Origin of the sequence: Sporolactobacillus sp. KGMB 08714 (assembly GCF_036598985.1) — a bacterium.
In the GTDB taxonomy this organism is placed as follows: Bacteria; Bacillota; Bacilli; order Bacillales; family Sporolactobacillaceae; genus Sporolactobacillus.
In genome coordinates this window covers 57,672-115,342 of sequence record NZ_JAUUBW010000002.1, presented here as the reverse complement: position 1 = coordinate 115,342, position 57,671 = coordinate 57,672, and the positions used below count along the sequence as shown (strand labels likewise).

At 41.9% G+C, this 57,671-nt stretch carries 47 protein-coding genes, 3 tRNA genes and 1 pseudogene; 18 read left to right on the top strand and 33 right to left on the bottom strand.

Translation table 11 applies throughout. From position 1 onward, the window contains the following. Positions 1–640: 640 nt before the first annotated feature. The 7 genes and pseudogenes from Q6A92_RS02060 (at position 641) to Q6A92_RS02030 (ending at position 8,283) form a co-directional block, all read left to right on the top strand. The gene (locus tag Q6A92_RS02060; protein ID WP_332236866.1) at positions 641–1,663 is read left to right on the top strand and encodes a LacI family DNA-binding transcriptional regulator; all 1,023 of its coding nucleotides are present in this window, start codon (positions 641–643) and stop codon (positions 1,661–1,663) included. Between the two features lie 19 nt (positions 1,664–1,682). Then, positions 1,683–2,510: an ATP-dependent sacrificial sulfur transferase LarE gene (larE, locus tag Q6A92_RS02055; RefSeq protein ID WP_332236865.1), complete on the top strand. Its 828-nt coding sequence runs from the start codon at positions 1,683–1,685 to the stop codon at positions 2,508–2,510. A 16-nt stretch (positions 2,511–2,526) separates the two neighbouring features. Next, the gene (locus Q6A92_RS02050) at positions 2,527–3,648 is read left to right on the top strand and encodes a class II fructose-bisphosphate aldolase (RefSeq protein ID WP_332236864.1); all 1,122 of its coding nucleotides are present in this window, start codon (positions 2,527–2,529) and stop codon (positions 3,646–3,648) included. Further along, positions 3,645–4,526 carry a triose-phosphate isomerase family protein gene (locus Q6A92_RS02045; RefSeq protein WP_332236863.1) on the top strand — a complete coding sequence of 294 codons (882 nt, stop codon included), beginning with the start codon at positions 3,645–3,647 and terminating at the stop codon, positions 4,524–4,526. The genes Q6A92_RS02050 and Q6A92_RS02045 overlap by 4 nt, the downstream gene beginning before the upstream one ends. After that, positions 4,513–5,976, top strand: coding sequence for a lactate racemase domain-containing protein (locus Q6A92_RS02040; RefSeq protein WP_332236862.1), 1,464 nt, complete (start codon positions 4,513–4,515; stop codon positions 5,974–5,976). The genes Q6A92_RS02045 and Q6A92_RS02040 overlap by 14 nt, the downstream gene beginning before the upstream one ends. A gap of 326 nt (positions 5,977–6,302) precedes the next feature. Then, a complete protein-coding gene (locus Q6A92_RS02035) occupies positions 6,303–6,455 on the top strand; it encodes an energy-coupling factor ABC transporter permease (protein WP_332236875.1) in 153 nt (50 codons plus the stop codon). Positions 6,456–6,797: 342 nt separating this feature from the next. Then, positions 6,798–8,283: pseudogene (locus Q6A92_RS02030) on the top strand (IS5 family transposase). A gap of 164 nt (positions 8,284–8,447) precedes the next feature. Here Q6A92_RS02030 and Q6A92_RS02025 read toward each other — a convergent pair. Next, complete coding sequence (locus Q6A92_RS02025) at positions 8,448–8,648, bottom strand: JAB domain-containing protein (protein WP_332236874.1); 201 nt, start codon at positions 8,646–8,648, stop codon at positions 8,448–8,450. Positions 8,649–9,299: 651 nt separating this feature from the next. Continuing rightward, positions 9,300–10,529, bottom strand: coding sequence for an IS91 family transposase (locus tag Q6A92_RS02020; protein ID WP_332236861.1), 1,230 nt, complete (start codon positions 10,527–10,529; stop codon positions 9,300–9,302). 278 nt (positions 10,530–10,807) lie between these two features. Here Q6A92_RS02020 and hsdR point away from each other — a divergent pair, with 278 nt between their 5' ends. From hsdR to Q6A92_RS01995, 5 genes are all read left to right on the top strand, one after another. Beyond that, entirely contained in the window at positions 10,808–13,153 is a 2,346-nt protein-coding gene (hsdR, locus tag Q6A92_RS02015; RefSeq protein WP_332236860.1) for an EcoAI/FtnUII family type I restriction enzme subunit R, read from the top strand. A 25-nt stretch (positions 13,154–13,178) separates the two neighbouring features. Then, complete coding sequence (locus tag Q6A92_RS02010; protein ID WP_332236859.1) at positions 13,179–13,574, top strand: type I restriction-modification system subunit M N-terminal domain-containing protein; 396 nt, start codon at positions 13,179–13,181, stop codon at positions 13,572–13,574. Then, positions 13,531–14,661 (top strand): HsdM family class I SAM-dependent methyltransferase, encoded by a 1,131-nt coding sequence (locus tag Q6A92_RS02005; protein WP_332236858.1) that lies wholly within the window; start codon positions 13,531–13,533, stop codon positions 14,659–14,661. The genes Q6A92_RS02010 and Q6A92_RS02005 overlap by 44 nt, the downstream gene beginning before the upstream one ends. Positions 14,662–14,663: 2 nt before the next feature. Next, entirely contained in the window at positions 14,664–16,199 is a 1,536-nt protein-coding gene (locus tag Q6A92_RS02000; protein ID WP_332236857.1) for a restriction endonuclease subunit S, read from the top strand. A 254-nt stretch (positions 16,200–16,453) separates the two neighbouring features. After that, positions 16,454–17,953, top strand: a complete 1,500-nt coding sequence (locus tag Q6A92_RS01995; protein WP_332236856.1) for an SIR2 family protein — start codon at positions 16,454–16,456, stop codon at positions 17,951–17,953. A gap of 483 nt (positions 17,954–18,436) precedes the next feature. Here the strand turns inward: Q6A92_RS01995 and Q6A92_RS01990 are convergent, their stop codons facing one another. From Q6A92_RS01990 to Q6A92_RS01945, 10 genes are all read right to left on the bottom strand, one after another. Continuing rightward, entirely contained in the window at positions 18,437–20,896 is a 2,460-nt protein-coding gene (locus Q6A92_RS01990) for a DEAD/DEAH box helicase (RefSeq protein ID WP_332236855.1), read from the bottom strand. Then, positions 20,893–21,693, bottom strand: coding sequence for a hypothetical protein (locus Q6A92_RS01985; protein WP_332236854.1), 801 nt, complete (start codon positions 21,691–21,693; stop codon positions 20,893–20,895). The genes Q6A92_RS01990 and Q6A92_RS01985 overlap by 4 nt, the downstream gene beginning before the upstream one ends. A 220-nt stretch (positions 21,694–21,913) precedes the next feature. Next, on the bottom strand, positions 21,914–22,999 hold the full coding sequence (locus tag Q6A92_RS01980; protein WP_332236853.1) for a hypothetical protein: 1,086 nt from the start codon (positions 22,997–22,999) through the stop codon (positions 21,914–21,916). 239 nt (positions 23,000–23,238) lie between these two features. Beyond that, entirely contained in the window at positions 23,239–24,420 is a 1,182-nt protein-coding gene (locus Q6A92_RS01975; protein ID WP_332236852.1) for a glycosyltransferase, read from the bottom strand. 68 nt (positions 24,421–24,488) lie between these two features. After that, positions 24,489–24,689 carry a hypothetical protein gene (locus tag Q6A92_RS01970; protein WP_332236851.1) on the bottom strand — a complete coding sequence of 67 codons (201 nt, stop codon included), beginning with the start codon at positions 24,687–24,689 and terminating at the stop codon, positions 24,489–24,491. 26 nt (positions 24,690–24,715) lie between these two features. Continuing rightward, positions 24,716–25,369: an EcsC family protein gene (locus Q6A92_RS01965; protein WP_332236850.1), complete on the bottom strand. Its 654-nt coding sequence runs from the start codon at positions 25,367–25,369 to the stop codon at positions 24,716–24,718. Between the two features lie 19 nt (positions 25,370–25,388). Beyond that, positions 25,389–26,126 carry a helix-turn-helix transcriptional regulator gene (locus Q6A92_RS01960; RefSeq protein ID WP_332236849.1) on the bottom strand — a complete coding sequence of 246 codons (738 nt, stop codon included), beginning with the start codon at positions 26,124–26,126 and terminating at the stop codon, positions 25,389–25,391. A gap of 143 nt (positions 26,127–26,269) precedes the next feature. Continuing rightward, positions 26,270–26,527 carry a hypothetical protein gene (locus Q6A92_RS01955; protein WP_332236848.1) on the bottom strand — a complete coding sequence of 86 codons (258 nt, stop codon included), beginning with the start codon at positions 26,525–26,527 and terminating at the stop codon, positions 26,270–26,272. Between the two features lie 16 nt (positions 26,528–26,543). Then, positions 26,544–28,184, bottom strand: a complete 1,641-nt coding sequence (locus Q6A92_RS01950) for a recombinase family protein (protein ID WP_332236847.1) — start codon at positions 28,182–28,184, stop codon at positions 26,544–26,546. A gap of 208 nt (positions 28,185–28,392) precedes the next feature. Beyond that, entirely contained in the window at positions 28,393–29,022 is a 630-nt protein-coding gene (locus Q6A92_RS01945) for a hypothetical protein (protein WP_332236846.1), read from the bottom strand. Between the two features lie 144 nt (positions 29,023–29,166). Here Q6A92_RS01945 and istA point away from each other — a divergent pair, with 144 nt between their 5' ends. The 3 genes from istA to Q6A92_RS01930 all read left to right on the top strand — a co-directional run bounded on the left by istA (position 29,167) and on the right by Q6A92_RS01930 (position 31,881). Continuing rightward, on the top strand, positions 29,167–30,759 hold the full coding sequence (gene istA / locus Q6A92_RS01940) for an IS21 family transposase (protein WP_332236845.1): 1,593 nt from the start codon (positions 29,167–29,169) through the stop codon (positions 30,757–30,759). Continuing rightward, a complete protein-coding gene (gene istB, locus Q6A92_RS01935; RefSeq protein ID WP_332236844.1) occupies positions 30,756–31,529 on the top strand; it encodes an IS21-like element helper ATPase IstB in 774 nt (257 codons plus the stop codon). Before istA ends, istB begins: the two co-directional genes overlap by 4 nt. Positions 31,530–31,626: 97 nt before the next feature. After that, positions 31,627–31,881 carry a hypothetical protein gene (locus Q6A92_RS01930; RefSeq protein ID WP_332236842.1) on the top strand — a complete coding sequence of 85 codons (255 nt, stop codon included), beginning with the start codon at positions 31,627–31,629 and terminating at the stop codon, positions 31,879–31,881. Between the two features lie 56 nt (positions 31,882–31,937). Here Q6A92_RS01930 and Q6A92_RS01925 read toward each other — a convergent pair whose 3' ends face one another. The 5 genes from Q6A92_RS01925 to Q6A92_RS01905 all read right to left on the bottom strand — a co-directional run bounded on the left by Q6A92_RS01925 (position 31,938) and on the right by Q6A92_RS01905 (position 35,816). Further along, positions 31,938–33,848 (bottom strand): hypothetical protein, encoded by a 1,911-nt coding sequence (locus Q6A92_RS01925; RefSeq protein ID WP_332236841.1) that lies wholly within the window; start codon positions 33,846–33,848, stop codon positions 31,938–31,940. Between the two features lie 121 nt (positions 33,849–33,969). Next, on the bottom strand, positions 33,970–34,578 hold the full coding sequence (locus Q6A92_RS01920; RefSeq protein ID WP_332236840.1) for a hypothetical protein: 609 nt from the start codon (positions 34,576–34,578) through the stop codon (positions 33,970–33,972). Positions 34,579–34,628: 50 nt separating this feature from the next. Continuing rightward, a complete protein-coding gene (locus Q6A92_RS01915) occupies positions 34,629–34,841 on the bottom strand; it encodes a hypothetical protein (protein WP_332236839.1) in 213 nt (70 codons plus the stop codon). A 164-nt stretch (positions 34,842–35,005) separates the two neighbouring features. Then, positions 35,006–35,305 (bottom strand): hypothetical protein, encoded by a 300-nt coding sequence (locus Q6A92_RS01910; RefSeq protein ID WP_332236838.1) that lies wholly within the window; start codon positions 35,303–35,305, stop codon positions 35,006–35,008. Between the two features lie 19 nt (positions 35,306–35,324). Continuing rightward, positions 35,325–35,816: a JAB domain-containing protein gene (locus tag Q6A92_RS01905; protein WP_332236837.1), complete on the bottom strand. Its 492-nt coding sequence runs from the start codon at positions 35,814–35,816 to the stop codon at positions 35,325–35,327. A 271-nt stretch (positions 35,817–36,087) separates the two neighbouring features. Here Q6A92_RS01905 and Q6A92_RS01900 point away from each other — a divergent pair, with 271 nt between their 5' ends. The 3 genes from Q6A92_RS01900 to Q6A92_RS01890 all read left to right on the top strand — a co-directional run bounded on the left by Q6A92_RS01900 (position 36,088) and on the right by Q6A92_RS01890 (position 38,565). Then, positions 36,088–36,744 carry a hypothetical protein gene (locus Q6A92_RS01900; protein ID WP_332236836.1) on the top strand — a complete coding sequence of 219 codons (657 nt, stop codon included), beginning with the start codon at positions 36,088–36,090 and terminating at the stop codon, positions 36,742–36,744. Next, positions 36,731–37,279 carry a hypothetical protein gene (locus Q6A92_RS01895; RefSeq protein WP_332236834.1) on the top strand — a complete coding sequence of 183 codons (549 nt, stop codon included), beginning with the start codon at positions 36,731–36,733 and terminating at the stop codon, positions 37,277–37,279. Before Q6A92_RS01900 ends, Q6A92_RS01895 begins: the two co-directional genes overlap by 14 nt. A 200-nt stretch (positions 37,280–37,479) precedes the next feature. Beyond that, positions 37,480–38,565, top strand: coding sequence for a hypothetical protein (locus Q6A92_RS01890; protein ID WP_332236833.1), 1,086 nt, complete (start codon positions 37,480–37,482; stop codon positions 38,563–38,565). Between the two features lie 99 nt (positions 38,566–38,664). Here Q6A92_RS01890 and Q6A92_RS01885 read toward each other — a convergent pair whose 3' ends face one another. The 16 genes from Q6A92_RS01885 to Q6A92_RS01810 form a co-directional block, all read right to left on the bottom strand. Next, positions 38,665–39,843 carry a restriction endonuclease subunit S gene (locus Q6A92_RS01885; protein ID WP_332236832.1) on the bottom strand — a complete coding sequence of 393 codons (1,179 nt, stop codon included), beginning with the start codon at positions 39,841–39,843 and terminating at the stop codon, positions 38,665–38,667. A 1-nt stretch (position 39,844) separates the two neighbouring features. Then, positions 39,845–41,389 carry a type I restriction-modification system subunit M gene (locus tag Q6A92_RS01880; RefSeq protein WP_332236831.1) on the bottom strand — a complete coding sequence of 515 codons (1,545 nt, stop codon included), beginning with the start codon at positions 41,387–41,389 and terminating at the stop codon, positions 39,845–39,847. Positions 41,390–41,594: 205 nt separating this feature from the next. Beyond that, positions 41,595–42,074, bottom strand: a complete 480-nt coding sequence (rlmH, locus tag Q6A92_RS01875; protein ID WP_332236830.1) for a 23S rRNA (pseudouridine(1915)-N(3))-methyltransferase RlmH — start codon at positions 42,072–42,074, stop codon at positions 41,595–41,597. 863 nt (positions 42,075–42,937) lie between these two features. Further along, entirely contained in the window at positions 42,938–44,188 is a 1,251-nt protein-coding gene (locus Q6A92_RS01870) for a S1C family serine protease (RefSeq protein WP_332236829.1), read from the bottom strand. A gap of 289 nt (positions 44,189–44,477) precedes the next feature. After that, a complete protein-coding gene (locus Q6A92_RS01865) occupies positions 44,478–45,272 on the bottom strand; it encodes an MBL fold metallo-hydrolase (protein WP_274399131.1) in 795 nt (264 codons plus the stop codon). A 263-nt stretch (positions 45,273–45,535) separates the two neighbouring features. Beyond that, positions 45,536–46,354 (bottom strand): two-component system regulatory protein YycI, encoded by an 819-nt coding sequence (locus Q6A92_RS01860; RefSeq protein ID WP_274399132.1) that lies wholly within the window; start codon positions 46,352–46,354, stop codon positions 45,536–45,538. Further along, positions 46,351–47,679: a YycH family regulatory protein gene (locus Q6A92_RS01855; protein ID WP_274399133.1), complete on the bottom strand. Its 1,329-nt coding sequence runs from the start codon at positions 47,677–47,679 to the stop codon at positions 46,351–46,353. Before Q6A92_RS01855 ends, Q6A92_RS01860 begins: the two co-directional genes overlap by 4 nt. A 1-nt stretch (position 47,680) precedes the next feature. Next, positions 47,681–49,498, bottom strand: coding sequence for a cell wall metabolism sensor histidine kinase WalK (walK, locus tag Q6A92_RS01850; RefSeq protein ID WP_274399134.1), 1,818 nt, complete (start codon positions 49,496–49,498; stop codon positions 47,681–47,683). Continuing rightward, positions 49,495–50,211 carry a response regulator YycF gene (gene yycF / locus Q6A92_RS01845; protein ID WP_274399136.1) on the bottom strand — a complete coding sequence of 239 codons (717 nt, stop codon included), beginning with the start codon at positions 50,209–50,211 and terminating at the stop codon, positions 49,495–49,497. The genes walK and yycF overlap by 4 nt, the downstream gene beginning before the upstream one ends. 321 nt (positions 50,212–50,532) lie before the next feature. Beyond that, positions 50,533–50,605: transfer RNA gene (locus Q6A92_RS01840), tRNA-Phe, on the bottom strand. 8 nt (positions 50,606–50,613) lie between these two features. After that, positions 50,614–50,689 (bottom strand) — tRNA-Asp (locus Q6A92_RS01835). A gap of 2 nt (positions 50,690–50,691) precedes the next feature. Then, positions 50,692–50,768: transfer RNA gene (locus Q6A92_RS01830), tRNA-Met, on the bottom strand. Positions 50,769–51,635: 867 nt separating this feature from the next. Beyond that, positions 51,636–52,922: an adenylosuccinate synthase gene (locus Q6A92_RS01825; protein WP_332236828.1), complete on the bottom strand. Its 1,287-nt coding sequence runs from the start codon at positions 52,920–52,922 to the stop codon at positions 51,636–51,638. A gap of 165 nt (positions 52,923–53,087) precedes the next feature. Then, positions 53,088–54,458 carry a replicative DNA helicase gene (dnaB, locus tag Q6A92_RS01820; RefSeq protein ID WP_274399139.1) on the bottom strand — a complete coding sequence of 457 codons (1,371 nt, stop codon included), beginning with the start codon at positions 54,456–54,458 and terminating at the stop codon, positions 53,088–53,090. A gap of 109 nt (positions 54,459–54,567) precedes the next feature. Continuing rightward, positions 54,568–55,011, bottom strand: coding sequence for a 50S ribosomal protein L9 (gene rplI, locus Q6A92_RS01815; protein ID WP_274399140.1), 444 nt, complete (start codon positions 55,009–55,011; stop codon positions 54,568–54,570). Then, positions 55,011–56,990, bottom strand: a complete 1,980-nt coding sequence (locus Q6A92_RS01810) for a DHH family phosphoesterase (RefSeq protein WP_274399141.1) — start codon at positions 56,988–56,990, stop codon at positions 55,011–55,013. Before Q6A92_RS01810 ends, rplI begins: the two co-directional genes overlap by 1 nt. Between the last annotated feature and the right edge of the window lie 681 nt (positions 56,991–57,671).

Below are 57,671 nucleotides of genomic sequence, written 5' to 3'. Positions count from 1 at the left end.
GATAACGTTTGCTTTTTGTCGTTAAGTTGCGTAAATTGATTATTTATGTAAGCACTTTTATAACAGCTACATTTTTAATTTATTCTGTATAATATAGGCATCTGTTTAAGAAGATTTTCTTGAAAAAAAGATAGTAGTAATGCTGCCTGAGATCAATACAACGAAAGAACATCGGTTCGCCGAATGATAATGATGGACCTTCTTCTTGAGATGTGTGTCCAGCTTGAGAAATAGGTGCATTTTGTTACCTTTGACCTTCCAATCCTCAGGCACACATTACTGCCGAAGAAAAGTAACAATAACATTGATTTAGAACTTTTTAAGTACCTAGGAACTATCTAACTTGAGTTAAAATTTCGGGCTTACTGAATCAAATAAAACGTTTGCATAAATTTGTACTTTGCTTTTTCATCTTCCCTTTAAACTGGATGGTGTGAGGGGGGATAAATTTATTGTGGGCTGATGGATAGGAAAACTGCTTATATACACTCCAAGCAACAGAACGCCTATTGGTTTGGAAGGAGGATCGTATCATGCAGGGGCGAGCAGGACTATCTCGTCGGAAATCTGGTCATCGGTCATTCTACTGAAAATGCATACTTTATGAAGTCCGAATAAAGAAATTATGGTGGGATTGGCTATGAAAGATCAGGTGACATTAAAAGATATCGCCAAGATGGCTGGGGTGTCGGTCTCAACAGTGTCACGCGTGTTGAACGGCAATGCAGAAAAGGCGGCCCGAGATTTAGTGAGGGAAAAGATCTGGCAGATCGCCAAGGAAAGCCACTATGTACCGAACAAGACTGCACAGAGCCTGAAGAAGGGGAATCCGGATGCCGATAAGCACCAACTGAAGTTTGGTATCATCTTTGCCCGGTTGGACAGAGATGACTACAATCCATTTTTCATGAAACTGGCACGAGTGATCGAAAAAGAAATCATGGTGCGCGGTGACACCGTGGAATTCAGCATGTTGTCTGCGGCGTTACGGATCACAGATGCCAACAGCTTCTTTGCAGAGCATTGCATTGATGGCCTGTTGATTCTTGGGAAATTTAGCGACTGGCTCTACGACAAGGTACGCAATCACGTTAAGGCGTATATCTACGTTGGCTTGAACAGGCTGCTTTATAGCGAGTTAGACCAGGTAATCTGTAACGGCTATTCAGCTGCGGTGACGGCAGTCAATTATCTGCATGATCAGGGGCACGAAAACATCATGTACCTTGGCGAAACGTCTGGGGAGATGCGCTACAAAGGTTACACTCATACCATGAGATTCTTTAACGATAAAGTTTCCAGAAAGAACATTGTCGAATGTCGCTTTACAATTAAAAGTGCTTATCAAGCATTGTTGGATCAGTATGATCCTCAGTTCACCGCTATCTTCTGTGGGAACGACCTTGCCGGAATCGGTGCTATTCAAGCACTGACCGAGTTGAGATACAGGATTCCAGAGGACGTTTCGGTGATCAGCATTGATGACATTGATTTGATTCAGGATTACAAGCCACTATTGACAACGGTTCACATTCCATTAGATGAGTTAGGCCGGATGAGCGTGCGGATGATTCTCGAACGCATTAATAAGATCCGCAAGATGTCGGTCATAGTAGAATTTCCGTACCAATTATTAAAACGTCAAACAGTTAGCAAAAAATGAAGGTGGAAATATGAAGATAATGGAAGAAAAAGAACAAGCATTGATTAACGAAATTAAGAAGCAAGACAAAGTCGCAATTGCTTTTTCCGGTGGTATTGACAGCGTTTACCTGACCAAGAAGGCCGTAGAAGTGCTAGGCAAAGAGAACGTTTTGGCCGTGATTGTCAACTCTGAGCTGTTCACAAACGAGGAATTCGACAAGGCCAAGAAGACCGCCGAAATTCTAGGAATCAATTTTGAAGGTACTTATATGCACGAACTGCACATATCAGCGATCGCTAACAACCGTCCAAACACTTGGTACAGCAGCAAGAAAGAACTGTACACCACCATCAAGCACGTAGCGGCCAGCCACGGCATAGCAACCGTTTACGACGGAATGATCATAGATGACTTTAAGGACTTCCGCCCAGGCATGAAGGCAAAAGATGAAGCAGGCGTCATCAGTCCACTGCAGATTGCTGGTTACTACAAAACCGATGTGCGCCGCATGGCCAAGGCAGACAGCATCAATGTGTGGAATAAGGTCGCTTCTTGCAGTCTGTGCTCCCGCTTCCCGTATAACACTCACATCACCAGGAAGATGATCAACCAAGTTATCGACGGTGAACGCTTCATGCATAGCTTAGGATTCAACACGGTTCGCGTCCGGCATCACGGCGATATAGTGCGGCTAGAAGTTGCGCCGGAAAAGATTGTAGATCTGGTGGCTAAGCGCGATATAGTGACTAAGAAGTTCAAGGAACTCGGCTTTTTATATGTTGCCATGGACTTTGAAGGCTATACCGAAGGTAAGATGAACGTAACGCTGACAGAAGAAGACAAGTTAGCCAGTTATACGGCTTAAAGGGATGAAGTAAACAATGTTAATAAACGGAAATGCATTATTAAAGACGGCGGATAAGTACGGATACGCACAGGCAGCCTTTAACGTGAACATGCTGGAACAAGTCGACGCAGCAATCACAATCCACGAAGCTATGCACGCTCCATTGTTTCTGCAAGGCGCACAGTTGAGCAATGCGTTCATCAGCGGGAATGTAGATTTCAAGCATGGCACTCTAGACGACATCAAGCGCGGAGCTGAGCTGCTGGGTAGTTATGTGGCCAAGAGGGCTAAAACTGCAAGTATTCCGATCGTTTTGCATCTAGATCACGGTTTAACCTTTGATGTGGTTAAAGCCTGCATCGAGGGCGGTTATACTTCCGTCATGATCGATGGATCCTCGAAGCCATTCGAAGAAAATGTGGCACTGACCAAGCAGGTCGTCGACTATGCACACAGGTACAATGTTACTGTTGAAGGGGAACTTGGAGTACTCGCCGGGGTCGAGGATCATGTATTTGCCAAAAACTCCAGCTATACCAACCCGCTGCAGGCTCTTGATTTTGCCAAGCGCACCGGCGTCGATTCTTTGGCGGTCTCCTATGGTACCAAGCACGGTGCAAACAAGGGTACGAACATCAAGTTACGTATGCAGGTGATCATTGCGATCAAGGAACTCTTTTTGAACGAAGGCATCGACGTCAACCTGGTTTCTCACGGTTCTTCCACAATTCCGCAATATATCGTGTCCGAGATTAACCGGTTTGGAGGTAACGTCAATGGTAGCGGAGGTATCCCGATCGACCAGCTGAAAACCGCTATCAAGTGCGGCATCAATAAGATCAACATAGACAGTGATATCCGCATGGCCTGTACGCGTAACATGCGCGAGATAGCCTATAATGATCCGGAGTTTGCCAAGGAACCATCCGTTTCTGGTGTTTACGCCCTCTTGAAGAAACACCTTGGCGATATTGATCCACGAACCTTTCTGGCACCAGCTATGGATCTGGTCACGACCAACCAGGCAAAAGACGCAGCTCAAGAACGTCTGAACCTTGCGATTAGCATGGGAACTCAGGAGATCATGGGCACCTTGATCGTTCAATTCGACATGTTGGGCATGGCACCAAAAGTTGCAAGGTACAGTGACAAATGAAGTATATCCACGTTAATCTGAAGCGTTTTGACATCCAGCGCGCATTGGGCGGTGTGAATGACTATGCACTTTCAGAAAAAAAGGATTGGGCTCAAAGTATCATGGTTCAGCTGAATGCGACAATCAATCAGTTTTCGTCACTGGACTACCAATTCGTCTTTTATCTCCCAGAGGCATATATTCTGACAGCGCAGGCAGCCAAGAGCGTGCAGTCTCCAATAAAGATCGGATGTCAGTCCGTCTTCCGCCATGACACGTTTGAAGATGGCAACATTGGCGCCTATACGACGATGCGGCCGGCCAGTGCAATGACAGGTCTCGGGGTGCACGACACGATCATTGGTCATAGCGAAGAGCGTGCGGCTAAGCTCAATTTTTTGCGTCAAGTCAGTGCCGATGATGACAAGAACCTTCAGGCGATCCATGACGACTTACAAGCAGGAATCCAAATGGCCCAGCACGCCAATATGAGGGTGCTGTATTGCGTCGGTGAATCAGCTGCGGTCCGAGATGACGGGTCATGGAAAGATGTGATCAAGGCCCAACTTAACTTTGACTCGGACAAGATCAATCTGCACAATCTGAAAATCGCATATGAACCGATCTGGGCGATCGGACCGAATCGGCCGGTGCCAGACGGCAATGCGATCGAAGCCGTTGCAGCCTACATTCATGAGCTAATCGGTGCTGATATCCCGATCCTTTATGGAGGCGGGCTGAAGGAAACCAACGCCCAAGAGATCGCCGGGTTGCCGGATATCGACGGCGGATTGATAGCCTTAACGAACTTCTCTGAACGCATTGGTTTTTATCCAGACCAGTTCATCGATATTGCGAAAAAGTATGCAAGTGGGGTGGCAAGTCATGAAAAGATTTGAATTTGAATATGGGGCAGGGACGATGTCTGCCGAGTTACCGGATGACACCGATGTCTTCATTCCCGGCGAAACAGTTTCTGATCCACCATGCATTCCAGAAGACAAGCTGGAACAAGCCTACATCGATTCCATCAGGCACCCGATTGGTATGGAAACACTGGATCATCTGGCTAATCCGGACTCAAAGGTTACTATTATCTTCCCGGACATCGTCAAGGGTGGTACTCAGCCAACCTCTCACCGTAAGATGGCTATACGAGTCATCTTGGAGGAGCTCGGCCGTATCGGGTTGCCGGATGAAAATATTTTGATGATTTGCTCAAACGGTCTGCACCCCAAGAACACCCAAGAAGAGATCCATAAAATTTTGGGCGACGACATCTTCAATCGCTTTTGGTACAAGCACCAGATCATCAACCACGATAGTGAGGACTATAATCACTTAGTGGACTGCGGATACAATGAAGCCGGTGATCGTGTTTTCTTGAATAAGTACGTCTATGATAGCGATGTGGCCATCATGATCGGTCACACTCAAGGGAACCCATACGGTGGGTATTCCGGTGGCTATAAGCACTGTGCGACAGGGTTGAACCACTGGCGCTCCATCGCCGCCCACCATGTGCCAGCGGTCATGCACAAGAAGGATTTTGTGCCGGTCAGCACGCACTCGACCATGCGGCACAAATTCGATCAGATCGGCCAGTGGCAAGAGAAGTCCATGGACAAAAAGTTCTTCTGCTGCGACGCGGTCTTAGATAGTCAGTCCCGGCAAATCGAAATCAACAGTGGCTGGGCGAAGGAGATGCAACCGATCGCCTGGAAAACGGCCAACAAGCGAACTTTTGTACCGTGGGCCAAGAAGAAGTATGATGTGATCGTCTTTGGCATGCCGCAGAAGTTCCACTACGGCGACGGTATGGGAACAGATCCGATCATGATGATGCAGGCTTTATCTGCCCAAGTTATACGTGATGAACGGATTATGAGCGACCACTGCGTTTTCATCTGTTCCTCCTTGTGTAATGGATTTTTCAATGATAATCGCTGGCCATATATGCGTGAGCTGTACAAGGATTGGACCGAAGACAAGTTGAATATGAACAAGCTTAGCGACATGAATCGGTTGGGTGAATACTATGCGACGAACAAGGAATACATCCGTCGCTACCGCTACACCAATGCCTTCCATCCGTTCCATGGCTTCTCCATGATGGCCTGTGCGGGCTTGGCGGAAAAGGACACCAGTGCGATCTACATCGTCGGCGCTGAAAAACCAGGCTATGCTCGGGCAATGGGGTTGAAGACCCGTGCAACCTTCGAAGAAGCGCTTGAAGACGCCAAGAAAAAGTTTGTCGGGCCGCATCCAAACATCCTTGCCTTGCCGCGAACCTTTACCACCATGTCTGCGCACCTAATGATGGCAGACGAAGATCCATCGGTTCAATAAAGCCTTCATACGTTTCATCTAATAGGGATGTGCCTAAACAATGGTTGGTGCACATCCCTTTTTGTTTGTCTAGGAAATATAAAATAATCAACTTGTGAATAACTGTCCGTTACACTAACTGGAATGTTCGAAGAGCTTCTAACATGAACCCACATCAACAAAAGGGGGCGCCATCAAACAAATCCTAAAGAGACACCTTTGATGGGTTTTGGCAGCTCCATTCTGACCGTTTTTCGAAAGCTTATCGGGATGATTACATTGGTGACCATGAGTGGCAGTCAAGTAATTATATTCGATGATTACCTGAGGAAATCCTGGAGTAACTTCTGCCAGGATTTCCTCAGAAGTGGGGTCAAGAGATACATATTCCTGATAATTATTTGAATCCGGAGACCTGCCTAATGTTTGGGGCCGTAATGGTTCCTGTACTGGCCGTGTCCGTCCGCAGGGTTCGAAAAAAATGCCGGAAAAGAGTGTAGCGCTGCACTGTCCTTTTAAATCAGTGTATGTGTATTGTCCAGTAAATCTTTGGATTCATATTTCCAATGACCGATAAGAAGCAGATGTCCACGGTTCTTTTCGGTTCCTGTAACGGCAACTTTCTATATATGTAATCAATGTAAGACATTTTAGCGCTGGAATGGTCAGCCGTAAAAGGTTGATATTGTTCTGATGTTTTTCCCCTATTTAGGGCTTGCTGAACATAAAGAAAATGTTGATACGGCAGGCTTTTTGAGCACTTTTGTCGAATAGATAGGCAAGGAGAAATCCTGTATTCCCGGGCTTTTTCGGGAAAAAACCTGGCACATGGGGCGACCGGATTGTACAAATATCAGGAACATCAAATGATTCTGCCGGAAGACTTTTTTCTTCCCTTTGAAGGAACGTTGAATAAAGATAACCGCTGGGTGAGGCTGGCCCAACTTATTCCCTGGTGGAAGGTGGAGGAACACTACGCCGCGACCTTTAAAAAAGCGACGGCCAAAGGGACCCGGCCTTTCTCGGCGCGGCTAGCCCTGGGCGCCCTGATTATCCAGCAGCGTCAGGGCACCTCGGACCGGGAAACCGTGCAGGAGATCATGGAAAACGCCTACATGCAGTATTTTCTTGGCCTCCCGGGTTTCCAGCAGCGCCCGCCTTTTCATCACTCGATGATGGCCCGGTTCCGCAAACGGCTGAAGAAACGGGACATTGATCAGATCAACGAATGGCTGATCCAGAGCGATCAGCCGGACGATCAGCAGCGTCCGCGGGACAGCCATCATCAGGATCCCAAACCCCCGAGGGATTCAGAAAAGGGAGCCGAAAAAGCGGGTTCGTCCGACGGGACGAAGCATCAGGGAAAGCTCCTTCTGGACGCCACCTGTACCCCGGCCGATATCGCCTATCCCACGGACTTGTCGCTGCTCAACCAGGCGCGTGAGAAACTGGAACAGATGATCGATGAACTTTATGAACCGATCCGGAAACGGTGGCAACGGAAGCCGAGAACCTACAGGCGGAAGGCGCATCGAGCCTATTTGGCGGTGGCCAAGCAGCGCCGGCCCGGCGCCGCCAGACGCCGGAAGGCTCTGGGCAGACAGCTGCGTTTTGTGAAAAGAGATCTCAGGATCCTTAAAAAGCTGTCTGCCCAGTCGTCCCTAACCCCATTACCGTTACCTGCTGGTCATTCACGAACTGTACCGTCAGCAGGACGAGATGTACCGCCAGCACAAGCATCGGATTGACGACCGGATTGTCAGCCTGTCCCAGCCGCACATCCGCCCGATTGTGCGCGGAAAAGCGAGAACCAACACCGAGTTCGGGGCCAAAGTGGCGATCAGCCTGGTGAATGGTGATGCCCGGATCGAGCGGCTGGACTGGGACAACTTCAACGAAGGAAAGACGCTTCAGCGATCGGTGGAAAACTATCGTCAGCAGTATGGCTTCTATCCGGAAGCCGTGCTGGCGGATACCCTCTATCGAAGCCGGGACAACCCAACCTACTGCAGGGACCGCCACATCCGGCTCAGCGGTCCGAAACTGGGTCGCAAACCGAAAGATAAAAGCCTTCAGAAAGCAGAACGGAAAACCGACCGGCGCGATTTCAAGGGACGGATTCCCATAGAGGGAAAGTTTGGCGAGGGCAAGCGCCGTTTTGGCCTGAACCGGATTGACACGCTGCTGAAAGAGAGCAGCGAAACGGTAATTGCGCTCAAGTTCCTGGTTATGAACCTGGAGAGGCGCCTCAGGGCTTCTCTGCGCTTTTTGGCACAAATTGCGAACGCGTGTTTCCTTTTAATCCACAACGCTTTCAAAACAGCTTAAAAATCCTGATAAAAACCTAATTTGATATTGGTTCAGCAAGCCCTATATAGATTTATCGATTCTTCGCCAACCAAATTTCTATCTACAATGATTCCATATTTTTACTGTATAAAATCGGCAAAGTTATCCTTATTATACAGTTCGCTCTCTCCTCTACATTCAGATTAGTCCTGCTCCTTGAAAGAAAGATAATTGTCGTCACCGACTATAAAGTAGTCGAGAACATCAATACCAAGAATGCCCCTGGCTGATATCAGTCTCTTTGAGACCTCCTTATCTTCATTGCTTGGCTCAACAATACTTGATAGATGATTATGTGCTATCAAAATTGACGCGGCATTGGACAAAACAGCTGTCTTGAACACTTCGCGGGATGAACAATGGAAGAATTTAGGCTGCAAATATGGCAAATGTTTATCGATGTTGGTTGATTTTTGTATCCGGCGTAACAACAACAAAATACTCTCGATCTCTACACTCCAAAAAGGGTTTGATACATTGATAGCTGTCCTCTGGAGAGCGAATGAATCGATTGCTGTAAAGCATACTTTTTTCTTTCACTACTTTTAACGATATGATACTCACACGCTTTAAGCTCTTGGCGTCTTTCAAACTAACAAATGGCAGTGATTGGTAGAAAATGTTCATATTTTGTACGCTCCCTCTAAGGTCAGAATAATAAAAGATAATGAGTATCCGTTTCATCAAACGAATTCCCATTATCTTTTTCAAAGCAATAATATGAGAAAAACCGGGCAAAAAGCGCCCGGTCCTTTTTAGACTAGAGGAAATCCTCTAGTCTGTATTCCTGACCCTGTGTCCCCTTGTAATATTCCGGATACATCTCTCCGCCACAGTTTTCACAGGAGAATCGTGGTGGGATGATCGAATCTCCTCCATCCATGAAATCCAAATCCCGGACGACTTGGAGGGGAATGTCCTCTTTTTCATGACAAGTCAAACAGATGAATCGAACGGTTTTCTTGTTGCCCGCTGGGACGGGCTTCTTTTTTTTCTTAACCGGTTTTCTGCGTTTCTTTTGAGTTGAGATAGCGGATCTCCTCCTCTAGATAGTTTTGTGCGGTTCGGCCCAAAGCTACTTTAATTGTTAAGAGTCCCTCTTCGAGGCAGACTTCTCCCTTGTATTCATAATAGTTGCCACACTTCGGACAAACCAAAGGATCGGTATGCCCACTTGCGATCACTCTTTCTCTCCAGGTTTGGCGACGAAGAATTTTTTTGACCTTGACCACCCAGCGTTTCGTTTCTTTTTGCCAGGCCATCAACAATTTTTGGCTTAGGCTCTTGCTTCTTCTGGAATATATCCCGTAATGTCGGATGGTTTTAAACTGCTCATCTGGGATATGCCGAATCAGACGCGAGATAAATGCTGCAACAGGCAGCGTCAAATGCTTTTCCTGACCGTCTTTCTTGTCTGTATATTTAAAGGTCACGTTGTGACCATCATAATCTTCAATCCGATTAAGCCCTATAGCAGGCCGGCGAATATAGCGGCCGATATAGCGGAGCTGCTCTTTCACATTGCCCCGTTGTTTAGGGGCATAGACATAAAAGCCCTCCCCATTTTGAGAGAACGCCTTCTGAAGCCTTGCCTGAACCCTTCTCTTTTCTGTTGGGTTCAAAAGTTTGCGGATGAGTTTCAGAACGACCGTCTGCCACTGTTTGCGAAGCATGGTAAAAGGGATAAAATCGTAGGACTTCCACTCACCCTTTTTCGTAAGGCCTCCCATACTCACCAGCATATGGACATGCGGATTGAAGTTAACCTGCGAACCGAAGGTATGTAGACCTGCAATGATTCCAGGAATCACTTTAGCTTTCTTCTGAAAATACTGCTGAATCAGCCTTGCGGCTTCATCCATTAAGGGCTTTAACAGCTGCCGGTGCCAGAGAAAAATATCACGTAAGCCTTCGTCAAGGGTGAAAATCACATGGCGATGATTCACCTGCAAGACATCTTCCGTCAGCAGCCGGCTCCATTCCTCGCTCTCTTCCACGGAACAAGTCGTGCAAAATCGACCTTTACAACGGAAAGGAACCTTACGAACATCATGGCAGCCCTCACACACCAAGAGCTTGAATCCTTTTTTCAGATTCCCACAGTCTCGAAATTTCTCGACTTCTTTGATCACAATTGGGCGTAGTCGATCCCCATACTTTACTTTAAAGGCTTCCCAATGTTCGTGATGATCAAAGAAAATACGTCTCAAAATATTTTTATCCATAAAGAAAAGATACCACAGTTACAAGCCCCGTGATACTTCCATTTTTTATACTTTCTTATCTTTTAAATTTAAAAAAGCATTTTAATACGATGCTTCCTTTCAAAGAGTATTCAGGAATTCCCCAATCATGCATTCTGTCTAGTTTTTCGCGCTTCATAGCAGTAAAATATGATTAGTTCATGTTTCCTCCGTATACGATAATTCTGTCCACCCCAAGATGCAGCGAAGGCTATCATGGACCTTGTTGAGAAAGCATTCGGGAAACGAGGTTGTTCAACATGGTAGATAAAAAACAGATGACTGAAGAGGAAATAAAGCTTAACTTCATCACGCCGGCCATAGAAAAGAATTGGAACAAACAACAGATGCGGATGGAATATTTTTTTACCGATGGAAGGATCAATATTGCTGGTAAGAAAGCAAAACGAGGAAAAGCCAAAAAGGCGGATTACCTTTTGTTCTTTACAGACAACCTCCCATTAGCCGTTGTAGAAGCCAAAGACAATAATCACACTGTTCTTGGGGGTATGCAACAAGCGATTACTTATGCCCATATTTTAAAGGTACCATTTGTCTATTCAAGTAACGGAGACGGTTTTGTTGAGCATGATATGACAACCGGTAAAGAAAAAAGTCTTTCATTAAGTGATTTCCCAAGTCCTGAAGATTTATGGCAACGCCATTGCAAGGTAACTAACATTTCCCAAGAGCAGAAAGATATCGCTTTAACTCCTTACTACTATAAACCAGGCGGCAAGATTCCCAGGTATTATCAGTTCATTGCGATCAATCGAACGCTTGATGCCATTGCCAAAGGTAGAAGAAGAGTGCTTATTGTATTGGCAACGGGGACAGGTAAAACCTTTGTCGCTTTTCAGATTATGTGGAAATTGCTTACTGCCAAGAAAGTGAAAAAGATATTGTTCCTGGCTGACCGGAATATTCTTGTCGACCAGTCTAGAGACAATGATTTCAAACCTCTGCAAAAAGTTATGACCAAAATTGAAAAACATCAGGTCGATACAGGATACCAAGTATATCTGTCCCTCTATCAGCAGTTAAAGGATAAAGATGAAAACTATTATAAGGAGTTCGACAGAGATTTCTTCGATCTTATCATTATCGACGAATGCCACAGAAGTTCTGCTGACGAGAACTCAAATTGGCATGATATTTTAGATTATTTCAAGAGCGCCGTCCACATCGGTATGACTGCAACGCCAAGGGAAACAGAGGATGTTTCCAATATCCATTACTTCGGAGATCCCATTTATACCTATTCTCTGAAACAAGGTATTGAAGACGGATTCCTTGCCCCTTACAAGGTCATCCGCGTAAATCTTGACATTGATGTCAATGGATTTAGGCCCTATAAAGGCATGCTTGATAAATATGGAAATGAGCTTGATGATAGGCTCTATGAACAAAAAGATTTCGATAATATCCTTGTCGTAGAAGAACGGACGAAAACCGTAGCCAAGAGGCTATCCGATTACCTAAAAGAAGTCGACAGATATGCCAAAACCATTGTATTCTGTGTTGATATCCCTCATGCAGAAAGAATGCGCCAGGCTTTAATCAATGAAAATTCAGACCTTTTTGTCGAAGATCCTCGCTATATCACACAGATTACCGGTGACAATGAAGAGGGAAAGAAACAACTCGACAACTTTATCGACGCATTCGAAAAGTATCCTGTGGTAGTAGTGACCAGCAGGCTTATGAGTACGGGTGTGGATGCAAAAACCTGCAAAGTTATCGCTCTGGATCGCCCTATTGGAAGTATGACTGAATTCAAGCAAATAATTGGGCGTGGCACTAGAGTCAGAGAAGACCGAGGGAAGATGTTCTTTACCATCCTAGACTTCCGTAAGAATTATACGAAGTTTAGTGACCCAGATTTTGATGGTGAACCAGTCAGTGTATTCGATGTTGGAGAGGCAGAAAATTTTCCTAATGATGATAATAATACGTTAGACAATCGTTCAGATGAAAATAACAACAATTCCGGTAGTATCGCAGAATCTGGCGAAAATTATGGAGATGAAAAAGAACACCGTAAGCGGAAAAAATATATTATCGATGGCATTCCAGTGGAAGTGATTAACGAACACGTCGAATATTTGGATGCTAATGGGAATCTGATAACGATGAGCATTATTGACTATTCAAGAATGAATCTGAAGAAAGTTTATCCGATGTTTGAGGATTTCCGCAAAGCATGGCTTGCGAACAAGAAAAAAAGTGAACTTTTAGATCAGTTGACTGAAGATGGCGTCTTTATTGATCCAGTCAAAGACACATTTGAAAAAGGAATCGATGAATACGATATTCTCTCATATATTGGTTACGAAAAAGAACCTCTGTCCAAAAATGAGAGAATTGATGCTATTCTGCGTTCTGGTTACCTAGATAAGTTTACTCCAGGAAACCAAGAAATCATCAAATTGCTGCTTGACGAATACAGAACGAAAAGTATTGATGAACTAATGAATTTGAAAGTACTGGAATTACCACAATTTATTCAGATTAATTCCCCGATGAAAATCGTAAAAAGCTTCGGTGGAAAGAATAAATACAATGAAATGCTCGATGATGTATCCGGTAATATCTACATTGCATAGACCCAAATGAAAGTGAGCGCACATAATGTCAATTGGAACGTTTTTGAAGCGAATGATGGATATCATGAGAGATGATGCAGGTGTCGATGGGAGCGTACAGACCCTGTCTCAAATTGTATGGATGTTATTCCTTAGAGTTTATGATATTAAGGAAGAAGCTTGGGAGCTTTACGAGGATGATTATAAAAGTGCTATTCCTGAAGATTGTCGTTGGAGAAATTGGGCAATTGGCTCGTCTCAGAAAGACCAGTTGACCGGTGAGGACCTACTGAAATTTGTAAATGAAAGACTCTTTCCTTCTTTAAATATTGATTACTCCAGAAACGCCAAGACGTGTTACCATTGTTCCGGAAGTGATGGAAGACGCATCAAATTACATGAAAGACGGCGTCTGCTTACGACGAGCGGTGAATCTGATTGACGAGATTGATTTTGAAGACTATGGGGAGCGGCATGCATTCAACGATATTTATGAAACTTTATTAAGAGAACTTCAATCGGCCGGCAAACAAGGCGAGTATTACACACCAAGAGCCCTAACTGCTTTTATTACAAGCAAAGTCGCTCCTAAGCTCGGTGAAAGAATCGCAGATTTCGCCTGTGGCACTGGTGGATTTTTGGTTGATGCGATCAAGTATCTTCGTTTACAGGTCAAAACTACTGAGGATAATGCTATTTTACAAAACTCGATTATTGGTATAGAAAAAAAGCAGCTGCCTTACATGCTTTGTACGACCAATCTCTTATTGAATGATATTTCCGATCCACAGATTATTCATGGTAATTCGTTGGAGCGAAATGTTAGGGAATACAGAGATGATGAAAAAGTATCGGTCGTGTTAATGAATCCTCCATACGGTGGAAATGAACAATCATCCATTCTTAATAATTTTCCAGCCGATCTGAGGGACTCTGAGACGGCAGACTTGTTTATGATTGAAATTTTATATCGATTGAAAAGAGAGGGCAGGGTAGGCATCATTCTTCCTGACGGTTTCTTATTCGGTACGGATAATAGTAAAGTAGCAATTAAAAAGAAATTATTGGAAGAATGCAATCTACATACCGTAGTCCGTTTATGTGGTTCCGTATTTACGCCCTATACAAGTATTGCCACTAACTTGCTTTTCTTCGATAAAACAGGGCCTACGAAGGAAACATGGTTCTATCGTTTTGATCTACCGGAAGGATACAAAGCCTTTTCCAAAACAAAGCCTCTGACTCTTGAACACATGAAAGTTATTGATGAGTGGTGGGACAACCGCGTTGAAATTAAGGATGAAAAAGAAGATGAATCCTTAACCGATACATACAAGTCAAAAAAGTATACAATTAATGAAATTATTTCGAATGGCTATAATCTTGATTTATGCGGATTCCCTCACAAAGAAGAAATTATTCTCGAGCCAGAAGAACTGATTCAAAATTATGAGCAAGAACGAACAAAACTCAATAAGGCTATAGATGATAAGCTAGCAGTCATCATGCAGATGTTAAGGGAGGGATAATCATGACCGCAGAAGAATTAAGAAAATCTATACTGCAACAAGCAGTCATGGGAAAACTTGTCCCTCAAAATTCAAATGATGAATCTGCTAGTGTTTTGTTAGAAAAGATAAAAACCGAAAAAGATCGTCTGATTCAAGATGGTACTATAAAAAAGGAAAGAATGCTTCCTCCTATAACTGAAGAAGAAATACCATTTGATATTCCTGATAACTGGCATTGGGTACGATTAAATGATATTTCAACGTACATACAACGCGGAAAATCGCCTAAATATTCTGCAATTCCAAAAATACCGGTTATTTCACAAAAATGTATACAATGGGAAGGTTTCAATCTCTCAGTATCAAAGTTTATAGATCCAGACACGCTAATAAAGTATGAAAAAATTAGATATATTATGAATGATGATATTCTTTGGAATTCTACTGGGACTGGAACTGTTGGAAGGGCTAATATATTTACAGATTTAGAACGAAAAGATTATAAACATATTGTTGCGGATTCTCATGTATCTGTTGTTAGAACATCTCGTTATATTAATAGCAGATTTATAACCTATTATATTGCCTCTCCGATAATTCAATTCTCAATGGACAAATTAACATCTGGATCAACAAAACAAAGAGAGCTGAATACAAGCACCATAAAATCATTGCTTGTGCCTATTCCACCTCTCCATGAACAAAATAGAATTGTCGAGAAAATTGAACGATTAATGAAAGAAATCGATGAGTATGGAAAAATCGAAGAAAAGCTAACATCATTAAACAATAAATTCCCCGATGATATGCGAAAATCAATCCTCCAGTACGCTGTTCAAGGTAAACTGACAGAGCAGAGGAAAGAAGATGGTGATGCTAGGGATTTGCTAAATATAATCATGGAAGAAAAAAAGCAGCTAATCAAGGAGGGAAAGATTAAAAAGGAAAAAGCATTAGCCCCGATTACCATGGATGAAATACCTTTCAACATTCCTGATAACTGGGAATGGGTACGATTAAATGATATTTCAACGTACATACAACGTGGAAAATCACCTAAATATTCTGCAATTCCAAAAATACCGGTTATTTCACAAAAATGTATACAATGGGAAGGTTTCAATCTCTCAGTATCAAAGTTTATAGATCCAGACACGCTAATAAAGTATGAAAAAATTAGATATATTATGAATGATGATATTCTTTGGAATTCTACTGGGACTGGAACTGTTGGAAGGGCTAATATATTTACAGATTTAGAACGAAAAGATTATAAACATATTGTTGCGGATTCTCATGTATCTGTTGTTAGAACATCTCGTTATATTAATAGCAGATTTATAACCTATTATATTGCCTCTCCGATAATTCAATTCTCAATGGACAAATTAACATCTGGATCAACAAAACAAAGAGAGCTGAATACAAGCACCATAAAATCATTGCTTGTGCCTATTCCACCTCTCCATGAACAAAATAGAATCGTTTCAAGGCTCGAACAAATATTAGGTATTATTAGAGAAGCAACAGAAACAATAACTAATATAACCACTTGACGAAAAACAGTTTTATACTATAATACGTCCTCAACTTTAGAGCTACAAGGTTGCTAATTAAAATTATACTTGCTCATTTTCAATCAGACGCACATTTGGTATCTATATTTATTAAAAACCTCATTTACTTATGATACGGTTCTCCGTAATGAGTGTAAGTGAGGTAGCTGTAAACAAAAACTAGCTTTTTATAAAGCATTTTAATAAAATACAATTAATAAATGAGTTGTAAAGATTATGGAGAAGGGTTACTAATGATTATAAATGAAATTCTCAGTGAATTTTTTAAGGAAAGCAGTTATAGGTCTTATGTGCTGTTTGAAACATTGATTCTTGAAGTTCTTTCTGAATATTTCAAAGACAAGGACAAAAAACTTATAACTAACTTTGGAACTCAGAATCCCTTTATTCGTGATGAACTTGATGCTATATCTCTAGACGATTTCGATAACTACCATGGGGCAACCGTTTTTGAGATAAAATCTTATCGAAATAAGCATCTTCTAATTAATCTAAAGAAAACGTATGCTAAACTATTATTGTCAATTAAACAAATGGACTTAAATATAAGAAATATAATCTTCATTATTTCACTGGATCTTGATAAAGAAGAAAAAAGCGAAATTGTAAATAGACTAAAAGAAAAAAGTAATTTGCGAATTGAGATATGGGACACAAAGGATCTTCAGACTCTGTTTGATAAATATCCAAATGTCGTATCGAGATCCATGAAAAACATTTCTAAAATTGCCGTTAACAATCAAGTAAATAAGAGCATTAATAATGAATACTCTGACTTACTCAACGAGAAGAAGCAACACATTTCTAATCTAAAGCAGAGTTTTCACAAAGATAAACTTGTTTTGTTCTTAGGGGCCGGCGCTTCAAGAGCAGCTAAAATACCAGCGTGGAATAATCTAATTTCAGGCTTATTAGTATCATTGCTTAGTGAATTACTAAAAAAAAATAACATTGAATTATCATCGGAAGAAAAGAATTACATAGTAAAAGAGCTCAAAGAGTCAAATCAAAATTCCGCTCTTCTTTTAGCACAATATGCCAAATGTGGATTACAGGATCTATTTACGACTACAATAACGCATATATTGTATAAGTCATGCATTAGCGAATCTAGTTTACTAACTGCTCTATCTAAGCTCTGTAAACCATTGAGAAGTAGAATTGGCATACAAGGCGTCATTAATTATAATTTCGACGATTTGGTTGAGTATAATTTCTCTCAACATGACATCAACTACCATGCTGTTTATCAAGAAGCCGATGTTCCAGCACAAGACGAATTGGGTATATATCATGTTCATGGGTTCCTACCCAGAGAGCGGGAAAAATACACTGATCTAAATAAAAGTCTATTAGTCTTCTCAGAGAAGGGCTATCATGATTTGATGCTTGACCCTTATAATTGGGCAAATTTAGTTCAACTGAATTATTTGAGAGAAAACACTTGTCTGTTTATAGGGTTATCTTTAACTGACCCTAATTTGAGAAGACTGCTTGATATATCTGCAAGAAAGGCGGAAGACAATAATCCTAAACACTTTGCCATATTAAAACGAAAGTTGTTTCACGAAGAAATTATTAGTGCATCTAACATCGATTCTAAAAAGATCAAGAAATTCGACTTAGTTAACCAGCAGTTACTTGAAGAATACTACAAAGAACTGTCATTAAACATAATATGGGTAGATAGTTTCGACGAAATTCCTAAGATGTTAGATGAACTAAGCAAATAGGATTTTTGCTTTACCTCAAAGTACTTTACGCCCCATTGCCCATTTAATGGATATACGAATAATATAAACTTGATCTGGCAACTCTTTTTTGGGGTTCTCTGAAACGAATCGTTTATCCAATTTATCCTTATACAAATTAATTGACTCTTTACCATTCTGATGTTTATTGACAATGATCACATACTTTTTCTTCATGAAGTCAGCAAAGTCATCTTTATTGCAATTGTAAAATGCTGTCCCCCCTGCACATTTAAATTATTCCTTGCTTTTTGAATGAAAAGTCTTTACTATCTCCAATAACGATATGACCAAGCACATCAATACTAGGATATTTCCTGCGGGTTCAAGTCTCTTTGTTATATCTTTATCGTCTTGTTTTTGTCAATATGAAATTGAGCCCGAGTGATGGAATCAACAGCGAGCCGCCCTCGTTATTTAATATTACCAATTATGGAATAATACGGGATTATTTTTTAATTCATTTTAATTTGATCGAATATTTAAATTATATTGGGTCTCATAAATCAAGATTTCATTCTCATTATTATATCTCATTTGATCGATGATACCTGATTGTATAACAACTGAGTTAGAATCTGTATCAATACTTAAATATTGATTATATTTATTCACTAGAATGTTTGATAAAGTAATACTTAATCCGTTTTTAATAAGAGTGATTTTTGCCACATCATCAGTGCCATACTTGATACGCTCATAGAAATCCTTTTTTATTAATTTTAAGTCATTTAGTACTTCTATATATTTTATAAATATATTATCTAAAAAATCTTGTTCTTCTTTTATTCTAACAATCGCTAAATTTATTCGTTCTTTATGGGTTTTGCTTTTAATATCTGTCCATAACTTATTAAATCCACCATTTTTAGTTTTATCGCCCCACCTTCCCACATAAATATCCGAGTCCTCTTCTCTCTCTTTCTTCTTCCAATATCCAATAAAGCTTGAAATCATTTCATGATAAGAAGCACTTTTTATTCGCCAATCAAGAAACATATTGTAGAAATTTCTCGCTTCTGGATAAATCAGTCTTCGTAAATTGTTATATCTGTCTTCTGATCGCAGATACGGTAAAAATAAATTTGAAAAATAATAAAATATGTTTTTAGTATTATCTATTTGAACATTTCGATTTAAATCTACAATTCGTTGCATATCTTTTTCATTTTTTATAATATCAATTTCAGTAATATTATTTAAAAAGCATGACCTACCTATTTCTGTTTCAGCATATGTTCCACTATATCCGTTTATTATCCCTTGTTCAAAGTTCTCAATAAAATTGTCTGCTTCTTTTTTTCTTTTATTATTATCATCAATAATATCAACATTTTCTAATAGTACATTTGTAGGTATCTCCTTTTCCTTTTTATCAACTCTCATAACATTGCTTACAAATTTTTCTATGTTTGCATTTTTAGAATAATATTCTGATCCAACAATGTATACGGATGGCTCTAACTTAATCAAATTATTATTTGACTTAGAGAAAATTTCCTTAAATCTACAAATTCTCCCTATTAAATTTTTAAATTGTGCTGGACTCAAGTTACCCTTTCCTTTTTTGTTATCCAATAAGAATAAAGTAAAGGCAGGTATATTAACTCCTTCCAATAAGGTTGAACTAGTTACAACGTATTTCATTGATTTGACTTGTGAGTATATATGTTCAATATATATTCTTATATTTTCTGGAACTGAGCCATGATGATAAATCACTCCTTTTTTCATACAATTTATTAGCAGATAATCGGGATCCAAAAAATCACCCAAATGCTCACAAGCTTTATTAATTTCTCCAGAAACTACAGACGATAATTTCTCTATAAAACTTGATACAAAGTGCTCTATATCTGATGGTTTATTTAAGTATATTATGTTTTTTTCACTGCTTTTTCTAAGTATTACATCATTACTATTTTCAAAGACAGTTTCATCAGTAGTATAAAAAAATTCATTTAAAAAATGGTCATAATATTTAATTCTCTTATTTTTTTTAGGATTATATACATATAATCTTTCAGTCTTAATATATTCGTCTACTTTAAATGGGATCGGGCTATAACTTGCATACCTGACTTTTAAATTATCCACCTCAATTAAAAATGGCGTGAGAAATTTAAATTTAATATCAGTTTTTCTTTTTTCCAATATGGTTATCGCAGTTGCCAACAAAATATTACGATCATCATTTTCCAATAAATTATGTGCTTCATCAATAAACACGACATCAAAATATAAGTGCTTGCTATTTTTTAATAGTCTAAGAAGCCGTTCTTGGGTAAAAATGGCTAATATTTTTTCATCTGTCTCCTGATACATCTCAGGATGAGTTATGATTTTTTTTATATTATGAATATTGGCCTCCATTATTCTTCGTTTTGTTTGAGCGATCAATGCTTTTGTCGGTACAATAATACAAATATTCTTATTGCTCATATTTTTTTCAATGAATGATATAATTAATTCAGATTTGCCATAAGATGTTGGTGCAATTATAGAAATAGTTTCTTCTGACTTTTCACTGAAGAATATTAATAAATTTTTTTGCTGTTCACTTAAATATATGTTTTTATTTCTATAGTTCTCTTCAAATGAAGACTGAAAGAGTTTATAAAAGGAATTCTCAAATCTATTAATATATTGCTCTTGATTTTCTATGAACTTAGAAATAGGATATAGTCCTCTGTAAATAGCAAAATCGTATAAGGGCTTATAGTCATTCGTTTGATTACAATAAAAAACTAATATCCTATAACCTAATTTAAATATATTCAAATCTCGTTCATTAATAAAAATAACTGCTAATTCAAGCAATTTTTTATATTCTAGTCTAGTCAGATGCCCACCAATTGCTAATTTTATGTATAAATCCCTGAATTTTGTCTTTTTCAATCGATTAAGTGTAAGATTCTTTATCATTTTGCTTCCTCTTTCAAGAATGCAACAACTTTCTCATATGTTCTTTTTTGTATGGCTAAGACAAGTAGATCCCTAAACTTTTTCTCATTTATTGTATTTGTATAAAAATCATTAATATTCTTCTCAGTAATTTCGTCTTTCAAATCAGCAAAAAGTGTTGAAACTAATATCACGTTTTTATCCGTACTTGTTGCAGATTGATTGACTACACTTTCATCTACTTCTTCAAGAATTGATATTACTGCATTTTTAATATCTGTTTCGTTATCTAGTGCAACAGTTGCTCCATTTATAGCATTATCCCATAAAGATTGTTCATTTTCATTTAGTCTAGTTATTAAATCATTTTTTGCTTTTCCAAGCAAAATCTTCAATGTTTCATTTGAGTTCTTTTTTTCATGCAGTTCACCTGATTTTACTTCAGTTATCCATAATTCATTTTTGCCTCGTGAATAAACTACAATGTCAAATCCTTTTTTAATACTCTTTTCTTCCATATTGAAAAAAGGAGAAACTGTATTAAAGTCAGATAAAAATTGATGAATTAAAACATGAGCCAATAACTCACCGATCATCCCAATTCTTAAGTTCGATGATTTTTTTTTGTATCTTTCTAAAAATGAAATGACAGTATTTCTGTAATTATACATAACTCTTTTTTTGGAAGCTTTCGAAGGGCCATGACATATCGATGAGAGTTGATCTCTTATAATACTTTTTATATCATCTGAAAAATCATCAATATAAAAAACTATGTATGTTTTTTTTTGAACACATCTTACCCCATCAATCGTCAATAGTAATATTCCCCCTTTTCAATGACTTCACCTTCAATTACAGAGTTTAGACCCCCAAGAATCAAGGTCTCAAAATTTCTTACTTTATATTCACGACAATAGGCTTACATATTGTTCAATTTCGACATTCGACAAAAAAATCCTTCATTATTTTACAAAATATATTACCAATACATTCAGAAAGTAGCAAAATTGTGGGGTAAGATGATATTTTTGAATTCTAATACCGCCGCATTTTCAGATCTCTTCTCTGTAATTTATCATCAAAAAAGACTAAATCAAAGGAATCTTTGCTGTTCATGTAGATAAGAAAATTTCTTTTTATTGGATCCGATGAAACAAATGTTCCACCACCATTACTATCCGCCTTTACAGTTGCTGAGTAGAGGTAGAGCTTGTATGCATTCTTGCCCAGAGGCTCAAGCTTATATTTTGTCATCCCTGGAAGGCCACTCACTAGAGAAGTATCTACTGTAACGAATCCATCTTTTGAAAAAGAAATTTGAATCAGGGTATGTGTATTGTCCAGTAAGTCCTTTTTTTCATATTTCCAATTACCGATAAGAAGCGGATTGTCTACAGTTTTTTTAGGTTTCTGTAGCGGCCACTTTTTATATATGTAATCAATGTAAGACATTTTGGCGTTGGAGTCGTCAGCTGGGAATGATTGAAATTGCTCTGAGGTTTTCCCGCCAAGTTGATAATCACTATCAAATGTTGCGCCCTTCATGATATCGACATAGATCGTTCCATCTACATTGCTAATGGAATAGTTATAGTCAGTAAATGTCTGTTTCCCATTTTGATTTCCGTTTTCTGGCACATACACAGAAGCCCCATTATCATCTGTAATTGATGCTCTTATTCCATTAGGCAACATGACAAGTGTGTATGCTCCATCCACGTAGGTTTTTGTATGATCTGCATCTGTGTAAAATTGCCGACCTTTATCACCCCAGGATTTCAAATCCGGATAAATGACTTTGGGCCTTATGGAACCCGTGGGATCAAAGTTAACTGCTTTTTGATTTGCATTTGAAGAGTTAGTACTCTTTTCTAAGGATTTATTAGAAGTGTTATTGGGTAAATATCCACTTATTTTTTGAGTTACGCTTTTTTGAAGTGAAGATGATTTGAAATACGTTACAAGACTCGCACTCATAAAAGCAGTACCCAGTAAAAACATAATGGCGATTCCTGCACTCACTCCTTGTTTATTTTTCACAATTTTAGTGATCGTCATTGCAATATAAATGATGAAAAAGAAAACACCTGCTGCAAAAAGATAATACGGTAATTTTTCCAATGTTAAGGACCGCCTTTTAGTTCGTTTTTTTGTTTTAAATTCGGTTCTTGTACATGAGGCATTTATAAAAAAAATGACAAGCATGATTCGATTGCTTGCCACAAAATTTATTTTTCATGTCTCTCTTCAGCTGCACTAGCTCATTCAATGTCTAATCGGAATTCGTCATGATTCTTGCATTCTTTCTTAACTTTAATCATCTGCGTCATTTTCTCTGTTAGACCTACAACAAATACAAATCAGTCATTATTCATAAAATATTGGTGATAGTCTACAGTTTGAATGATTTTCTGTGCCCGATTTAGCCAGGTATGTGATTCGATCACTTTAGTCCTGCCAAACTCTGAAATTTGCTGTAGCTTATCTCGATTTTTCAACAAGTTTTCTATTCTTATACCAAGATCGTCATGCACGGAATACGTTAACAATTCTTCCTGTTTAAAGTTGTCCCGGAAAAAGCCATTGTCATTCACTAAACTGACAGCACCTTGAGACATGGCGCTAAAAACGCGTTCATGGCCCCCATATGTAAAGTTCGGCATAACTGTAAGTACTAATTTAGACTTTCCCATTTTTGCTTTTATTTTTTCATAGCTCATGGCTGGATAAAACCGTATGCCCGGTATCTTTTTAGATAGGCTCTCCCACCCATTTCCATATACTTCTATTCTGAAATCTGTATGGGATAGTTGTTCGAGTGCCCTTTTTCTCCGCCAGTAACGAATGTATTGATCAATTTGCATCAGCAATTTATACAACGAACTTTGAACAATGTATCCAGGATCTATTCCTTTACTTTCAAAAACTTTTAGAACGATCTGATCCAGTGGCTGATACACTTCGTACAAGGATTGATCGATGATCTCTTCACACAACTTTGAAACTGATGTGGGGCAGGAAGTCCATGTCTTTCGTATATTTTCAGGATCGTGAAAGGTTCCTGAAAATAAAACATCAATAGGTCTGTCACTCTGTAAGTGTGGATCAGGCTGCTTGACCATCACCCCATGGGGGATAAAAACTTTTGTATAGTGCCCATTGAGATATTTTCTTAAAAAAAGTACATGATCTTGATCCACGCAAGACACAATCAAATTTTTAACTCCAGTATTCAATCTCTGTAAATGATACATCGGATGATCGACCAAAAAGGCAAAAAGCGGAATGTGAAGATGATCGTAGAGTGATTCATGATTCATCTGAATGTCGATCCCTATGGCATTAAAAGAAAAGAAAAAAGCAACTTTTTTCGTCTTCAGTATTTCTTCCAATTCACCTTGCCAATTTGTTTTTGTCAACCAAATGATCGCTGTATCATAGCCCAATTCTGAAAAAACACCGGCAATCTCATTAATAAATGCATTAAGCACAAAATATTGACTTTGCCCTTGAAAAAGGACGATTGTTTTTTCCTCACCCATAAAGAACACCTCATATTAACCACTTATTAGCTCATTGAAGTACTGAAGGAAATGTGGGTCACTTATTATCAGATAAAAGGAATAATGACTTGCTTGTTCAGGTTTTGACCTATTGTCATCTTCGTTTTCATTGCAAGTGCACCAAAAAAAAGTGACAAATAAGTCACCTTACCTTTAAAATCTGTTCTATTGATGCCAGTCACATCAAGTTCTGTCTGAAATCCTTTTAATCCACTAACCACTGATTGCAACGATCGTACCATTGCCATTGAAAAGACCTTCTTTTTTTCAATAATTAGGCATTCGGATTATCTAATCTAACAAATACTTTTTTCGCTGTCTGAGCAATGACTATATTACTGCCGACATCAATCGTTCCACCAACAGCACCCCCAACAAGTGGAACTAATTTAACCAGATTTACGACTCCATTTTGGCCAAACTTTGTGACAATTCTTCCACCGACTTTTTGATTAATTGAAGTAAGAACCTTAGCAGGGATTTTTTTGATGACATTTACAGCAACCTTTTCGCCTACTTTTATCCCGGCCCCTGAGAGCATATCGATTCCCGCTCGGCCCACTAAGCATACATAAGCAAAAGTTCGGACCTCATCATCGTGCAAATCATAATTCCGTAGATACGCAATAACCGCAATCATTCGTAATTGAATATAAATTACAGCGGTTAAGTCCGCTGGAATAGAAACTAAAGTAAGAGGTAAAGTTAATGCCCCTCCAACTCCTGTAAGAAACCCAGAAGTCCCTGCTTTAACGTGTTGCCAATGGATAAAATCATTAATGGCCGATTCAGTGTTTTGATGGTGCTTTGTCAGGTAATTCTCAGCGAGCTCAGAGGCACTAGGTATTGGTGGAAAACCATCTATTGACTTGTCATAACACCAGTCCAAGACTTGCATTGTTTTTTTTAGTGCTACTGCTGTGTCCATACCCATCATGACCTCATTATTACGTTTTTGGATTATCTTGCATCGGCGTCATACAGCGTTTCTTGAATTCCTCTTCATCGAATGAATTGGAAGCTAAGTTAAAATGCTCCGGGCTCATCTTTATCGTTAGATCTCTTTGCAGCTTGATGGGAATGGGCTTGTCTTCCCCTTGTTGATGGGGATCCCTATCCACCACTGCCGCTAAATAAAAAGCGGCATCTTTATAAATCAACCCAACGGGACAAACCTTATTCTCAATACGCTTATGACCTTCAACCCGTATGACTTGAAGTTTCTTTTTTTGATAAATGCCTTTAATAATAGTGTCCAATAAGCTGAAGATCTGAAATGCTTTTACCCCTGGCTGATAATTCATCAGCTCGTGGTTGACGAAGTTTTCAAGCCATTGAGGCTTTGACTGTAGAAAATGTGACTCTATTATGGCAAAAAGGTCCTTGCTTTCATCGTTATTTAAAACATGGCTGTCTAATACAATTTTTGAAAGGGCCACTATTTCACCTAGGTGAAGAGGCGCTGCATGAACCATTTTGTATCCTTTGGCTATCGGATCATAAATAATGTCTCTTTTGATGTAAAATCGGGCCAAATAATATCTGATATCTTGAACATCGCGTCGGATGGTTCGTTCATGAACATCAAAATGTTGGGCCAATTCACTTTTTGAGACAATGTCCCCAGTCATTAGTTTGTCATAGAAAAAGAGAATTCTTTCTATTTTGTTGCTTTCCTCTCCCAAGAGAGCCACAACCTTATCCGACTGAAACTACACGCTGTTAATTTAGCAAATACTTTGGACAGGATCTGTCCGCCTGATCCATTTCATAGGGCTTTTCTCCCCTTTTTTTCTGGAATTTCCCACATTGATAAATTCCTAGCAAATTAGGAAATATTCAGTGTGTAAATGTCGTACACTTCCTTTCCTTCTTGATCTGCAATGAGATAAATGGCAGTGTGTGAAGGTTCATGAGCAAAGAAATAGCACTTGAAAGTCGTTATGCCCTTCGGCAGTTTCGCTTTCAAGTGCTCTGATTTCAGCTGTTCTTTGTTAAAACTCATACCATCCACTAGCCATCGATCGTCATCCAAGTCTGGATAATGAGCTCGAAGATAATGCCTAAATTGTCCAATAATGTCCATTTTCCTTTACCTTCTTTCAGCAAATATCTATAAAAACGCAAAAAGAAGGGGATGGACCTTTTGGTCCATCCCCATTTACATTCAAATACTGCAGGAGCTCCTGATTAAATTGAATGCGTATCGTATCGATCGCTCGATCTTCACCGATGGTGATCTTGTCGATCAGTAGCTCCAAGAGTCGTTTCCGCTGCTCCCGAGAAGAGGATTGCTGAAAGACTTCACTAAAGCGTTTCATGGTTTCCTGTATCATCGAAACAGTAACTTCACGCTGTGATCCCTCCCTCAGAGAATCTGTAATCTGATCTAATCGAGTTTGATGCTTTGCTCGCTCTTGGTTGAGCTGCGCCAATCTCTCAGCCAGTTCCCCTTTGTTCAGGATGTTATCTTCATACAGCTCCAAGTCCTTGCTTTTTCTTTGTTCAAGCTTGTCCAATCGGTCCTGTATCTGTTTCTGCTCTTTTTTCAGCGGCTGCCAAATTTCCTTTGAATCACGATTCAAGTGGGCCACAATATCGTGAATCAGCCGTTGACTATTGACCAGTTGAGCCAGTTTTTTCATGACACATCGGTCAGCTTGATCTATTCGTACGCCATTCGAGTGACAGACTGATGTACCCTGATTCTTCCAAGCTCCACAGACGTAATATTCGATTACCCGCTTGGATCCATCTTTATTACGGTTCGTCGTTCGTCCTAGGACCATGCTTGCTCCGCATACTGGACACTTGATCAAGCCTGTCAACAAATGCTCCCCGCCATGGACGCGATTGGGCTTGTGACTTCGACTCTGCATGACGGTTTTTACCTTATCCCATTGCTCTTGGCTAATAATGGGCTGATGCTTCCCCTTGACCAAGATGGGATGTGGATTGATATCGTTACGTCGCTTTTCATTCCAGTTTTGACGTACATTATAGCGAATGACGCCGACATAGACGGGATTCATCAAAATGGTTTTGACCGTTGAGATCGAAAAGGAATTGCCCTTTTTACTTCGATAACCCTCCGTGTTCAACCGATTGACAATCGATTTGTACCCCAAGCCCGAACCGTAGAGTCTGAAAATCCTTCGAACTGTATTGGCCTCTGTCTGATTCACAACCAATTTGGTATGAATCCGTTTTTTACCCTCCGAAGGCAGCTTAACAGTATCATAACCCAGTACTTGACCGCCGTTCCATTCACCTTCTCTAGCACGGGCCAACATACCCATCTTTACGTTCTGTGCGATTGTCCCGCGCTCAAATTCCGCTATGGCAGCCATCATGTGAAATTGGAGTCTCCCTGCTGGCGTCTCCGTTTCCAAGGTTTCTGAATAGGACCGAAAAGCGATATTATGGCGATTTAGTTCTGTAACGATATTCAACAAGTCCAAAATATTTCGGGCAAGGCGGTTCATTTTCCAACAGATGACAATCTCAAACCGCCCCTGAACCGCGTCAGTTAACAGACGTTGAAGGGCCGGTCGATTTTTTGCATGACCCCCGCTGATGCCTCTGTCCGCATATTCATGAAAAATTTCGTACCCTTTTTCATTACACCATTCGTTGAGCAGCCGTAACTGCTCATCAATGCTATAGCCCTCTTCGGCCTGCTCCAATGTAGATACACGGGCATAGATGGCAACTTTCTTTTTCGTCAATGGTACATGATTCATGTACCCTCCCCCTTTCCTTCTTTTGTCGCTGTGTCAGCATGGCTTTGATCAGCAATATATGTGGAAATGACCTCAGAAAGAATGTCCACAAACAGATCCACTCTTGATGCCTGAGTATCATTGTGCATAGAGCCTCATTCCTTATCGAAAAAATAATATATATTTGATTAGTGCTGTAAACAAAAAAACTATGCCTTAAATCGAATGATCAAAACGGAATAATATCGTCAGTTTCGTCTGTATCGTCTATGTGATCGATATTGACAGTATTGCTGATGCCTCGTTCTTTCCTCTCAATGGTGATTTCTTTCGCTTGCCCAGTAGGACGAATGTCATATTCAATGCCGATGTCATTAAGATTCGATTTTATTTCATTCAATCGTCTGCTTAAATAATTTGGAGCTGAAGGCCAAGCTTTCTGATGCGTATCAATGCGCTCGTTAAATGCAAGCCCCTGAAGTTTTGTGAACAGTTCAGTTACTGTTCCATGCCAATTTGGTTTTTGCGCCATTAACACTCTGATTGCAGTAGCAACAGGGTGTTCATTCAGTGCTTCTTCATTTGCATACTGTTGATTTGCCTTGTATGCTTCAATGAAGGAATCTCCTCCGTAGCCCAAAACCTCTGCAATGGCATACCCCCATTTGGCGAAGTCAGCCATTCTTGGCAGGGTATCAAGCTTGACTTGAGGATATAAATCTATCGCTTTTGAAAGGATCGTCAGTGCTCCCCCAAGAATTTTGGGCAAATCACCGGCAAAATCCTTCCAAACCTGATGTTCTTCAATTCGAGTATCTTCATCTATTCGATCAAGCCCTATAATGAGAGATCGATCCAAAAGGTCTGCTTCTGTAACCGCGATATTGATCCCGTTTGTTTGTAGTAATTTAAAAGTACCCCACCAAAGTCATTAAAAATTCCCCCACTCTATTATAAAATGAACCCACAAAGGATGATGTCTTCTTGTGGGGAGATTGGGATGATGATGACTTTGAAACAGAAACAAGAAATTCTATTAATGTACTTGAGGGAGGGAAAGTCTCAAAGAGAGATAGCGCGAGATACAGGTATTGATCGTAAAACCATCCGGAAATATATCAACACCTATGAACAAAAGTTAGCTGAACTGGAAGAAAGGAATATTCCTGTAGACCGGGAAGAACTAATTCAGGAGTTAATTGAAGCACCTAAGTATCCTTCTAATGTCCGAAAAAAACGTGTCCTGACTGGGGGTATTGAAGGAAAGATTATCGGTTATCTTCAGGAGAATAAGGAAAAACGGGCAAGGGGACTTCACAAGCAACAGAAAAAGATTACGGATATTTATGAAGCACTGGTTGCAGAGGGAATAAAAGTCAGTTATAGTACGGTTCTTCGAACCGTTCGACAACTGGAGAAAAAAGTGAAGGAAGCTTATATTAGGGGATTCTATCAACCTGGGGATATCTGTGAATTTGACTGGGGTGAAGTAACGATCAACATTGCAGGCCATTTAAGAATCCTTCAGATGGCAGTTTTCACATCCGCCTATGGCAATTATCGAATGGCCTATCTTTTCTCAAAGCAAAAAACTGAATGTTTTCAGGAAGCCCATGCCCTGTTCTTCCAGAAAGTAGGCGGTGTGTACCGGACTATGATTTATGACAACATGAAGGTTGCCGTCAGACGATTTGTTGGGAAAAACGAAAAGGAGCCAACCGAAGGTCTGCTCAAACTCTCCCTCTACTATGGTTTTGGCTTTCGTTTCTGCAATATCCGTAGGGGAAATGAAAAAGGACACGTGGAACGGAGTGTTGAAGTGATTCGGAGGAAAGCCTTCGCTTTTCGTGATTCTTTCGAAACGCTCGAAGAGGCAAATACTTATCTTTATTCGGTTTGTGAACGATTAGCTGAGAAACCGCAATCTGAACGTGAAAATCAAACGGCTAAAGCTTGCTTAGAGACCGAACAAGCTTACTTTCCTCCCCTTCGTCCGTCTTTTGATGCCGCTCGATGTGTCGAAGCACGGGTGGATAAATATGCGACTCTTGTCATCGACCAAAGCCATTACTCCGTTCCGGATCACTTAGTCGGAGAGATGGTCCACGTGAAAATCTACACCAATCGAATCTGGTGCTATTACGACGGAGAAAAAATAGCGGAACATCAACGCCTGGCTGGTAACCATGAGTGGAGCCTGCACCTAGATCATTATGTCCGTACGCTAATGAAAAAGCCCGGTGCACTGGCTGGTAGCGCAGCCCTGCAGCAGGCAGATCAAAGAATACAATCCATTTATCACACTTATTATATCAATCATGAACGAGAATTTATAGAACTGATCCAGTACATCAAGGATGGTGCTGCGCTGGGTGAGGTGGAGCAAAGCATCCAGACTCTCTGCAGGATTAATCCCAGCCATGTCACAACAGATAAGATTAAGATCCTCTGTGCCAGAAATCAGGTCCAGAAATGGGTTATCTCTTCAGGTTCGGAAGAAACTCGGGCAATTAGTGAACAGGCTAAAATTCATCTCAAACTGTATGATGAACTCTTTCATACAGAAACTGTGGGCCAACTGGAGGAGATCCAATGAATCGTCATGAGGAACAGACAGAGCATATTTTACAATATTGCCGAGATATAAAATTACCAACAATTCGCCAATGTTTTGAGAAAGAAATTGAGGATGCCGCGCAGCAGGATGTAAGTTACGCAAAATTTCTCGCCCAACTTCTGCAGAAAGAGTGGGATGCCCGACGGGCAACTGCTCAGTATAACCGCATTAGACGAGCAGAATTTCCATACAAGAAGTATCTAGAAGACTTATCTATTACTGATCTTCCAGAGGATGCACAGAAAAAATACCATCTTCTTAAGACACTTAAATTTATCGAAGAAGGGCGGAACCTGATTCTAGCCGGTAATCCTGGGACCGGAAAAACACATACAGCCATCGGGCTGGGAATTACAGCCTGCGAAGCTGGGTATCGGGTTTGGTTTACGACCGTGCCTCTGCTTATCAATCAAATGAAAGAATGCAGATCGGACAAAACGTTGCGCAGTTTTCAGATGCGTTTTGAAAAATATGATCTAGTCATCGTAGATGAACTGGGCTATATTTCTTTCGACAAGGAAGGTGCCGAACTTCTCTTCACCCATCTGTCCCTTCGGGCAGGGCGAAAATCAACGATCATCACAACCAATCTATCGTTTGAAAGATGGGGAGAAATTTTTCAGGATCCTGTGATGACCGCTGCGATGATAGACCGATTAACTCACCAGGCCTATCTGGTGAATATGAACGGGAATTCTTACAGAATGAAGGAAACAAAGGAATGGCTTAAGGAGCAGCAGCTAAACTAGGCTTTAAAACCAGATCATGAAAAGAGGAAAATGAATGGGGCAAATGACCGCTACCGAGATTTTTCAGTTCATCCGTTCTTACGGATGGGAACCTGAGATGGAAGAAATTGTCCAATGGCTGAAAGAAAATTCCCTGATTCAGGCTGATTCAGAAGGAATCATGGATGAAAGATGGATGTATCGTTTTAACGACTGGCGTCGTATTAAAGGTACAGCTAACGAACCGGGCATTGATCCACAGACAAAAATAGACCGTCTTCTGGAGAAAATTGATCATTTAAAAAAGGAGATCGAAGATCTGAAAGAAAAAAATCTTCAACTGGAAAAACAACTGGGATTAGACCCATTTTAATTAGTGAAACTGTCCTTTGATTCCCCTGCTCAATCAAGAACCAGGTGGGGGAATTCTTAATGACTATGTGGGGGATTTTTCAATTGACAATTACACCCGTTGAGTGCGACGCATCTTTTTATATCGAGAACAACATCATCCGCATCAGTATATAAGCGTCGTTTGGAAATACCACCGCCCGTTGATGCTACACAAAGAAGATTACTTTGCTCTTTGGTCAACGCCCCCAGGTTATCAAAGCAAGGCATGTAGTTCTGTGTGAGTGTTACAGCCAAATTATCAATAGTTTTGGGTAAAACCAACAATTCAATTTTTGATGGATCGATAATTTTTTTTAACATTCGCATAGTTGTTGATTTCGCTGCCCCTTTTTCACCATTAAGGACAAGTACAACATGAGATATATCGGGGATTAAGCACGTAATTAGATATACCAATAGAAGTATTTCATCCTGTTGATTCCTAAGATGAACATGATTGAGCAGCAATCTGACATCCCCTGGAAAGAGGGGATCAGGCTGTGCCTTTGCAGAACTGCTTCTGAAAAATAGTGGAGCATCAGTATTTAGTCGTGCGCATCCTGATGCGGTTATTTTTATTTTGTCCCACTTGGCATTGGTCAGATCGTAACAGTAACCATCCGGTGATTTTGCTGCCCGTAGATTAATCGTCTGATAATGTCCGTTGCCCTCATACATGGCTTGTGACTCGAAATAAAGTGATGCTTGATTAATCGCTTCCGTCTTTGCGGTTTTTTTAAATTTACGATGGTACAGATAACGCAGCCATTGCTGAAATTCGAGGCTTCTTAAATTCCATGTTTCATAATGCCTTTGGTTTTCAAAGCACGCGAATACTTCCTTACTTTCTGTATCCAGATAATACTCGGCTTCCGAACCAATCAATACCAGTTCATCAGCCTGTGACATCTTCTCTGGCTTCCCCGATATGGTTGAGGAAATTGATCCAGGTTCGTATTTATTCCACAGCGTTCGCCATGTCTCATTTGAACAGCTATCGTGATGACACCCTGCTTTGATTAAGCCAGTCGGAAATTGAATGACATACGCTGCTTTATCAGTATGATCCGAATTCCAAGGGCAAGTTTTCAGCACATACTTTGTCGAACCATTATTCCAAGGTTCACTCCGTGCGATTTCGATACCGTGTTTCTGAAGCCACGCTTCTACGTCGATTTTTTGATTCGAAACCGGACCCTTTAATTTCGAAGATGATATAAGGCTTTCTTTCTTGCCAACCGAACTCTTCAGAAGTTTTTCAGATACGGTTTCTAAAGGAGAGGGCACTTTGAGAACCTTGGCATATCGGTGTGGCCTATCTGGCGTATTATCACCCTTGCGCGCTACTGTCCCATACAACTTCCAGATGCGCGCTGCATTGTACACCGAAGTATCGATTTTGACCTTGTTATTACTGAACAAACTGTCCAGTGCTTCCAAGATATCCTTCACCAGTTCTCGACTTTCGTCGTTATTCGGTAAATCAATCCGATATAGAAGGTGAGCACCGTTACCACTATCAGCTTGAATCGGAGCTGGAAAACCAAGTCCTGTTAGGTAAGCCTTAACTTTCCCTGCCAATACCATGGCTTCTTCATGCTCCGTGTCAGTTGATGAAATCCCCGCGGGTCTTACAGGATCAAAGTCCAACGGAACCCATCTTCTGCATTCAATGTCATCATCTGTTGTGGTGTGTTTCGACCACTGGAGTACGTGATTTGATGCTCGGGCGAGCAGTTCTTTTTTCACTGGATTTAACGTGAAATATACCCCGGGAGCATTTTTCGCATTTTGAATCGCATTCTGGGCTAGGTCATCAAGCTGATTGAAGTAACCACTTACGGTTCCTTTATTGGTGTTCATGATGCGTAGTTCGGTAACCTCATTCAGCATTTTTACCTGACCTAATGCCTTAACAATTACCTCTCGCTCTTTCGAAAAATCCATTGTTTACTGCCTCCTTATCAATCTGTACCCCCAGTTTAATCGGTTTTACAGGTAAAAAAACGGGGTAGATAGGATTTAAAGCGTCCCGATCTACCCCTTGACATACGTATATAAATATGTATTAAAATGTGGATTTGTCTATTTCTTCAAACTCTATCTGAAAACGTTCCCTTAATAATTTTTCAACATTTATTTTCTTCTTGAGTTTTATAGGCTTATTACTTAGTCCCCGCCAAAAATCTTCATTGAAGATCTTGTCTTTTCCATAATTGAAGCTGATGTCCTCCACAATGATATTCAGGCGCTTATTGACTTCATTTACAGCGATCGTTGTCACTGTATCCCCATGAACCTTTTCAAGCCCTTCAATTATTTTTTTCACTAAGTTCGCTAATTCTTCTGTGGTACTTGACTTTGATTGATCGATGAGTTCAGGATAAGCACATCTTGCAATAATTTGCGCGGGTACGGACTCCGTATCACTTTTGAGTATTTCTGATTGCTGGATATTATCTTGTACCTCTTTAATATTCTTTTGTATCGCTTCACGATTGATTTTTTTTGTGAGTAACACCCCCAATGCACCCTCGCTGACATCCTCGTGCCAATTTTTATGTTCCACAGTAAATAGCACATCCAATGCCTGATGCAACCAGCGTCTATTTTCATTTATTACTTTTTTGGTGGGGGATTCCCCGTTCTGTTTATAGTTTTGAAGTGCTTCCCCCATTGCAGGATATCTCTTTGGGGAATATGCTTTCAGCATAATGATAAGTAAAGTTAGCTCTTCAAGAGACCAGCATTCCTCATTAATTGATATTTTTTCATCATTATAATTGGATTTTTAATTATAGATCCCAGTACTACGGAAAGGAGTTTCAGGCTTTGGACTAGTTTATTTTTCATTGTATCAATAATATTACGCCCATCATCTGGATAATTAGAGGTCATGATGCAACCATAAAGCGTGCGTGTAGAATATTTTTTTGTCATATTTGCCCTTCCTTCTCATCATCTTATTAAATACATACAATAAATACTATTTACATCATTCAATACCAAAAGTCAAAAAAAATATCGTCAATATTGTCATCATCGTCACATTTTTACGATACTGACGATATTTTCATTATACAAAAAGTAAAAAATGAGGAATATTATACTCTTTCTTCAAGTATGGTGACACCATTTTCTAAACAAACAAGCAAAACAGGACTATTGTTGTCTTCGTCTAAAAAGATACTGATAATCCATTCGTCATTTTTTGAAATATATGAGCAAGTTTGGCAAACCAATCTCATTGGTAATTCGTTTTTCATTTCTTGTGAAATGAATTGCTCATCAAGTTCATCTTTATATAAATTAATAGACTCCTCTCCTACCTGACGCTTATCAACAACAATCCCGTATTTGCGCTGCATGATTTCAGCAAAGTCATTTTTATTGAAATTATACATATCTGTGCCCACCTAACACTTAGATTAATCGCTGCTCCTTGAAGGAAAGATATTTATCATCGCTGATTATGATATGATCCAGAACTTCAATACCAATAATGTTTCCAGCAGATACGAGCCTCTTCGTGATCTCCTTATCCTCCTGACTTGGCTCTACAATGCCTGACGGATGATTATGAGCGACGATTATGGAACACGAATTAGACAGAATTGCTGCCTTAAATACTTCTCGTGGATGCACAATAGAAAAATTCAAGTTGCCGATGTGGCAGATGTTGACGGACATAGGCTGATTTTTTGTATCCAGAGAAACCACGATAAAGTATTCCCTATCTCTACACTCCAAAAAGGGTTTAATACATTGATAGCTGTCTTCTGGGGAACGGATAAATCGGTTGCTGTAAAGAATACTTTTTTCTTTCACGACCCTTAGTGAAATAACACTAACACGTTTTGAACTCTTTACTGTTTGCAAATTTACAAACGATTTCTGGGTATAGTTGTTTCCCATATTTGATATCGCATCCTTGACTAATTATTAAAAAGACTTGATTATTCTTATCAGACAATTCAAGTCATTTCAAAGTAATAATATAAATTTACAAGGCGTATTTATTACGGATCTGTACCCATCATTATAGAGAGTAGCAAGCCTTGTTAAAGGGAGATAACCATAATAAGTAAAAAGAATATTGTCATTAATGTTACATTTTGTTGGTTTTGGAGGATTCTTAACTTTAAGGTAGAAGTAACCCCTAGGAAATATTTAGAAGGTGAGAAAAGTGGACGATGATAAAAGGGAGATTCTTGATCAAATAAGTGAAGAAATAGAAAATCAGGAGGATGCTGAAGAAGAATTAGACATTCAAGATAAGAAAAAGAAAGAGAGAATTGATAAAGAACGAACTAAATTGCTACAAAGCCTTGAAAATAATGAAATCAATAACTTGATAACACGGGTAGCATATCTACTAAATAAATATCCAAAAACGCGGCTTTCTGATGTTACCCTTCAGATTAAGTATTGGAGAGAATTTGATGGGGTTGACAGCGACACCCTCAATATTTATAAGGATTATTCACATTTAAAACGGCTCACATCAATCGCTAGAGCCAGAGCAAAAATCACAAACGAATATGGTCTTTTTAAAGATAGCCAACGAGTAAGAGATTACAGAAGAAGTCGCGAGGAATCGATAAAAGAAGCAATGCTGGCCAATGAACCTGGAAGCCCAACAATATCAATATTTGCTGATGAAAGCTCAAAAAATGATGAATACATTGTTGTTGGTGGATGGTGGATATTAGACTCTCATACTCAACAAGCATTTAGACACGAAGTAAAAGTTTGGAAAAAACAAAAAGTAGAAAGCGGTGTTCGGCTACCAAAGGAATTCCATTTTACGGGAAGTAAAAAAGCATCAGTTGGATATATATAAGGAATTCTTTTCGCTAATCGCACATTCATTACCAATGTCCAGCTTTAAGGCAATTGCTGTCAAAAAATCTTTGGCTCATCAAAGTATTCAGGACGTAATATTTGATATGTATTATCAATTAATCCATTTAGGCGTTGATCACGAAGTAAACACTCATCGTATAGATCTACCAAGGCAGATACTTTATCAAAAAGACGAGGAAACAGGAGAAGCATATCAATTAACTCAACTGGAAGAGCGCCTTGATGAAAGACTTCATAGGAAATATGCAAGTCGGGTCTTACTTTCAGGATTAACCACTGTGCCTTCTTATGTTAGTCCTCATATTCAAATTGCAGATCTGTTTGCTGCGGGAATTGCAAGAAAGTTGAACTTTCTTAATTCTAGCACTCATAATCATAAAGATGAACTAAGTGATTATATTTGGGACTTTCTTGAAATAAATAAGATCAAATTCCATATTAATATGCTTTCTGATGAGAACCATCAGTCAAATAATGAAAATGATATGTCTGTACTTTACATTTTTGAATGACATAAGTTCTTAAAAAAATATCTCAGTGTATATTGTAATCTCCAAAACTCACTATTGTCATATTTTCAGGAACACTTTTGACAGAAAAGCATTTGGTTATCAAAAACCAATGTTAAATCGTTTTTTTTCGGTATGGAATGATTCACATTTTAATTGTAATATAATTATGTAGATTTTTTGAGGGGGAGGTGCTCTGCTTAATGAATTTGTGTGGTATAAACGGTTGTCGGCTTGAAAGTGGACACTCCGGTAGACATAATAAATATCCTGAATTTGTTTGGACATCGTTATTCGACAAAAAGGACCTTGATAAAGTTAGTAAAGCTGGTTATTGTACACCTAGAGGTGGTGACAAGGGGGCATACCAGAACCATGTCTACAGAAATAATAAAGTAATAATCCCATATGAAAAATTAGAGAGCGTAAATTTAAAAAATTATCAAGATGGTTACGTAATTAGGCTATTTCCAAAGCAGTATTTTCAGTCAGCAGGAGTGGTAAAACGGGAATTTTCTAATCCTGATTGTCCTATAAAAGTTGGGTATAATGCGTTCGTTTTGTATCGTACATATTCCACACTTGAAACTTTACCTCCTTTAAAAGATTGGGAGATACGACATCTAGAAAAGAATGGCCAAATTGTTTCTAGAAGAGATAAAAGTGTGAGTGACATAGGTCACTATATTTTACGGCTATCATCGATTAGTAATAAAAAAGAAAAAAAAGCTGGCCCACCACAAGGTATATTTGCACCTGAATACGCAAATGCAGAAACTAATTTTCTTTCCAAGGCTTTTCTAGCATGGTTGATCATTAAAACAAAAAATAGTCCGTACCAAGAAAGTGATTTTTTACACTTACAAGCCATTTTAATTCAACAAAATTTAATTGATGTTGATAATCTTGAAAAAAAAGGCATATTACGAAATTCGATAACTTGCTGCCCTTTATGTGAACAGACAATCGAATATAATGAATTACATGAGATGATATCTTTTGATGGAGCTTCAGGACTAGCTAATTCTCAAGAACAAGTTGAAGGATCAACACGGTCAACAGCCGTTAACTTATTTCATATGGTTCCTCTAGTTTATGAAACTTTAGAACATAAACCTAATCAAGTTGCATGGGGACATGCCACTTGTAATACTAGATTAGGACAGAGAGTGTGTCTCCCTCTTTATAAATTAAAGCAAGAGGGAAAGCACCTTTGTTTGGTTCATGATGAAAAGCGTCCCTATGATGTAGACTTTGGCTGGATTAGTGAAAATAAACAATTCATCTGATCAGAACATGGTGAAGTTTGGATAAAAATCACAGACGGCTAAAGAAAAATTCAATGGAGAAAAGAGACTTTCTCGTATTATGAGACAGTCTCTTTTCAATTATTTAATTAACTTCGGAATTAAATTATCTCTAATCATCTTTAATGTAGATATTTCATTGGTTAACCTTTCAATTTGATCAAAATATTCTTTCATAATTAAATTGAATTTCTCTATTCTTACTGGCAACATTATCTCAATTGACTTAAAATCACGTTTGCTAATTTCCTTGAATGTACTACCATTAGCCATTGAAATTATTCTTCTCTTGTTTCGCTTTGCCCAAAAATATAACTGATAGAGAGAGATTCTATTATTTGGTAGTAGAACAATAAAACCTTGATTTGTTGCTGCTGGTTTTTGATTTATGGCTAACTCCCCAATTGTTGCTCTGCTTGATAACAGTAATGAATGTGATGGAATCAGTTTAGCTGTGCTATTTTCCAGCCCTTTCTCAGTAATTTTTCTTTGAGATTCATCCACAAATATACCATTAGACTTTGTTATGTCTGAAGGCGTGAACCAATTAATTTCTCCATTATTCCAATACTCACTATTATCAGTCCTGGGGGTCCCACCTCCAACTAATTTCACCACATCTCCTATTTTTACTTGATACCATCCTTTTCGGATTCTTAATTCATTACATTCAGGCTTCTCTTCAAACCAGTGTTTATAGGTTCTTTCAGCCAATTTCTCTAAATTTGTCATTATGTCATAGTTGAGTTCAATTTTTTTGTCCAAGTCGCCTAAAATTCGAACTATTTTTTTCTGAATGGCCAAGGAAGGCAGACTAATGGGTATATTTTTCATTGTTGATAATGGAAGTTCCTTAAAGACACTGCCATTTGCCATTGTTTCAATAGCATCTCTTTTTCCTATAAGGAAATAATAAAGATACTCATTGTCAATAATCTCCTTATCGCATATAAAGCTTTTAAATCCTTGATTAGTAGCTAAGTTATTATTTGCAATAGCCACATATCCTATAGGAGCTCTAGACGAAAATAATACGGTTCCTTTAGGTAATAATTTGGCTGAACTGCTTTTAAGTCCTAATTGTGTAATATTCCGCTCGCCACGAGAAATATGTTTATTAGCGTATCCTGAGAGATCTTTGGGCGTAATCCATGGAATTGTACCATTGTCATAGTACTCTTTTCTTTTTGTTGACGGGGTGGCACCATTAACTATTTTTGTTATTCTTCCCAATTCATAATTCATAAAATCTTTTCCCATTCTAAAAATCCTCTAAATTTAAGTCATCTAAGTTTTTTATAATTTTTTTTTGAAGTTTGTTTGATTCCTCAAATTGTTGTTTTAATTTTGCTTTATATTCACCTACTACCTGCTTAAAGGGTGGTTCCTTTTCAACTTTTATTTCTATTCCAGTATACAAGGTAGGAGTTAATTTATAATTGTTCTCTATGATAGTTTCTGTATTTATTTTTTTACAAAAACCTTTTTGTACGTAACGGTTATCATTATTAAACTTAAATGAATGATACACCTTTGCAATCTCTTCAATTTCTTCATCAGAAAACACTCTATTTTTTTTATTTATTAACGACCCCCTACCACTTGCATCAATAAACAATACCTCTTTTGTTCTAGAGGCGCATTCAAAATTACCATTTCGATTTTTACTTAAAAATATTAATGCACTTGGAATTCGGGTACTAAAAAACATTTTTTCAGGCAATTGAACTACGCAGTCAACAAAATCATTATTGATCAAATATTTTCTTACACTCTTTTCGGCGATTTGGTTACTAGTTAATGCCCCATTTGCTATAACAAACCCTGCTAATCCACCATCTTTTAAATGGTATAAAAAATGTTGAATCCACATATAATTTGCATTACTATTAGTAACTGGCCCAACTAACCTTTGATCTGTCTTAGATATTCGATCAGCCCCCCAATCTTTCATATTAAATGGAGGGTTTGATATAACAGTTTCTGCTTTTAATTTGGGAAACTGATCATTGAGCAGTGTATCGCCTTGTTTTATATTAGGAAATATTCCATGTAAAATTCCATTCATTCTTGCCATTTTGATCGTTAATTCATTTTGTTCTTGGCCAATAAATTTTAAATTGCTGCGAAACTTATTTAACTGTTGGGATTGTATGAACATACCACCTGATCCACATGCTGGATCATACACTGTTCCACTTGTTGGTTCTAGCATAGCAACTAATAACTTAACTATTGAAGAAGGAGTGAAGAATTCTCCACCCCTATTACCCTCTGTAGAGGCAAAATTGCTTATAAAATATTCATATACCCTTCCCAGCAAGTCAACGTCTCTTCCATCATGTGCAGAGAATATTTGTTCAGAGAAAAGTTTTATCAGTTCACTAATTACTTCGTTAGGAATGTTTGACCCTTTAAATATTTTAGGAAGTACGCCTTCTAATTCTTTATATTCACTTTCCAAGATTTCCATTGCAGAATCTATTATTTCTTTTATTTTATCCCCGTTAGCATTTTTTTGTAAATAATTCCATCTTGCTTTTATTGGAATATAGAATACATTTTCTTTGAGATATTCGGTTCTATCCTCTAATATTTTTTCGTTCTCAATTTGATCTTTACTGTATTTTGAATTTATCAATTGTTGATTTATTTCATCTCTTCTTTGTTCGTATTTCAATGATAGATATCTAAGGAATATAAGCGGTAGAACATAATTCTTATACTCACTAGGAGCAATCATGCCTCTTAATTTATTGGCAACTGAAAAAAGTTCTTTTTCAAATTCAATATCTGCAACTATCATTTATATCCTCCCTCCTTGTTTACAAACATAAGTTCTCATATTTAGTGTGCACTGTCAATAGATAAATTCCTACATACCATACGGGTTAGAAACTATTCCCTCATTGATTGAAATTCGCTCTTATTTCAATCTAACTAACCAAGACCTTATTATAAAAACTAACATATTTAGCTTGAAACCTCTACTGAACTGCAAAAAACCTCATTTACTTATGATACGGTTCTCCCCTTATTATTTTAAACGCTCTGTAGATTTGTTCGGCCAGGATCAGCCGCATCAGTTGATGGGGAAAGGTGAATTTAGAAAATGAAAGCTGAAAATCGGCGCGGTGCAGCATGGCGCTGCTCAGGCCGTTTGATCCGCCGATGATAAAGGCGATATGACTGTGCCCGTACGTGGCCAGCTCCCTGATCTTTTCGGCAAAGGCCTCCGACGCCATTTGTTTGCCCTGTATGGCCAGTGCGATGGCGTATGCGTTGTCCGGCAGTTTTTTCAGCAGCCGCTCGCCTTCGGCTGTCTTGACTTGTTCAATTTCGGCTTGCGAGAGGCTTTCCGGAGCTTTCTCGTCAGCTACCTCGATCACAGAGACGTTCGCATAGGGACCGAGACGTTTGATGTATTCTTCAATTCCTTGCTTAAAGTATTTCTCTTTCAGTTTTCCGACACATAAAATATCGATATTCACAGTTTATCCCATCCCTATACATAAGTTATGCACAGAACTTATGCACATATCCACAGGGGCTATCCACATTCAGTATGCAAGCAGGCGTTTGCCACCATATCTGTACCAAAAGAAACGACATTTTCTGCCAATGTGGATAACCTGTTGATCCGTACTCTGAATTTTTCCTGTCTTGATTGTCAATCCCGACAGATCGTATCTTTTCTCACACCCCTAATAGATACCTGCATAGATGTTCCGGCCGCATTTCTTAAGCCTATTCAGGTGTCAGACGCGTGCGATTGTCCGATGCAGCGTTTCTTTTCCATTTTCGTTTTATTATAGGAAATGTTGAAACTTATTTCAATTATACACAGTTTTTCCCCTATTGTGGATAATTTGTGCATAACTTGTAGTGCTTGTACACAGATTGTCCCCAGATCGGCGGGATGCGCTAGTGGACTGTCCTTTAACAAGAAAAAATTTTTTGTTCCCAGCCTCTCAAACCGGGTTTTCGGAAAATGATAGCAGGATGCTTGAAGAATCGTGCCAGTAACAGTTTTTCAACAACGGTCCATTTTCACTGGCCTATCTGTTATTGATTTTAAAAATGACAGGATTTCTCAAAATTTTGGTATAAAAACGCAGGGATGGTCCGGATTTCAGTCCCCTGCCAGAATTTTTGCTGCCTCGCGGTTGCCCCCGGATATAAAGGAAACAGGCCAGAAGCGCAGCGGCGACGATCTTGGCCGGCCTCGAACAGGCCGCAGAATGCGGTATCTTTGTTCGACCGCTTATATACAGACATAATCCGCCGAAATTTTTGGCGCACATACAAAAAACCCGGAGATCATCAAGAGATCTCCGAGCCTGTCATCCGCTGTTTAGGAGAAGGTCGTGCTGCCGAGTGTCAGATCCGTCGTCGATTCCTTTCCAGTTCTATAATACTTGATCTTGACGGTCTGGCCGGCCTGAAGATTGTTATACATGTAAGTGGAAAAAGAAAGATAACTGCTGATTTTATAGCCATTGATTTCTGTGATGACATCTCCGGCCTGAAGTCCGCTCTTTGCAGCCGGACTTCCTTTCTGAACGTCCGTGACGACAAGGCCCGACGTCACGGAACTCGGGAGCTGAAGCTGGCTGATCTCAGACTGCGGCACCATGGAAAGATCGACAATGCTGACACCGAGCATCGGCCTCTGGATCTTGGTGCCGCTCTCCAGTTTGCTGATAACCGGTTTGGCTATATTAATCGGTATCGCGAACCCAATACCTTCCACGACACCTTGTGAACTGTCCGATGATGAAGTATTGTCCGATGTAATTTTCGATGAAGTAATGCCGATGACCTGTCCGGCGATGTTGACCAGTGCTCCGCCGCTGTTGCCTGGATTAATCGCCGCATCCGTCTGCAGCACCTGAGCCTCGACCGTCGTATTATTGCTTTGGACCGGAATCGTCCGGCTTGTAGAGCTGATAATGCCTTCCGTCACCGAACCGGAGAAATCGAGCGGATTGCCGATCGCTATGGCCGGTTCCCCGCGTTTCAGGGTAGATGAATTACCGAACTGGGCAACCGTTTTGATATCGGAAGAAGAGATCTTGAGAACAGCGAGATCATAAAGGGCATCGGTCCCGAGAACCGTGGCCTGCACCTTTTTATTATCGGTCAGTCTGACTTCAATTCTGCTCGCACCGGAAACGACATGATCGTTTGTTACGACATAAGCGGACGAACCGAGAACTTTGTAAATAATACCTGACCCGATTCCCGATTCGGTATACTGATTATCGAAAAAGTTCGCCTTTTGAAGATTAATCACGGCAACGACTGCCGGAGAAACCTTGGCTACTGCGTTCGTTACCGATGTGTTGACATTCACATTAACATCCCGGGTCAGTGTCGGACTGGTGACATTGCTGTTCGATTGGCTTCCGGTCGTCACGGAATAGGGCAGCACACCCAGACTGGACAAGATCGGGGCAAAAATAAGAAAGCAGACGATACCGACAATAGCCCCGATAAATCCGGCAAAAAACCAGCCTCCGCGCCCCCGTCTTCGCTCCGAATGATTCGGTGCGGGATCCGTCGACGGTGGATTTTCTGTACGATTGTCATCGTAATATCCCATACATCATTTCTCCTCTTCGTTTCGGTTTTTTGATCCCACAGCAAATAGACACAATATTTCCCCGGACAAGAGACTTGCCTGTGACTTTAATGTACCACCGATGTTTTTTTTGACAAAAATTATGTGACAATTTTTATAACCGTCGAAAAAAACCCAAAAATCCACCGGAAAAATCGAAGATGAAAAAACGATGCCGCGCAGCCCGGCTTATGCTGAATGATCGGACTGCTCTGATGCTGAATTCAAACGGCTTATGTACAGGATTTCCTCAAATTGTTTCTGTTAAACCTTAAATCGCCGTCAGCTGAGTCGCATGTTCCGGATCCGTATCAAAAAGTCCGATATCCCGCCCGATTTTCAGACCGGTGCTTTCAAGCTTCTGACCGACGCTCAGACGCGCGAGTTCTTTCATATTATTATCCTTGCTGAGGTGAGCGAGGTAAACTTTCTTGGTCCGGTTTCCGAGCACCTCTGTCAGTGCCAGCCCGGATTCATCATTGGAAATGTGACCGGTGTCTCCAAGAATTCTTCGTTTAACACTCCAGGGATATCTGCCCATCATCAGCATCTCTGTATCGTGGTTGGCCTCCATGATATAGGCGTCCGAATCGCGGATCAGAGCTTTAATCTGCCCGGAAACATAACCGAGATCGGTCAGCAGTGTCAGTTTCCTTTCCTGTTCATGGATTACGTAGAACATCGGATCGGCGGCGTCATGAGAGACGGAAAACGACTCGATATCCAGCCCTCCGAAACGGCGTACAGTGTTCGCCTGAAAGACAAATTTCTGATCTGTCGAAATTTTCCCGACAATCGAAGACATCGCCTGCCATGTCTTCTCATTGGCATACACCGGTGTCTGAAAACGGCGCGCAAAAACGCCCAGTCCCTTTATATGATCGCTGTGTTCGTGCGTGACAAGAATCGCATCAATATCTTCAGGCTTGCGGCCGATCTGGCCGAGCAGCTCAATCATTTTCTTGCCGCTCAGGCCGCAGTCGATCAGGAGATGCTGTCCCTCCGTTTCCAGATAGAGCGCATTTCCTGTACTGCCGCTCGCCAGCACGCTGTAATGCAAAACCATGATTTCTCACTCCCCAAAATGAACAAATCAATCAGCATCGGCCCGCTTTTCCGGCAGAACCGGACGCCCTGTTTCTTCTCTGTTTTTCTTCTTTTCCGGACACTTTATATGGAAATTTGCCGCCTGCAGATCCTGAGGCACTCTGCTGCCGGAGGCTCAGTTTTAACGGCCTCATGCCGAACAGACACGGAGCTGCGGCGCTTTGTTCAGCGCCTATCCGATTATCCGTTCTTCATCGTATAAAAACCGCATCCCGTCCGTCATCAGTTAAGCGACTGGACCGTCCCGGAAACGGCATTCACGAAAAATTCGCTGGTGTTCGTATCTTTCTTAACGACGATATGCCAGGCAGGAACGAAAATCAGCGGATCGGAACCTGCATCGCCGATAAGATTCACATAACCTAATTCAACAACTTTGATTTGCGGATGCTCGGATCCCGGCAAATCATTCGCCGATGCCAGATTATTGATTGCCGTCTCTGCAGAGATGATCCCGACACGATTGGTCTGTTTAAAGCTGAAATAACTCTGCCGGTAACCGCTAACCTGATTATTGCTTACCGTAAAATCAAGCATCGGAATATTGCTCCGGCCGCTGATAAAAACAGGCCGATTGTTGAAGAGCTGGACAAAGTTCGCCGTCCCGCTGCCGGAGCCCGACTGCCACAGCACAAAATCCTGCCCCTGGTAAACCATGGCCAGCAATTTTTTCTGAAAGTTCACATTGCTCACCGATCCTGTGACCGGACTCTCGAACTGACTGTGCAGCAGCAATCCGTTGTTTTCAATACTGATTTTTTGCTTGGCCGTTCCTCTTCCGTTGCTCATCAGCGCGGCAACATCCGCCCTTTCTTTAGAAAAGTCGACCCGGCTTCCGCGAAGGAAGGTGACGTCCTGAGGGGTTGGCGGCAGCACGGTCTGCAGCTTGACACTCCCGTTCTGCAGAACATTTGCATTCTGTCCGTCAACGAGCCCCCCGATGCTTTCCGTTTGCTGTCTCTGGTACAATTCAACGACAAGGAAGACATCCAATAAAAAGAAGCAAATAATGAAAATCGACTTAGTTTTGCTCCAGTTCATGGCGTTCCTCCTCTTTGATTCAGAGAATGCTGCGGCAAGGTGGCGTCGGCTACCGAATACCAGCGATTGTCTATTTTGTAGAACCAATCAGGTGTCAGTATTAACGAATGGTCTTTTCCGATCTGCGGTGTATCCAGTCTGTAGCCGATGGCCATGTCCTCTATATTTTTAATCGGTATCGATGTCCGCCGCAGCTTCTGCAGCGTATCTGTTCCGGAGTCCAGAGTGACGCTGCCCTGAGCGTCGATCAGACTGAGAGTGAGCAGCGTCCTGTTCATCGTGTTGAGCTGTCCGTTTTTCCAGGTCAGTTCCATCGCCGGCAGGTAGGTGTTCGGGTAGTACTCCGTATTATAAGCCATGTAATTGCCGACCTGAATACGGAATTCTGCGCTGGTCTGGTCTTTTCCTGTTGAAATAAGGCCGTCGTATAAGTAATCGTTCGTCCATCCGCTAAAATTGTTAACAAAATCGATGCTGTGGGTAATCGGATCAAAAGAACCCGACGCGCTGCCGCCGATACCCGGATTGACATACTGCAGAATACTGCCTGTTTTTTCAAGCTGCCGAGTTCCATCGGAATAGACTGTTTTCTCTTTTGTATAAAAAACATTATTGGGATCATTGAACAGAACCGATATAAACTCTTCGACCGGCAGTTCCTCATAATAAGTCATGACATCGCTGATCGTGGTTGTCCCAAGCGGCAGATACACAGATTTATTTTTAAACTGCTGCCGGCCGTACGGCTGCAGCACGACTTTCTCAAACGCATTTTTAAACGCGTCCATCGTTAAGTGCCCGACTGTGGCATAAAATAAGTCTTTCCCCTGCTCAGAGCGAAAAACAGCCGTCAGCACCCGTCCGTCTGCCGATGAAGAATAAATTTCCACACGGTCCGCCAACATGCCTGCCGCCAGTGCGGGATCCATCTGTTCGAAATGAAACACTTTCTGCAAGGCGTCAAACGTCAGCGGCCCGGGAAAAACCAGCTCATAGGAAACGCTGCCGATGCGTTTCGGTACGCTTTTTGTGCCGGAAGGAAAGGCATCGGTAAAAGCTGCTTTCTGAAAGAGGTTGTAGATTTTCGTGATCAGGCTGCTGTCCGTCTGCCCGAAGGTCTCATTATTCACATGCTGAAGCACAAGCGAAGGGCGGACCACATCCGCAATATTTTTGGACTGGGCAATGGCAACGGGTTTCACGGATTCGGAAGGCCCCTTATAGTTTTCATAATCTGTCTTATAGAACCAGATATTCCAGGTCATCGCAATGCTTGCCAGCACAAGAGCGCTGAGCAGGATCGTTTTGAACGCTTCGTGATTCACTTTATCCTTCCTCCCGGTCAAGCGGAAGGATAAAGTGAATCGTTGTTCCTCTGTTCCACTCGCTTTCCGCCCAAATATCTCCGCCCTGAGCCTCAATCATTTCCTTGGCAATAGCCAGGCCGAGCCCTGTCCCGCCAAGTTTCCTTGAACGCGCTCTGTCGACCCGGTAGAAACGGTTGAATACTTTGGCCAGGTTTTCCTTTGGAATACCGACACCCTGATCGCTGATCATGGTGCGGATGTTATACCCTCTTCTGACTACCCTGAACGTGATCAGACCGCCTTCCGGAGAATATTTCATTGCATTTGAAAGAATATTATCAATCACCTGCGTCAGCTTATCACGGTCGATCTGGACATAAAAGGGGCCTGCCGGCAATTTGCGGACAAACTGGATATTCTGTTTCTTCGACATCTCAAAACGGTCGATGATACTGTGGCAAAAAGTCACGTAGTCGGTCCGCTGCAGATTGATTTTATAATTTTTGGCGTCGAGCCGCGACAGCTGCAGCAGATCCTTGACAAGACGGATCATCCGCTCCGTTTCCCTCTGCGTGACATCGATAAATTTTGCCGCCAGTTTTTTATCGTTGACCGCACCGTCCTGGAGGGCTTCAAGATAGCTCTTCATCGTTGTCAGAGGGGTCCGCAGCTCATGCGAGACATTGGCAACGAATTCGCGCCGCTCCATGTCCACCTGTTCCTGTTCCGTCACATCATGAATGACGGCGATCAGCCCGTTGACCGCACCGTTTTCCTTTTTGACAACCGAGAAATTCGCTCTGAGCAGAACGGTCTGTTCATCACTGCTGAAGTCAAGCATGATTGAATCGGACATCCCGTAAAGATCCATGATTTTATAGTTCCTGCGGATTTTGAGCAGATCAAGCAGCGAATTTCCGGTGACATCATGACGGTAAACATCGAGCAGTTCTTCCGCCCGGTTATTCATCAGAATCACATTTCCCTTCCGATCCGTCGCAATGACTCCGTCCGTCATGTAAGTCAGAACAGATTTCAGTTTGCGCCGTTCGGACTCGGTTGTAGCAATCGCATCCCTTAATTTCTTTGTCATATTATTAAAAGACGCGGCCAGCTGTCCGATTTCATCCCTTTCGACCATCTCCACCTTCCTCGAGAAATTTCCCTGTGACACTGCGAGTACCTGCCGCTGCATCTGTACCAGCGGCTTGGTAATGGTCCGTGCCAGAAAAAAGGCCAGCACCGCCGTGACAAGGAGAGAGAAGATCGTCGCAGTGGCAAGTATCTGATTGATCGTCCGCAGCTGCGCGTAGACGCCTTCAAATGATTTTTCCACATAGAGGACGCCGTATTTCTGATTGTTCACCCGGATCGGTGTCGTTACGATATCGACCCTCTCCCCGGTATTCCGATCTGTCCGTCGGTATCGATTGGCTTCGTTCGATGATAAAACATCGCGCATGATTAATTCATTGGTCGTTCGCTCTCCGATCACGTTCGAATGTTTGTCGTCCGCCGCGATGATCACGCCATTGTCATCAATAACTTCCATTTCGCGGATGCCGCTGTCCACTCCGGAAAACTGGTTTTTGACCTGCTTGGCCACATTATTCGGATTGCTGCTGTTCGAATCCCTTGCCTCCCGGATCGCTTCGCCGATATTATAGGCCATGATTTTACTCTGGCTGATCAGGGAATTTTCAAAATTGTCCAGCGAATAGGTTTTCAGCCGATCGGTGAAGAAAACGCCGATCAGCTGCATGGCAAGCAGAATGAGCAGTGTGTAAATGATGATGATCTTAAACTGAATCGATTTAAAAAAACCGACTTTCTTCATTCCGCCGACTCCTGATTAGGCACTTTCAGGTAATAGCCGACTCCGCGCCGTGTAATCAGCCAGGCAGGTCTGCTCGGATTGTCCTCAATTTTCTCGCGCAGTCGGCGTACAGTGACATCGACGGTCCGGACATCGCCGAAATAATCATAGCCCCAGACCGTCTGCAGCAGGTTTTCTCTGGTCATCACCTGGCCGATGTGATCGGCGAGGTAGTGAAGCAGCTCAAATTCGCGATGCGTCAGTTCAATCATTTTCCCGCGCTTGGTGACGACATAGGCATCCAGATGAATCACCAGATCGCCGATCTCAATATCATTCTCCTTGCCTTTTTCATCTTCCGGCACCTCCTGCTTGTGACGGCGGAGATTTGCCTTGACTCTTGCGATCAGCTCCCTGTTGCTGAACGGCTTGGTCACATAATCGTCCGCGCCCATTTCCAGCCCGAGCACTTTGTCGATTTCCGAATCTTTGGCCGTCAGCATGATAATCGGCATATTGTGCGTCTTGCGGATTTCCCGGCAGACTTCCATTCCGTCTTTGACCGGCAGCATCACGTCAAGCAGAACCATATCCGGATTTTCTTCCTCCACTTTTTTCAAAGCCTCTTCACCGTCATAGGCACATACAACCTCATAACCTTCCTTTTCCAGATTGAATTGCAATATATCCGCTATCGGCTGTTCATCGTCTACAACTAGAATTTTGCTCTCCATATGAGGCAGCCCCCTCGCAAATCTTTCTTTTTTATGCCCACATTCGTTAAAATGAATAAAATGTGGGCGTCGGCCTTTCCGCCTTCCCGAACGGCCTGCAGCCGTTTTCCGGCCTTCTCAAGGCGCGGCCGGAAAGCGGGACCGAATACTTGACAAAAGATCAAGTTTCATCTCATTTTAACATAAGAAGAATCACTCTGTCATAAATACCCGGGCAGCACACAAAACCTCTGGATCCCTTTCGTCCAGAGGTTTGCCGTTTGGCTTATTAAATTTACTGTATGTAACAAGCCGTGTTTAACGTTCCGTATTCAAAAAGCATGGCTCGAGGCGGAATCGAACCACCGACACAAGGATTTTCAGTCCTCTGCTCTACCGACTGAGCTACCGAGCCATATGTAATGGCGGATCCGAGCGGACTTGAACCGCCGATCTCCTGCGTGACAGGCAGGCATGTTAACCACTACACCACGGATCCATTGGTTGCGGGGGCAGGATTTGAACCTGCGGCCTTCGGGTTATGAGCCCGACGAGCTACCAGACTGCTCCACCCCGCGATAATTTTCAGTTCTTCCGACGCTGCTTATGATGAATAAGCTCGTCAATGGTACAGCCTTTTCGCGGCACAAACAATATTGTACCATCGATGAATGGAAATAGCAACTATTTTTCAATAAATCATACTGCGTGAACCCATTTAGGCTTATTGATCAAAATTTTCATTGATGAAATGGCCCTGTCCGATCGTCCGGCAACCCATATCTATGGCGCCGCCGGCCGATCTGCACGTAAAAAATCGGCCCGGAAACAGAATGACTGCCTCCGGGCCGGCTTATAAGATAAACATAAATAAAGTTGTTGGATCGGAACAATACAAACAGCATGCTTTCATTGAAATGGCCATGTGAAAACAGTTGTCTGCTCATCCAGTCGTTCAATGATTCAATCTGAGGTTTCACGACAAAAAGTGTTCTCTCCCGCTCTCTAATAAGCGGTAAGAAAAAAACGGCTTCCGGTTGACAGATCGTGTGCAGCAATCCGATCAAATTTAGGCAGTAAACCAAGCCGCGAAAGGATCAAACCAAACGATTAAAAAGTTAAACTGAAAAAAAGCGGCTGCGCCAAAAAACCAAGATGCCGCTCTGAATCAGGCCAATCCCGCTTCGATTCGCCGGAAACCCGCACCGAAATTAAATTCGGGATTTAGAAGGAATCCGCCTGAATCAGCATGACGAAAAAGTCTATCCATTCCCTATTTTTTGGCCTTTTACTTTATTTCTATCGGATTTAGGCGCTTCCGGCGCTGCTGCGCCACAGCGCTGTCCTCAGCAAAAGATTTTTAATTCGGTAAAACCGCTTTTGTTGTCAGTCACTCGATCGGATTGCGCCATTTGGGCCGACTTGCAGTATTCCCATTCTGTCAGTCAGGCAAAGACACTGCGCACTTCAATTGTTTGTCTGCGGTCGGGACCGACCGAGAACAGGGAAAGCGGGACTCCGGAGAGCTGTGAGATGCGCTCCATGTAGTGACGGGCATTCTGCGGCAGGTCCGAAAGTGAATCCGCCTGCGTAATGTCTTCCGTCCAGCCGGGCATCTCTTCATAAATCGGGCGGCACTGTGCCAATATATTCAGGCTTGCCGGAAATTCTTCGATCACCCGGCCCTGGTATTCGTAGGCTTTGCAGATTTTTACCGTTTCAAGGCCGGTCAGTACATCGATACAATTCAGCGACAGATCGGTCAGTCCGCCGACGCGGCGGGAATGGCGCAGGACAACGCTGTCAAACCAGCCGATCCGGCGCGGGCGTCCCGTGACTGTTCCGTATTCATGGCCGGTTTCACGGATCCGATCGCCGATCTCATTGTTCAGTTCGGTCGGAAACGGCCCGTCTCCCACGCGTGTCGTATAGGATTTTGCGCAGCCGACCACATGATTGATTTTGGTCGGACCGACACCTGCGCCGATTGTTACTCCTCCGGCTACCGGATTGGATGAAGTCACAAAAGGATAGGTCCCCTGATCGATATCCAGCATGCAGCCCTGCGCTCCTTCGAAGAGCACTCGTTTGCCTGCGTCCAGCGCATCGTTTAATACAACCGATGTATCGCAGACAAGACGGCGCACACGTTCGCCGTAAGCAAGGTACTCGCTGTAGATATCGTCAAGATCAAAGCCTTCGCTGTCATACATTTTTTCCAGCAGGCGGTTTTTTTCAGCAAGATTTTTCCCCAGTTTCTTCTTAAATGTTTCCGGTTCAAGCAGGTCGGCCATCCGGATTCCGACTCTCGCCGCTTTATCCATGTATGCCGGACCGATCCCTTTCTGAGTCGTACCGATCTTCGACGCGCCTTTTCTCTTTTCTTCAAGCGTATCCAGTTTCAAATGATAGGGTAGGACAAGATGCGCACGATTGCTGATCCGCAGATTGTCCGTTTTAATGCCCTGTCCTTCCATATAATCCAGTTCTTTGCACAATGATTTCGGATTGATAACCATTCCGTTGCCAAGCACACAGATTTTATTATCATAAAGAATACCTGAAGGCATCAGCTGCAGTTTATATTTTTTTTCATTCCAGACAATCGTATGGCCCGCATTATCTCCGCCTTGATAACGGGAGACAACTTCCGCGTTCTCTGAAAGATAGTCTGTAATTTTTCCCTTTCCTTCATCGCCCCACTGGGCACCCACTACAACTACAGAAGACATGATGTAGCCCCCTAATGATTTATTCACTCAAGCCATCATCAAGTCTAACAGTTTTCTGTCTAAAAAGTCAACGAAAAAACGAACGTTCATATTTAAAACCCGGTTTTTGTTCGGATTTAAAATGTTCGTCATGATCACCGGCCGGAATGGCTGACTCTGCAGGCCCTACGCACCGGGGGGCATATCTTCTGCCTGATGTTTCCGGTCAATATTGACAAATTTATTGTATTCCTTGATAAAAGCCAGTTCGACCGTCCCCACGGGTCCGTTTCGCTGCTTGGCGATGATGATTTCGATGATGTTCTGTTTTTCGCTTTCTTTATCGTAGTAGTCGTCTCGATACAGAAAAGCCACGACATCGGCATCCTGTTCGATACTGCCTGATTCACGGATGTCACTCATCATCGGCCGTTTGTCCTGTCTGGATTCAACGCCGCGCGAAAGCTGCGACAGGGCAATGACCGGCACGTCCAGTTCACGCGCCATTGCTTTCAGTGTTCTGGAGATCTCGGAAACTTCCTGCTGCCTGTTTTCCTGGCGGCGCGGGCCGCCCGATCCCAAAATCAGCTGCAGGTAGTCAATAATGACTATATCCAGACCTTTTTCTTGTTTTAATCTTCGGCATTTTGCCCGAATATCATTCACTCGGATACTCGGGGAATCGTCGATATAGATTCTCGCCTGCGACAGGCTGCCCATAGCCATCGTCAGCTTCTGCCAGTCGTCGTCTTCCAGCCTGCCGGTACGCAGCTTCTGGGCATCAATGTTGCCTTCCGCACAGAGCATGCGCATGGCCAGCTGTCTGGCGCCCATTTCAAGGCTGAAAATCGCCACGCTGGCATCATTTTTCGTAGCCACGTTTTGAGCGATGTTCAGAGCAAAGGCCGTTTTCCCAACGGAAGGCCTGGCCGCAACGATGATCAGATCGCTTTTCTGAAAACCGGCCGTCATCCGGTCAAGCTCGACGAATCCGGTCGCCGTACCGGTGACGTCGCCCTTCCTGCTCTGAAGCATTTCAATATTGTCGTATGTTTCAATCAAAACGTCTTTAATTGTCCGGAATTCGCTCGTCCGTTTTCTCTCGGCGACTTCAAGAATTTCTCTTTCGGCATCGTCGAGTATGCTTTCCACACCGTCTTCGCGTGTATAACCTTCGGAAACGATGTGGGTGGCCGTACGGATCAGCCGGCGGAGCAGGGCCTTCTCTGCGACAATATTGCAGTAATACTCGATATTGGCCGCTGTCGGAGCCGAACCGGCAAGATCCGAAAGATAAGAAACACCGCCGACTTCTTCCAGATGCCGGGCGGACTGAAGAGCGTCCGTTACGGTCACAACATCGACCGGTTCATTTCGATCCGACAGATCCAGCATCACGGTAAAAATCAGCTGGTGGCTTGTACGGTAAAAATCTTCGGGCGTGAGCTTTTCCGATGCCGTAATAACTGCCGACGGCTCAAGGAAAACGGCCCCGAGAACAGCCTGCTCGGCTTCCGTATTGTGCGGGGGCGTGCGATCCGCGAATAAGTCACTCATGCTGTTATCCCCTTATTTATACTTGTTAAGCGGCCGTGCTGACAATTTTCGGCACAGCGTACAATTGCCGGGGAAATCTCTGAAACGGCCGGTACGCTGTGAATGCCGCTCATTCTTCCGTGACATGCACTTTCACTTTGGCCGTGATCTGCGGATGCAGTTTAAGCGGCACATCCGTAAAACCGAGGGTGCGTATCGGTTCCGACAGCTCAATTTTCCTTTTATCAATCGAGATGTTCAGTTTTTGAAAAGCCTGTGCGATTTGTTTGCTCGTAATGGAACCGAACAAACGGCCGCCTTCTCCGGATTTTGCCTTCAGCTCAATCGTGATCTTTTCTATTGTATTTTTGAGCGCTTCAGCCTGGCGGCGCTCTTCTTTTTCATGCTCCATTTGTTTCTTTTTTTTCGTATCCAGCTGTTTCAGGCTGCTCTTGCTCGCCGGAACCGCCAGATTTTTTGGAAATAAATAATTTCGGGCATAGCCTTCGGACACTTCTTTGACTTCGCCTTCGTTGCCTTTACCTTTTACATCTTTAACAAAAATGACTTTCATCACGACAAACCTCCCTCAAAATAACTGTCAATGGCCGCTCTGACCTGTTCTGCAGCTTCGCCGACTGTCGTATTCTTCAGCTGAGTAGCCGCGTTATTCAAGTGTCCGCCGCCGCCGATGCTTTCCATAATGAGCTGGACATTTACATCGCCGAGAGATCTCGCGCTGACACCGACCTGCCCGTCAGGCCTCAGGCCGATGACAAAGGATGTCCTGATCCCCTCGAGTGTCAGCAGTGTGTCCGCCGCCTGGGCAAGCAGCACCTGCTCATACTGCTTTTGTTCTTCGCCGACAACAACGGCGATATTGGAGCGATAAATTTTCGTCCTGCGAATGAGTTCGGCGCGCTGATTGAATTGATTCAGGTCATCGCTTAAAAATTTCTGGACGAGAATGGTATCCGCTCCGTGCGCACGAAGATAGGACGCCGCGTCGAAGGTACGGAAACCCGTCCGCAGCGTAAAGTTTTTCGTGTCCACCGCTATGCCGCCCAGCATTGCCGTTGCCTCAATGACTTCCAGCGGACGCTCATTGGGCTGATACTCCAGCAGTTCCGTGATCAGTTCGGATGTCGAGGATGCATAGGGTTCCATATAAACGAGTACAGGATCCTTAATAAATTCCTCCGCCCGCCGATGATGATCGATCACGACAACGCGGGGCGTACTTTCCAGAAGCTGCGGATCAACAACCATAGACGGACGATGCGTGTCCACAATCACGACCAGTGTTCGCCTCGTTGCCTGTCCGCGGGCCTCATCGGCAGAAATAAAGTCGGACCACAGGCTGCGGTTCTCCTGAAGTTCGCGGATCAGCCGGGATACACCGCTCACATTCGGCTCCCGGTCGATAACGATCTTCGCATTGCGTCCATTGGCATGAGCGATTTTCAGGACGCCGATACAGGCCCCCATAGAATCCAGATCGGGCACTTTATGGCCCATAATCAACACCTGGTCGCTCTCCAGCATCAGTTCCGACAGAGCGTGCGAAATAACCCGTGCGCGGACACGTGTCCTTTTTTCAACAGGATTGGACTTGCCGCCGTAAAATTTCACGTCGCCGTCCGGCCGTTTGATCACCGCCTGATCGCCGCCGCGTCCCAGCCCGAGATCAAGAGCGGACTGTGCATAGGCACCCAGGTCTTCAAGCACCGGGGTTCCCGCCCCGACGCCGATACTGAGCGTTAACGGAATATGGCTGAGGGGAACGGTTTTTTCCCTCACCTTGTCCAGAATAGAAAAATGTTCTTCTTCTACTGCCGCCAGCTGTTTCTCGTTCAATACCGCGAGAAAGCGATCGGACGCAGTCCGCCGCAGATAGACGCCGTGATCCGACGCCCAGGTTTTGATCATCGACGTGGTCTCATTATTAATTGTACTCCTGATCTGGTCTTCAAGACCCTCTGTCACTTCTTTATAATTATCCAGGAAAATCAGTGCAATCACTGTTTTTTCATTAAAGTATCTTTTTTTAATCTCCAGAATATCGGTAATATCGGTAAAATAGAGCAATCTTTCCGGCCTTTTCAAACGTACACGGTATTGCCGCTCGTGAATCGTGATGATGATTGATGATTCTTTATCCGATGAGATGAATTCCGCCAGCTCCTCGGAGATCTCCTTTACATTTTTTCCAATATTTGTTTCTTTGCCGCCGGCAATTTTATTGAGATACACGTTGCACCATTCAATTTGCTCGGATTCATCGTAAAGAATAATCCCGATCGGCATCCGCAGCAGTACTTCGCCGCCGACATTTTTAATGCGGTAGGAAAGCCCCGCAACATATTCGATCAGTTCTTTATCAAATTGTGTCTCATTAAACACAAACCAGACGGCAAAAAGAGCCAGCAGAACCAGCCCTGCCAGAGCAAGCATCCAGTTCAGAAACGCAATAAAAATTAGAAAGAGGAGACACAACAGACCGAGTAAGACGAGCTGGTCGCTGCGCCATCGGTGTTTAAATCGGTTTGCCAATTTTTTCAGCTCCCACGGCCGAATTTGCCCGTTCAGGGCGGTACAAAAGTTTCCGCTGATTTCCGCGGATCCCGCTGCCGTTTGCCTTCGCCGCCCTTTTCAGGACATATTCGCGAGCATGCTTCCGAAATATATGGCATCCGGCAAGTCTGGAAACGATGCCGGACTCCGTACCACGGCCTTCCATGAATTTAGAATCTTAAGGTCCGCATCTGCTTTCGAAAGAGGATTAGGAAACTTTGTTCCGCCAAGCCTTCTGTGCAGATAAAGCCTGAGTTGCGCTTATACTATAATCCCTTAAAGTTTTATGCTCTCCGATCGTATAAAAAAAGAAACCGGCACCTCCCGTAAATATCAGTATTCTACAGGATCCGCTGAATTCGCGTTTTTAACAGCCTTTGCTTTTGTATGATCTGACTCACGGATATTAAAATTCAAGTTAATTATACTCAATATTCCTCTCGATTGCAGTAATCAGTGAGTTTTTTCACTGAATCCCTCTTTTCCTCTTCCGAATGTCAATCGTCGCCGGTCGGCCGCTTCACCCAGAGTCCGAGGCAATCGAAAATTCTTGCTCCGGTACAGGTCAGAGCGCAGCCATGGATCCGGGCATCACGTCAAGGAGATCCGGGCAAAAAAAAATAACCGCGGCCGCGAGACCTCGGCTTGAAAAAATCAATT

Coding starts and splice junctions, on each gene's coding strand:
- Q6A92_RS02060 (WP_332236866.1), top strand. CDS start 641: ATGAAAGATCAGGTGACATTAAAAGATATCGCCAAGATGGCTGGGGTG.
- Q6A92_RS01920 (WP_332236840.1), bottom strand. CDS start 34,578: ATGGGGGAAGCACTTCAAAACTATAAACAGAACGGGGAATCCCCCACC.
- Q6A92_RS01930 (WP_332236842.1), top strand. CDS start 31,627: ATGGAAGAAATTGTCCAATGGCTGAAAGAAAATTCCCTGATTCAGGCT.
- Q6A92_RS01950 (WP_332236847.1), bottom strand. CDS start 28,184: ATGAATCATGTACCATTGACGAAAAAGAAAGTTGCCATCTATGCCCGT.
- Q6A92_RS01910 (WP_332236838.1), bottom strand. CDS start 35,305: ATGTATAATTTCAATAAAAATGACTTTGCTGAAATCATGCAGCGCAAA.
- Q6A92_RS01970 (WP_332236851.1), bottom strand. CDS start 24,689: ATGGCAATGGTACGATCGTTGCAATCAGTGGTTAGTGGATTAAAAGGA.
- Q6A92_RS01990 (WP_332236855.1), bottom strand. CDS start 20,896: ATGATAAAGAATCTTACACTTAATCGATTGAAAAAGACAAAATTCAGG.
- Q6A92_RS02020 (WP_332236861.1), bottom strand. CDS start 10,529: ATGGATAAAAATATTTTGAGACGTATTTTCTTTGATCATCACGAACAT.
- Q6A92_RS01905 (WP_332236837.1), bottom strand. CDS start 35,816: ATGGGAAACAACTATACCCAGAAATCGTTTGTAAATTTGCAAACAGTA.
- Q6A92_RS01925 (WP_332236841.1), bottom strand. CDS start 33,848: ATGGATTTTTCGAAAGAGCGAGAGGTAATTGTTAAGGCATTAGGTCAG.
- Q6A92_RS02045 (WP_332236863.1), top strand. CDS start 3,645: ATGAAGTATATCCACGTTAATCTGAAGCGTTTTGACATCCAGCGCGCA.
- Q6A92_RS01885 (WP_332236832.1), bottom strand. CDS start 39,843: ATGGGAAAAGATTTTATGAATTATGAATTGGGAAGAATAACAAAAATA.
- Q6A92_RS01865 (WP_274399131.1), bottom strand. CDS start 45,272: ATGGTTTTGCATTACAGCGTGCTGGCGAGCGGCAGTACAGGAAATGCG.
- istB (WP_332236844.1), top strand. CDS start 30,756: ATGAATCGTCATGAGGAACAGACAGAGCATATTTTACAATATTGCCGA.
- Q6A92_RS02040 (WP_332236862.1), top strand. CDS start 4,513: ATGAAAAGATTTGAATTTGAATATGGGGCAGGGACGATGTCTGCCGAG.
- Q6A92_RS01825 (WP_332236828.1), bottom strand. CDS start 52,922: ATGTCTTCTGTAGTTGTAGTGGGTGCCCAGTGGGGCGATGAAGGAAAG.
- Q6A92_RS01890 (WP_332236833.1), top strand. CDS start 37,480: ATGAATTTGTGTGGTATAAACGGTTGTCGGCTTGAAAGTGGACACTCC.
- rplI (WP_274399140.1), bottom strand. CDS start 55,011: ATGAAAGTCATTTTTGTTAAAGATGTAAAAGGTAAAGGCAACGAAGGC.
- Q6A92_RS01975 (WP_332236852.1), bottom strand. CDS start 24,420: ATGGGTGAGGAAAAAACAATCGTCCTTTTTCAAGGGCAAAGTCAATAT.
- Q6A92_RS02000 (WP_332236857.1), top strand. CDS start 14,664: ATGACCGCAGAAGAATTAAGAAAATCTATACTGCAACAAGCAGTCATG.
- Q6A92_RS02050 (WP_332236864.1), top strand. CDS start 2,527: ATGTTAATAAACGGAAATGCATTATTAAAGACGGCGGATAAGTACGGA.
- Q6A92_RS02005 (WP_332236858.1), top strand. CDS start 13,531: ATGAAAGACGGCGTCTGCTTACGACGAGCGGTGAATCTGATTGACGAG.
- dnaB (WP_274399139.1), bottom strand. CDS start 54,458: ATGAGTGACTTATTCGCGGATCGCACGCCCCCGCACAATACGGAAGCC.
- walK (WP_274399134.1), bottom strand. CDS start 49,498: ATGAAGAAAGTCGGTTTTTTTAAATCGATTCAGTTTAAGATCATCATC.
- Q6A92_RS01995 (WP_332236856.1), top strand. CDS start 16,454: ATGATTATAAATGAAATTCTCAGTGAATTTTTTAAGGAAAGCAGTTAT.
- Q6A92_RS02010 (WP_332236859.1), top strand. CDS start 13,179: ATGTCAATTGGAACGTTTTTGAAGCGAATGATGGATATCATGAGAGAT.
- Q6A92_RS01955 (WP_332236848.1), bottom strand. CDS start 26,527: ATGGACATTATTGGACAATTTAGGCATTATCTTCGAGCTCATTATCCA.
- yycF (WP_274399136.1), bottom strand. CDS start 50,211: ATGGAGAGCAAAATTCTAGTTGTAGACGATGAACAGCCGATAGCGGAT.
- larE (WP_332236865.1), top strand. CDS start 1,683: ATGGAAGAAAAAGAACAAGCATTGATTAACGAAATTAAGAAGCAAGAC.
- hsdR (WP_332236860.1), top strand. CDS start 10,808: ATGGTAGATAAAAAACAGATGACTGAAGAGGAAATAAAGCTTAACTTC.
- Q6A92_RS01860 (WP_274399132.1), bottom strand. CDS start 46,354: ATGAACTGGAGCAAAACTAAGTCGATTTTCATTATTTGCTTCTTTTTA.
- Q6A92_RS01965 (WP_332236850.1), bottom strand. CDS start 25,369: ATGGACACAGCAGTAGCACTAAAAAAAACAATGCAAGTCTTGGACTGG.
- Q6A92_RS01870 (WP_332236829.1), bottom strand. CDS start 44,188: ATGGGATATTACGATGACAATCGTACAGAAAATCCACCGTCGACGGAT.
- Q6A92_RS01915 (WP_332236839.1), bottom strand. CDS start 34,841: ATGACAAAAAAATATTCTACACGCACGCTTTATGGTTGCATCATGACC.
- Q6A92_RS01880 (WP_332236831.1), bottom strand. CDS start 41,389: ATGATAGTTGCAGATATTGAATTTGAAAAAGAACTTTTTTCAGTTGCC.
- istA (WP_332236845.1), top strand. CDS start 29,167: ATGATGACTTTGAAACAGAAACAAGAAATTCTATTAATGTACTTGAGG.